Raw genomic sequence first — 57,671 nt, 5'->3', positions numbered from 1 at the left:
TAATTCAAGATGCATCGCGACGGCAAACGAGCGAGTCCCGATGAGCTTACACAAGTAAGTGATGCGGGTGAGTAAGCGTAGCCAACAAAAATGCAACTTGAAGTATGATGGGTATATGTAATGTTTATGTGTACCCACATAGCAGAGCGATCAACATGCTTTCACTCTCCACACCACGACTGAACTTAACGCAAATCAGCGAGCAGGACTGGTCGAGCTTTTTACGGCTACAACAAGACCCCGTCGTGATGCGTTATGTCTCTGATAACCGCAAAGAGGCGGAAATCCGCCAGATATTTAATTCACGCCTGGTGCGCTGGGAATTACACAGCCGCCATTGGTTGTGTCTTGCGATGCGCGATAAACATGACGGGACGCTGATTGGCTTCACCGGTTTTGTCCGCGGTGACGACGACATGGCGGAGGTGGGCTTTATCCTCGACCCGCTCTTTCACGGGCAAGGTTACGGTTATGAATCGCTGCATACCGTGTGCCGGTTTGCCTTTGAAAAATGCGCGATGCGCAAACTGACCGCGACAGTAACGGTAGGCAATATAGGTTCAAAGAAGGTGCTGGAAAAAGCAGGTTTTCAGCCAGAAGGGATACTGCGCGAAAATTACTTTCTTGGCGGGATCTGGCAGGATGACTGGATATTTGGCTTGTTACGCAGCGAGTTCCAATAAAACACGGTGGATATCGCTTGCGCTAATCCACCCTACGAAAGCGGTTTTGTAGCTACCGTCTTGAACGTCAAGCGGTAGCTGCATAATTTTCATCCCATGGTAATCGGGTTTTCAGTACGCCGAAGCACATATGTACCAGCTTACGCATCACTGCACCCAGGGCCGCTTTTTTCGCCTTACCTTTCGCTACCAGCCTTTCATATATCGCCTTCGCGGGTTTATTCCACCGGATTGCACTCAGGGCTGCTACATACAGTTTGGCTCTGACTATTGAGGGGCCTGTTTTTGACATATGTGCCCGCCCGCGTACCGAACTGCCTGACACTCTCTCCACCGGTGTTATTCCCAGATACGCTGCCACCTGCGAGGCACTTTTGAACGTCCCGTCTTTCAGTAGTGCCAGCATCTCCCGTCCCACCTGCTCCTTCACACATTTTATCGATTTCAGCAGCTCCAGATCGGCCTTCAGTCCCGGGTCGTTATCTGTGTGGTCAGTAATGAGCTTTTCTATCCGTTCCAGTTCATCACTCAGCCAGCCGTGTGTCCGCTCCAGTGAGGCTATGACCTCCCGTGGTGTCGAGGTTGAATGCGCTTTTTCAAGCCGGTTGGCCGTCCTCTGCACATCCTCTTTCAGCGCGTCGCGCTGACGCAACAACGCCCTGAGTTTACGGACTTCAACTGACGGTGGGACCCAGGCATCGGGATGCTTCAGCTCGCCATAACAGGCCAGCACAAATGCGTCCACTGTGTCATTTTTCGTGAGGATATCCATTCCGCAGGCAAACTCACGGACACGGTATGGATTGGCCATGCAGACAGAAATTCCCGCATCATGAAGCCCATACGCCAGATTTTCATGGTAGATACCCGTGGCTTCCATCACGACTGTCATATTATCAGAGGCGCATTTTTGGGCCTCCAGCCAGTCGATGATTTTGCGGGCCACACAGGGTTCATTGGTGAAGACTTTCTGCTTTTTCTTACCCTTAATACCGGCAACAAGCAGACAGACATCTATTTTATTTTTGCTGATATCAGCACCGAGAAAAGCCATATTTCATCTCCTTCCACGTGAACCAACACGCCATTCCAGCCTTGTACATGCGAAGTCAGAGCTTCTGGTTACCGTTCGGATTTTGAGTGGCGTGAAAGGTGAAACGGAGAGCTTAAGCTACGTCGGAAGATCGAGGTCTTCAGGTCGGATACAAGCTTCCTCCGTTTCATGTAACCGGTAGCTAACCAGCTACCGGTTCAAGATACAAGGTCGGATAAGCGTTAGCGTCATCCGACATAACCGCGGCCCAGGCTTACAAGAACATCCCGCCAGAAACCTCAATGCGCTGCGCATTCATCCAGCGGCTTTCATCACTCAGCAGCACCGCAATCGCATCACCAATATCATCCGGTTGCCCAACGCGGCCCAGCGCGGTTTGTGAAGCGATAGCATTGGCCACTTGTTCATTGTCACGCACCACACCGCCGCCAAAGTCGGTGGCAATCGCGCCAGGAGCAATGATATTGACCGCAATTCCGCGCGCACCCAGCTCTTTAGCCTGGTACTTCGTCAGCACTTCCATCGCCCCTTTCATTGCGGCGTAAGCCGCTTTTCCCGGCAGTGTAAAACGCGTTAAACCCGTCGACACATTCAGGATACGCCCGCCGTTTTTAATCAGTGGCAGCAACTGCTGAGTCAGGAAGAATGGCCCCTTCAAATGGATGTTCATTAAATCATCAAATTGTTGCTCTGTTGTTTTTTCGAACAGCGTATCGATACCCGTCCCAGCATTGTTTAATAAATAATCAAACGAGTCGCGCTGCCAGACATCATGCAACTGTTGCTTCACTTCAGTTGCAAAAGCGCTAAAGCCAGCACTTTCGGCGACATTCAATTGAATTGCCACCGCTTTCACGCCAGTTAGCTCAATTTCACGCACCACATTGAGCGCTTCTTGCTGCTGGCTGTTGTAAGTCAGAATAATATTCACGCCGCGCGCCGCCAGCTTCAAAGCTGCGTTTTTACCTAATCCACGGCTGCCGCCGGTCACTAATGCGATTGTTTGACTCATGATTTACCCCTTCGATGACTGTTCGGTGATTGAGATACAGCTTATTAGCTGCTAAAAAATCAATAAAGAGTGCAAATTGCGCATCACTGTTTCACTGACAACAACAATGCGAGAAAAAGTGGATAAAATACAAGCAATGCAGTTATTCATTAGAGTGGCTGAACTGGAGAGTTTTTCTCGCGCAGCAGATACTCTGGGCCTTCCTAAAGGTAGCGTATCGCGGCAAATTCAGGCGCTAGAAGGCATGCTGGGAACAAGGTTATTGCATCGCACCACGCGGCGTGTGCAGTTGACGCAAGACGGCATGGTTTATTACGAGCGCTGTCGCGATCTATTAGCCAATCTTGACGAACTCGACGGGCTATTCCTGCATGACCCCAGCAGTGTTAGCGGGCGCTTGCGTGTGGATATGCCCGTTGGGGTGGCAAAAAATTTGGTGATCCCCAAACTTCCCGCCTTCTTACAGCAGTATCCTGGTATTGAACTTGAGTTGAGCAGTAGCGATCGCATAGTGGATGTGGTGCGCGAAGGGTTCGATTGCGTGGTGCGCGTGGGGCAGCTTAAAGATTCAGGCCTGGTTGCACGGCCATTGGGGAAACTCTCTTTAATTAACTGCGCCAGCCCCGATTATCTGGAGCGTTTTGGTTATCCGGAAAACCTTGACGATCTCGCGTCTCACGCGGTGGTGCATTACGCGCCAAACCTCGGTAGCCGTCCGCAAGGCTTTGAAGTTTTTCTCGATAAAACTACCCGCTGGATAAAAACCGGTGGCGTCATCACCGTGAATAGCACCGAAACCTATCAAGCGGCGTGCCTTGCCGGGCTCGGGATTATTCAGGCACCGCGCATCGGCGTTAAAGACCAGCTCAAGAGTAAAAAACTGGTGGAAATCCTGCCGCAATACCGCGCCGAACCGATGCCTGTTTCGCTGCTTTATCCCCATCGCCGCAACCTCTCTCGCCGTGTTCATTTGTTTATGGAGTGGCTGACCGGGCTGGTGAAAGGGTATGTTGATTAGCATCCCCGCTATACTTTCTTTAAGATCCTGCTAAAACAAAAGGAAAAATCACCTGATGACAGTGCCGGATAACACCGAAAAACGCCCAACGGAAACACTCGACTATGAGCCGATAGTCAAAATCAAAACCAGTAATGAGAAGGTCAATAAAACCATCGACAGCGTGAATAACACTGTCGGACGTGTCGAGCGTAACCCTGTTGTTGCGCACCTGATAAGGGCAGCCGAACGGTTTAATGACCGCATGGGGAACCAGTTTGGCGCGGCAATTACCTATTTTTCGTTCCTGTCGCTCATCCCAATTCTGATGGTGGCGTTTGCTGCCGCCGGTTATATCCTCGCCTCGCACCCCACGCTGCTGGAGGAGATTTTCGAAAAAATCCTCGCCAACGTTAGCGAGCCAACACTTGCCGCGACGTTGCAAAACACCATCAATACGGCGGTGCAACAGCGCACCACCGTCGGCCTGGTCGGCCTGTTGATTGCGCTCTATTCCGGTATTAACTGGATGGGCAATTTGCGTGAAGCGGTGCGTGCGCAATCGCGGGATAAGTGGGAACGGACAGCGCAAGACCAGGAAAAATTCTGGACCAAATATCTACGTGATTTGGTGTCATTGATAGGTTTGCTGGTTGCGCTGGTCGTGACGTTATCCATCACTTCCGTTGCCGGTTCCGCGCAAACCATGCTGATTGGCCTGCTGCATCTCGACGGCATCGAGTGGTTAAAACCGGTCTGGCATCTGGTCGGGCTGGTTATTTCTATTTCTGCTAACTACCTGCTGTTCTTCTGGATTTTCTGGCGACTGCCACGCCACCGCCCGCGTAAAAAAGCGCTGATGCGCGGCACATTGATTGCAGCCATTGGCTTTGAAGTGATCAAAATCATCATGACTTACAGCCTGCCTGCGCTGATTAAATCCCCTTCTGGCGCGGCGTTTGGTTCGGTCTTAGGTTTAATGGCATTTTTCTATTTCTTCGCCCGGCTGACGCTGTTCTGCGCCGCGTGGATTGCCACCGCCGAATACAAAGATGACCCGCGTATGCCGGGCAAAACGCATAAATAATTCTGTCATTCTTTCCTGTCATGATTAGGGTTTGCCCAACGCGGGCAATCCCTAACCCCGATACCTGACCAGGAAAGAAAAGCATGACCGCCGCCACAGCCAAACTTCAGCAAACGTATATCGCCCCCAGCGTCCGCCTGCGTGAAACCCAGATTGGTGAACAATGTGAAGTCCTCGCGCACAGCGTGATGGAATACAGCACGCTCGGGGACTTTTCCTACATAGGCGAGCATTGTTGTGTTGCAGATAGCGTGATCGGCAAATTCACCGCCATCGCCAATCAGGTACGCATTGGTGCACCTAATCACCCGATGGACAGAGCCTCACAACACCGTTTTACCTATTGCCCGGAGTATTACGACGCTAATGCCCGCCGCGATCGGCAGTTTTTTTGCCGATCGTCACGATGCGAAGGTGCTGATTGGCAATGATGTCTGGATTGGCCACGGTGTGATTGTGCTGCCTGGCGTGACAGTCGGTGATGGCGCAGTGTTAGCCGCCGGTGCGGTAGTGAGCAAAGATGTCGCGCCCTACACCATTGTTGGCGGCGTGCCTGCCAAAATGATCCGTTCGCGCTTCCCGGTAGAGATAGCCACCAGCCTGCAGCGTATTGCCTGGTGGGATTGGCCACTGGAAAAACTGATGACGCATCTTAGCGACTTCCAGGCGGGCGATATTGAGCGCTTTTGCGCACGCTGGGAGCATGAAGCGTAATCCGCTATCTCCGTGAATGTGGCGGATGACGCTAGCGCTTATCCGCCCTACGAAAGCCCCCATCAGCACATAAATCCAACCTGTAACTTTTATTTAACCTAAAAGCAGTTTTATTAACTGATTTTTTAAATATGAGAAGCATGACATGGACATTTATTTTCTGGACTAAAAATTATCCTCTTATTGCTTATTAATCGCACAGGACGTTGCGCAAGCGCGCGTTGAAATACGCCTTTTGCTGTGCGTAATATGGCCTTTCGTTCGATATAAATAAGAAAATAATATGCAGGCCACCATCGCTAATTCAATCAATACCGAAACTGACTCCACGCCGGTCAACTCACGCGGAAAAGTTGTCGTTGCCTCGCTTGTCGGCACCGCCATCGAGTTTTTCGATTTCTATATTTACGCCACTGCGGCGGTGATTGTTTTCCCGCATATCTTCTTCCCGCAAGGTGATCCAACCGCGGCGACACTCCAGTCGCTAGCTACGTTCGCCATCGCCTTTGTGGCACGTCCGATTGGCTCCGCGCTGTTCGGCCATTTTGGTGACCGAGTTGGTCGCAAAGTGACCCTGGTGGCATCACTTTTAACGATGGGTGTTTCAACCGTCTTAATTGGCCTGTTGCCGGGCTACGAAACCATCGGTGTATTAGCGCCAATGCTGTTGGCACTGGCACGCTTCGGGCAAGGTTTAGGTCTGGGTGGTGAGTGGGGTGGTGCTGCGTTGCTGGCTACTGAGAACGCTCCGCCGCGCAAACGTGCGCTATACGGTTCATTCCCACAGTTGGGTGCACCAATCGGCTTCTTCTTTGCCAACGGCACCTTCCTGCTGCTCTCCTGGTTGCTGACTGACGAGCAGTTCATGTCATGGGGCTGGCGCGTGCCGTTTATCCTGTCTGCGGTGCTGGTGATTATCGGCCTGTATGTGCGTGTTTCGCTGCATGAAACGCCGGTGTTCGCCAAAATTGCCAAAGCAGGCAAACAGGTGAAAATCCCGCTCGGTACACTGCTGAGCAAGCACCTGAAAGCGACGATTATTGGCACGTTTATCATGCTGGCGACTTACACGCTGTTCTACATCATGACGGTTTATTCGATGACCTTCAGCACCGCTGCGGTGCCGAAGGGCCTCGGCTTCTCACGCAACGATGTGTTGTGGATGCTGATGATGGCGGTAATTGGTTTTGGCGTAATGGTGCCGATTGCCGGTTATCTGGCGGATAAGTTTGGTCGCCGTAAATGCATGATTGTCATCACCAGCCTGATGATTGTGTTTGCGTTAGCCGTGTTCCAGCCGCTGTTGGGTTCCGGTAACCCGACGCTGGTGATGGCGTTCTTGCTGATTGGCCTGAGCCTGATGGGGCTGACATTCGGCCCAATGGGCGCGCTGCTGCCAGAGTTATTCCCAACCGAAGTACGTTATACCGGAGCATCGTTCTCGTATAACGTGGCGTCGATTCTGGGGGCATCGGTTGCGCCGTATATTGCCACCTGGCTGCAGGCGAATTACGGTTTGTTCTACGTCGGTTTGTATCTGGCGGCGATGTCAGCGATTACGCTGGTTGCGTTGCTGGTGTCTAAAGAGACCCGTCATTTGTCGCTTTAGTTTTTTCACCCTCACCCTGGCAATCTTGTCAGGGTGAGATCTGTAAGCTTCGCTTATTTTCCGTTCACCCGTGCGTTCAGTTATCTCTTTAATTCCAGAAAACGGTGAACGTATCAAGGGGTTAACGCCAACCCCTTGATAATCCAGGCGCCCGGCAAATCAATCGCCGCTAAAGCGGTAAACACCGTTTTTCACCCAACATTCGGGGTCGTTCGCGATTCGTTTATTCGGCACATCCCTGTGCCGAACCACTTCGTGGCCAACGCAAGCGTTGTTCAAAAATGTTCCTGACATTTTTAGTCCGACGATCGCTCTCTCACGTGGTTCCCGACCACGTGACCCCGACTGAAGGGTAAAAAAACGGCGCGATTGAAACCGGGGACAAGGTCAAAACCGCTCTGGCTTTTGACTTTGACCTTGAATTTCGGGTCCGGCTTAAATCGCCTCCATTTTGACTCCTGGTGGCAGGGGCCAGCCGTCGGGAACGGCTGGAGGGCGCGATCGTCGGGAACGAATCGCAACCGACCCTGACACGGAGGCAAAATGGAGGTTTACCGCTTGCGGCGATTTATTTGCCGGGAGTCCGGGTTCTTAGGGTGACGACGGTGGTCACCCTAAGACGTTCACCAGTTCAATCGCGACATAAACATGCTGTCACCTGGTGAACGGAACCTTCTCCGGCTCGGCAGGAACCGTCCCTCAAAGATGTGTATAAGAGACAGCCTGGGTGAGGGGAAATGTCACTTCCTCATCTGCCCCAAAATACGGCTGCACTGATTACCGCCATCTTCGGAAGGCGAGATCATTGCCAGCAGTGCGGCGGCTGGCGTCACCAGCGTTGCCAGTGCCGCAGCCACCGCGCCACGGGCAATCAATGGGCCGGGTTTCACCCCGGCATCCGGGTTCTTAAACGTGCCGCGCACATAAAGTGGCGAGCGCAATGTCAGAATGCGCACCCCTTTGCTTTCAGGATCAATGGTTAAATCGAGCCGCTCGCTGGCAAAGTTGGTGGTGCCGGTGACGTTGATCAGCGCGTTTTCGGTATCAAAGGCAAAAATACGTGGCGTCGCCACGCCGCCGCGTAAATCAAGGTTCGCCGCCGCACAGTTAATCCGCACTTCATCATCACCAAAGATTTGCCCGACGACGTAATTCCCGACGTTCAGGCCGACAATTTCCATCAGGTTGCGGCTGATTAACCCGTCGTTCATCAGCAATTTCAGGTTGCCATCGCTGCTGCCCAACAGCTCCGCAATAGAGTTACCACGGCCCCGCAAATCCGCATCACCGTTCAGTTCCCCGAGGGTTTTCTGCATCGATTCCACTTTTGGCATCAGCTGTTTGAGCTGCAAGCGACGCGCCTGAATATCCGCTTCTCCGCGCATCGGCTTCTTGTTGCCATCAAGGTGAATGTTGGCGCTGATGGTGCCGTTCGCCATGCCGAATTTTAGCGGTTGCAGGCGTAAGTCGGCATTTTTAAGGATCACATGCGTGGTGAGATTGCTGAGCGGCAGCGTGCCGCTGTGTTCGATGCGCCCGCCTTTAAAGCGCACGTCAGCATCCATTACGTCCCACTTGGCGGTTTCGAAACGGTCATACGGCAGAACTTTGTCGCCCGGCTGCACGGTTTTCTCGCCTTTGGCTTGTTCCGCCTTTTTGCTTTGTTGCGCGCCCTTGCCGGAATCCACGCCAATCAACGGGCCTAAATCGGCCAGCCGAAGCTGTTTAGATTCAAGGTCGCCTTCCAGTTTCGGCCGCGGTTTGCCTTGCGAATAAGTGAGCGAGCCATGAATGTCGCTGTCGCCAATACGTCCGTTAAAGTTCTGATAGCGGAACACCGAGCCTTTTTCTGCATCGATTTTTGCCAGTAAATGCCCGTCAGTTTCAAACGGTGGCGTATCCGGCAATAACACACCGGTCAGATCGTAGAGGTTGCCCAGCGAATCACCGGAGAACTTCAGTTGCAGGTCGACACCACCCATTTTCATCGGGTCGTTGATGGTGCCGATAAACGCCACGCGTGAGTTACCAGAATGCACGTCGGCCTGCACCGGAAAGGCGGTTTCGCCTTCGCTGCGCAGCGCTAACATACCGCCAATTTTACCGGAGCCTTCTATCGGCTCGCCGTTGTAGCGCCCGCGAACTTTCAGGCCAAAGACATAATCTCCGGCTTTTGCGGCATCTTTGCCTTTGGGTTTGTGCCCTTGTATTTCACTAAACGGTAACGGTTTGCCAAGTGGATCAACGAGGATTTCCATCTCTGCTTTAGTGAGTTTGTCGTTAATAGCGATGCGGCCTTTATCGAACAGAATATTGTCCATTTTGAACGACCACGCTGACGGCGGTTGATTGGGATCTTGCGCTGCGCTACTGGCGAGGTTGAACGTCCAGTTATTGTTTTTTTCCGACAGCCGAATGATTCGCACATCCGGCTGAACCAGCTTGATCCACGGGATATAAACGGTTTTAGTGAGCAGCGTGAGAGGTGCAAGCGTGGCATCTACGCGCGGCAGATGCACCATAGTGATTTCAGGAATATCCGGCGGGTTGCCCAGAATAATATCTTCGGCGTGAACATGCGGCCACGGCACCCAACTGCGCCAGCCGGTTTCTTCTTTGTTACGCTCCCATACCACGCCTAAATCGCCACGAATGGCGAAGGGCCGATTCAGCTCTGTCGAGACTTTTTGGTTGATAGTCGGTTTGAGCCGATTCCAGTCAAACGTCGCAATCACAATAATTGCCACCACAACCAACAACAATAAACCCCCGACGACACCGCTGGCGACCTTTCCAGTTTTAGTCATGCCTTTTACCTTCTCCTGATGTGGCTCGCTTTAACTAAAGATAGTTGAGCGTGACCAAAACGGCATCAGGACAGGCGAGTTAGTACGCTCTCTAACTGTTCAAATGGAACGGGACGGGAGAGGAAATAGCCTTGTGCCGCAAACGCGGGGGAGTTTTGCACAGCGCGCCATTCCGCTTCAGTTTCGACACCTTCGACGATGACGCCTTTACAATAGCGATTCATCAATTGCAGCAACATGTTGAATAAATTCCGGCCTTCGTCGCTGGTGCGCAGCATGATGAACAAGTCACGCGCGACTTTGATGTAGTCGTAGTGCATCTCGCTTAAAGCAGAAAAGTTGGCAACACCGGTGCCGAAATCGTCCAGCCACAGCGGGCCGAATTCGTGCATTCCTGCCAGTGTCACGGCTTGCGGTTGGGTGATGTGCTCCACCAGTTCAAAGCGCACCCACGGCATTTTGTTGATAAGCCTTAGAATCGACTGATGATGCTTCATTGCCACAAGAGTCGGGCCATCGACATTCACCGACGCTAAAATGCCATAGCCAAGGAAGATGGATTCCCAACTGCGCAGCAAATTGAGTTGCTCTTCGATGACCATCAAGCGCGTGCGACTGGAGACAGATGAAAAGTAGCGATCCGGGGCAATACGCACCTCCGGCTCATCCGCGTGCGTGACCACCGTCAGCAGTTCTATCGCCATTAATCGACCATCGATTTTGTAGATCGGCTGGAAGGTGTACTGCCGCTGGCACTGCAACCAGAACCGCCGCTCCTGCAAACTTTCGACACTCGCCTCAAGCGTATTCAGCCGGTGAGTGATCTGATTAAACTTCATCATGTACGTCCTGTTTACCTTGATAACTCGGATGGCCCATCGTCAAGTTATCGGCGTAGCGCATGAGAACTTTATGTTCGCTTTGAGTACAACCTTAATGAAAGAGAGTTGGTTCACATTGGCAATAAACTGCCTTAGCTCAAAGTTTTCCGAAACATCGTTTTAAATTGTTTGACTCGTTTTTAGCCGACCAGCAAACTAGCGGTAATTTCATCAATTCAGGTTTACTGCTATGCCAACGCGCAAAATCGCCGTTATCGGTGAATGTATGATTGAACTGTCGCAAAAAGGTGCGGAAGTTAGCCGCGGCTTTGGTGGCGACACCCTAAATACTTCCGTCTATATCGCCCGCCAGGTCGATGCAAACGAGCTAGAAGTCCATTACGTCACGGCTTTGGGTGAAGATAACTTCAGCCAACAAATGCTCGACGCATGGCAGCAAGAAAACGTTCACACCGAGCTGACACAGCGCCTGGAGCACCGTTTACCAGGCTTGTATTACATCGAAACTGATTCAACCGGCGAGCGTACTTTCTATTACTGGCGTAACGAAGCCGCAGCCCGTTTCTGGCTGGAGAGCGAGCAAGCTCAGGCGATTTGCGCAGAACTGGCTAAGTTCGATTACCTGTATTTGAGCGGGATTAGCCTGGCAATCCTCAACGCGGCGAGCCGTGAAAAGCTGATGGCGCTGCTGACTCAGTGCCGCGCTAACGGTTGCAAGGTTATCTTCGATAACAACTACCGTCCGCGCCTGTGGGCCAGCCGTGAAGAGACGCAACAGGTTTACCAGCAAATGCTGACCTGCACTGACATCGCGTTCCTGACTTTGGATGACGAAGATTTGCTGTGGGGCGCGAAGCCGGTTGAAGAAGTGATTCACCGTACTCAGGCAGCTGGCGTGCGTGAAGTGGTCATCAAGCGCGGTGCAGAGTCTTGCCTGGTGGCGATTCAGGGCGAGCCGATGTTAGAAGTGCCAGCGGTAAAATTACCAAAAGAAAAAGTTATCGACACCACAGCGGCTGGCGACTCTTTCAGCGCGGGTTATCTGGCGATACGTTTGACTGGTGGTAGTGCTGAAGAAGCGGCAAAACGCGGGCATTTGACGGCGAGTACCGTGATTCAGTATCGCGGGGCGATTATCCCGAAAGAGGCGATGCCTTCTTAAGGCAACCCTCACCCGGCCCTCTCCCTGTGGGCTGTCTCTTGTACACAACTCATCCTGGCTATCTTGTCAGGGTGAGATCTGTAAGCCCTGCTGGTTTTCCGTTCACCCGTGTGTTCAGTTATCTCTTTAATTCCCGCAAACGGTGAACGTATCAAGGGGTTAACGCCAACCCCTTGATAATCCAGGCGCCCGGCAAATCAATCGCCGCTAACGCGGTAAACACCGTTTTTCACCCAACATTCGGGGTCGTTCGCGATTCGTTCCCGACGATCGCTCTCTCACGTGGTTCCCGACCACGTGACCACGACTGAAGGGTAAAAAACGGAGCGATTGAAGCCGGGGACAAGGTCAAAACCGGTCTGGCTTTTGACTTTGAATTTCGGGTCCGGCTTAAATCGCCTCCATTTTGACTCCAGGTGGCAGGGTCCAGCCGTCGGGAACGGCTGGAGGGCGCGATCGTCTGACAAAAATGTCAGGAACATTTTTGAACAACGCTTGCGTTGGCCACGAAGTGGTTCGGCACACGGATGTGCCGAATAAACGAATCGCAACCGACCCTGACACGGAGGCAAAATGGAGGTTTACCGCTTGCGGCGATTTATTTGCCGGGAGTCCGGGTTCTTAGGGTGGCGACGGTGGCCACCCTAAGACGTTCACCGGTTCAGTCGCGACATAAACATGCTGTCGCCTGGTGAACGGAACCTTCTCCGGCTCGGCAGGAAGCGCCCCTCAAAGATGTGTATATGAGGGAGAGGGCGTTACTGCGCCTGCGGCGTATCCGAAGAAACTTCCTGCTTAGGTTCATCAGTCAGCGGCAGTGCTTTAGCCGGCACCATCACCTTATCCCACGTCGCTTGCAGATCCTTCATGTTGAACTCAGGTTCACCTTTTGGCTGCAACAGCACTAAAGCCATTTCTTGCGACAGTTGCTGGCGTAAATCCTGGTTCAGCGAGCTTAATGTCAGGCTGTTCAGGAAATCCCCGCGCAGTTTCTGATACTGTTCCGGAGCGATATCGACCACCTGGTTTTGCAGCGAACGCATACGCTGGCTGATCAACACATCGGTGTCGGTACGCGCGTAAGTGGCAAACAACTTGGCAAGTTCCGCTTTTTTCTGCGCAATTAACCCATCAAACTCTTGCTGCGACAGCCCTTTATCACGCACGTTAACCAGCTCTTTGCTGACGCTCGCCAAATTCGCATTCAGTCTATCGTTAGGTGACGCAAGGTTGATGCCGCACTGCGCACGCTGATACAACACGCGACACTCGAAGCTCAGGTTAAGATCCTTGATGTTCTGCTTGCTAAGGTTCTGCTGCACATGCCAGAACAGCGCCTCACGGGCGAGATCGGCACGCCAGTAACGCAGCATCGCAGACGATTCACGAATAGGCTGCCAGGCGTTGTCCCACATCAGTGAGAGCCTGTCCTGGCTCACACTGTCAGTCATTAAACTCACAGGAACGCGCTTGAGCGGAGAAAGAGTCGCAACCGGAGCGGGCGTTTCACGTTTGCCCGTCAGGGTGCCAAACGTTTTGTTGATTTGATCGGCAACGCTACGGCTATCGACGTTACCCACCACAATCAAGGTCATCGCATCCGGGGTGTACCACTTCTTGTAGAACTCGTTGAGTTGTTCGTTATCAACCGGCTGCTTGAGATCTTCTGCCGGGTCATGGCCCAACAGCGAGGAACCTTGCAAGCGATAGCGCCACCAGTTGTCTTTGGTGTCCATCGGCCAGGTTGTCACCATATCCTGAGTTTGCAGCGCAACGTTCACCGTTTCCGGGGTGATCGACGTTTTACCAGTGGTTTCCGCCAGATAAGCTATCGCTTCTTTGAGTAAATCATTGCGGTTATTAGGCAGGCTAAGATTAAACAACGTGAAGTCATACGAAACAACGGCTGGAGGCAGCGGACGCTGCGGGTCCACACTTTGCTGCCATAGTGAGCGTACCTGCAATGGCTGCAAGCTACCGTTTTGTGTCAGTGCCATGCGCGGTAAGAAATGGCTAAAGCCGCTCTGCTGGGTGGTCTCATTCAATGAGCCGGTATTCACCAACAGACGAATTTCAATACGATCGCTTGGGCGTTGAGGTGTGGCCAGGACTTGCCATTGAAAACCATTGGCCAGCGTACCTTGCTGCCAGGCTGGATCGGGCTGTAGTGCTTCTGCCTGCACATTACTGGCGGCGGCGACCAACAGCAATCCGCCAGCTAAGAGTCGAATTTTGGTGCCCTGCATGTTAACCCCTGGAAAAACAATCCTGATTAAAAAGTGTAATGGCGACAAAAGATTACGCAAAAAAGCCGCCACGGTGATAATTCACCACTCCGTTTGACCGCATCTTCGCGCAAACGTCACTTTTAAAATGAAAAAAAACGCCAAAAATTTTGGCTCAAGGGTCAATTATGCGCAGTAGCCCACAGCGAGGGCAAGTCGCCGTGGGCAATTGAGGGGATTAAGAAGAGATTTCGTTCACTTTTTTCGCAGAGTTTGGATTATTGAGCGTTTCTACCAGTTGCTTCTCATCCAACTGTTTCACCCACTTCGCCACGACAACCGTTGCCACGCCATTACCGACCAGGTTTGTCAGCGCACGCGCTTCAGACATAAAGCGGTCGATACCGAGAATCAACGCCAGACCCGCAAGTGGCAAATGGCCCACCGCTGAAATGGTTGCCGCCAGCACGATGAAACCACTCCCTGTCACACCTGCAGCGCCTTTAGAGGAGAGCAGCAACACCACCAATAGTGTGATTTGATGGACAATATCCATATGGGTGTTGGTGGCCTGCGCGATAAACACCGCTGCCATGGTGAGATAAATTGAGGTGCCATCGAGGTTAAACGAGTATCCGGTTGGAATCACCAGCCCGACTACCGACTTACGGCAACCGAGTTTCTCCATTTTATCGAGCATTCTTGGCAAAGCGGACTCAGACGAAGAAGTACCCAGTACGATAAGCAGCTCTTCTTTAATGTAACGGATAAATTTAAAGATGCTGAAACCTGTCACCCGCGCGATGCTGCCCAACACCAGCACCACAAACAGGATACAGGTGATGTAGAAGCAGATAATCAACTGGCCGAGCTGCACCAACGAGCCGACGCCATATTTACCAATCGTGAACGCCATAGCACCGAAAGCACCGATTGGCGCGAGGCGCATGATCATGTTGATGATGCCGAAAATGACCTGCGAGAAGCTTTCAATCACGTTGAAAATCAACTGGCCTTTTTGACCAAGACGGTGCAGTGCAAAACCAAACAGTACCGCAAACAGCAGCACTTGCAGGATATTGCCACTGGCAAATGCGCCAATCACGCTACCAGGAATCACATCCAGCAAGAAGGCCACCACACCTTGTTGTTGTGCCTGTTCGGCATACATGGCGACAGCTTTGGCATCAAGCGTTGCCGGGTCGATGTTCATCCCAGCCCCTGGCTGGACGACGTTAACCACGATTAGGCCGATGATCAGCGCGATGGTGCTGACCACTTCGAAGTAAAGCAGTGCCACAGCGCCCGTGCGCCCCACGGCTTTCATGCTTTCCATGCCTGCAATGCCGGTGACGACCGTACAGAAGATAACCGGCGCGATAATCATTTTAATCAGTTTAACGAACGCATCGCCGAGCGGTTTCATCTGCGCGCCTAATTCCGGGTAAAAATGACCCAGCAGGATACCGATGGCTATCGCCGTAAGGACCTGGAAGTAGAGGCTTTTAAAAAGAGAGAGTTTCATAGCGTGTCCTTGAGAGGTAGATATTCCGCAGTACCAGGATTTAGGTAGATGACCTCGGCCTGCGGAAGCAAAAATACCACTCTCAAAAACGCTCAGAAGTGACACAGCGCTTATTTGTAAACAAAATTGTTAAATAATTGAGCTGACTCGCGCCAGCCCAATAACATTTGCAACAACTGATTTACTGATTAGCGCTGGATAAATACCTGGCATCAAACTCTTTAAGAGTCAGTGCCCTGGAGAAAAGATAACCCTGAGCAATGCTCACACCGGCGTTCAACAACCAGTCGCACTGCGCCTGGTTTTCAATTCCTTCCGCCACCAGTTTCAGACCCAGCGTGTTCGCCATACCGATAATCACCCCCGCCATGGTGTTATCTTCCGGCAAGCCATCCACAAAACTCTTGTCGAGCTTCAGCACATCCACTGGCAACGATTTCAGGTGATGTAAATGACGCAGGCTGGCATAACCCATGCCAAAATCATCCAGTGCGATGCGCACCCCTGCTTTGCGCAACGGACGCAAAATACTGACCGCTTTTTTCGGATCATCAATATTATGACTTTCCGTGACTTCCAGAATTAACATCCCTGGCTGGATACGATAGCGCGCCATTAATTCCAGCAGTGACGAACCCATTTCCTCGTGCAGTAACTGATGCGCAGAGATATTCACACACAGCGGCATGGTGACACCCTGGCTTTGCCAGCCCGCCAGCACACGGCAAGACTCTTCAAGGATCCAGTTGCCAATTGTGAACATCAAACCGCTATCTTCGATACGCTCAATCAAGCCTTCCGGCAAACCCCAGCTACCATCAGGCTGCTGCATGCGCAGTAAAACTTCCGCGCTGACGACTTCACGGGTGCGCAAATTGACCTGCGGTTGTAGCCAAATAGCAAACTGCTGGTTTTCTAATGCCGTCAGTAAATCCTGCTCTTGCGTCAAATAGCGTTGCGCAATGGCCATCTGTTCAGGGTCAAAGAATTGAATCTGATTTTTGCCATGGCGACGGGCAGAAAACGCGGCGGAAACGGCGCGGCGATACAGCTGTTCTGCAGTCAAACCACCGTGATACATCGCAATGCCGATGCTGGCCGTCGGTTTGAGGGAAATCGAGTGAATCGGTAACTTTTCGTTCAGCACCGCGAGAATTTGCTTCGCCAGTGCCATTGCCTGCCAGGCATCCTGAACGCCATGGGCAATAATGCCAAAATCGTTGCCGCTGAGCTGCGCCAGCACCATATTCGGTGGCAGAACACCTTTAATTTTCTCGACCAGCGTCAGCAGCAGCATTTCACGCTGCTCCTCGTTCAGCACCCCGGCAGTATCCTGCAAAGTTTCGCTGGCAATCACGATCAACGCATTCTTGTTATCGCTTGCCGTTAGTTGTTCAAGCAACGCCAGTAACAACGCCTTATTTGGCAACTCGGTAACTGTGTTTCGGGTGCTCATCGCGCTCATTTCTTCATGTAAGCGCTGCGACATTTGTTGATTACGGTTATAGCTGCGCACCAGCATGCCTATCTCATCATCGTGGTGAAGAGGAGGTAGATTGAGTTGATGGTTCGCCGCATCGTGCGGGGTTAAACTATCGAGCTCACGGGCAATTTTACGCAGTGGATGAACAATCAAACGGTTTATCGACCAACTGATCGCAACCGACAAAATGAGCGCCAGCAGCAGATATGTCGTCAGCAACGTCGAAATCGTACTAATGATGAATTTGTACATCCGCCAGGAGTCAGCTTGCAGCACAAGATAAGCCAGCGGCTGCGGATTTGCCGGGCGTTCCAGTGAATAAAGCGGTAGGGATATTTGAACCGGGAGTTCGAACAGGCGCGCAATCCAGACGGGAATCGGGCGTTCCGGGGTAAATCTTTGGCGCAACGCCTGGAATTGATTCGGCAGTACTACATCCGCCCGGCTGATAATGCCAGAAGGTTGAATTTGACTCAGGATGTACTCAGCCTGGGGAATATCCGCTTTCAGGATAGCTTCAGACAGCGGAATACGCACCGAATGGGCGATTTTCTCCATCTGGCTTGCTGTGTCGTAGCGGCTTTGCTGCACAAAGTGAAAAAGCTGCACCACGATAAAAATAAAAATAAACAGTAAAGCAACGGCTGACACCATTGCCATCTGTTTAATCGTTAATGAACGACTGACTCGCAAACTGACACTCCGCAAAAACTAAGCCCTAAATAGACATGGCTGAGTATACTGCATTGTGGTGGGTTTTAGGCTTGAGAAACCGAATCTGCATGCAGCGTGGTATGGATAACAGCGAGTACATCGTCGCTATTTTGCGTGAACTCATTATTCCAGAAACGCAGTACCCGCCACCCTCTCCGCTCCAGCCATAATGTCCGACTCTCATCGTAATGATGTCTTTCACTGTGTTGTCCGCCATCCAGTTCAATGATGACTTTAGGCCGTAAGCAGGCGAAATCGACAATAAATGGACCGATCGGATGTTGGCGTCTGAATTTGTGGTCAGAAAAATGTCGGTTTCTTAACAGATGCCACAGCCGTTGTTCCTGCGGCGTCATAGTTTGGCGCAATGTTTTGGCGTAGGTTTTGGTTTTTTTATCCATTGCAGGATGCTGGCGGTTTTTTTCGGGGTTGTCAGATTGCGGGGGGAATTTTGGAAAGTGCCTCGAAAAAACAACCCTCATCCCGACCTTCTCCCTGAGGGAGAAGGAGCTAATATTCCCTCTCCTGGGGGAGAGGGCCAGGGTGAGGGCGTCCGGAACCCACAACAATCACCGTACCGACAACGCCACCAGCATCTTCAAACTCGCAGAATAATAATCCTCCTGCGCCGTAATTTGCGGCTGTGCAACGCTCCCCGGCTGGAACACTAAATCACGCACCGCCAGTAACCCGCCATCCATCATATACGGCGCGGTATCGCCAGTAGTGACGTTCACCCAGGCTGGTGTTTTCTCACGTGGATAACGCCCCCACCAGGTTTTATAAACCTGTAACTCTGGGCTGCTGTGATTAAACCAATACACATACAGCGGAACGCGAATCGCATCGTAGCTAAAGCGCTCTGGCCATTGTTTTGCCGGAACAGTACGCCCATCGGAATAGAGCGAAACCCAGTCAGACGGGAGCTGAGGCTCGCCAAAGTGCATTTTCCCCAGCAGTTTCTGCCCATCGTTAATCAAATCCGTCCACACCGTTAAATGGCTGCGGTTAGCGAAATCCTGCCACGCCGGGAAGATAAAGTAAGAGGGGTTGAGATTCACATAGCTGTTGAGGTTAAAACCGTTAGCGCCAGGTAACATCACCTGGTAACCGGCAAAACGGATAACGTTGTGGGCAACCAACGCCTTAGTGATGGCATCTGATTCTTTCAGATAATCGGGGTTCTGCCACTTGTTGCCCGCTTTTAACAGCGCCCACGCGATAAAAGTATCGCCATCGACGGCGTTGTTTTTATCGGTGATCGGTTGTGCTTCAACGGGGTTATATCGCCAGTAGAACAGACCATTATCAGGGTTTTTCAGCGTTTTTCGCGTCCAGTTCCACATTTTATCGAAACTGGCACGGTCGTCGTTAGCCACGGCCATCATCATGGCAAAACCCTGGCCTTCGGTGTGGCTGACGTTTTTATTCCCGGTGTCGACAATGCGGCCATCGGGCATTAAAAAACGGGATTTGTAGCTATCCCAGGCAGTGTCAGCCAGCGCTTGCTGGCAGAAGAACAAGGCAACAACTGCCACTATCAGCGTTTTGCATCGCTGCAACATCAAAGCACCTCATCGACTATTTTGATATCGAAAGTGTACCACTGTTGCTGACGGTGAAGACTCGCGCCACAGCGACACATGCGGTTTACCGCCCTGATCGCGTAACCAACGAGCGTAGACACCTTCCAGAACAGCGCTAAATGCGTGACTCCAGGAAACTTGCTGCGCTTCGTCTGCGGGAACAGGTAAAGCCATGTGGCGAATGAGCATCGCCGTTTCGCTGGCTTCGATATCAATATAGCCCCAGTTGAAACGGGCGAGCTGAACATTTATCTGTGATTCGAGTTCGCCCACAGTTCGCGCTAATGCTAATGGGTGGCGTGCCGCCAGCGTGTCACCCATTTGCATCAGAAACGGGCGGCTTTCTTCTTCACCCGCATTCGCCACCATGCTATCAATCATGATGTGGAGCAAAGAGAACCAGCCCGGTTGGGTCTGCTGATTCTGAAAGTACTGCAACAACTGCGCGTCATTCATGATTAATTATTCCCCAGCAGGTAACGGAAGTAGAGCTGTGCGGTACTTTCGTTGTAATCACCAAAGGTGTCATAACCCACCTGACCACCAATCGTCATGTCTTTGTTAACTTTGTAATCGGCTGCGGCACGCAGGTTATAGCCAATGCCGCTTTCGCTACTGCCGCTGTACCACGCTTCTTTCGCAAAGCCGTTGGCGACGTAATTTTCCAGTTGCGCCTGCATCGCCGAATCGGTCGGGAAGTACGGGCTTTGATTCTGGCTATAGGACTGATAACCCAACGATGCGCCCACCGACATATCCCAGTTATTAAACTTCTGGGTGTAATCCACCGGGAAGGAGACGCTGATATAGTCTTGCGGGCTGAAGTAACCGCCTTGCCCATAGCTGAAATAGCTGAGGTTTTTCGAGAAATCCATATACGTCATGCTGATACCGGTTTTCAGTTCGCGGTCATCAGCATGGAACGGGCGAATATAAACGCCAGCATTCCCGGTAACATTGCCGTTGCTCGGCACGTTTTCGCCAATGTAGTTATACAAACCCACACCCGCGTAGAAACCCGCATCGCCATCGTCGTAGCTCAGTTGCGCGCTACCGCCGTTCTTGGTGACCTGGCCCCATTTTTTGCCGCTGTATTTGTCTTCCACACCGACATAAGAAAGCAGGCTGTCGACCACGGCACGTCGTTCGCCGGTCAGAATCAATTTCAGGTAATCGGTTAATTGTGGCGACCACTGCACACCACCGACCACGGTATTTAAATCCTGGCCTAATGGCGTGGAGCCCACGTCGAGTTTGTACTGTTCGCCCGTTAACGCCATCCCAACTTCCACACCCGCAGCACTTTGCGAGCCTTGTGAAGGCACTTTTATCTTGTCGATATTGGGCAGTTCTGGCGGCGTGGTGGTCGAGGCGTTATACAGCTCCTCGCCCACCTGCCCCTGAATCAACGCGCCAGTACCAAAGCGGCGGCTGGATTCGTCAGACGAGCTGCCCGCATTCAGGCTGATTGGCGTAACGTTAAGATCTAAACGTGAGTCGCCAAACGGCACCGTCGACCACTGCAATGGCGCTTTGATTTCGGTGAGTTTACTCAGACCGCTTTCGCCATCTCGCCCACGCACAGCCACCGCACCACGCGCCCAGGTGGCGGTTTTGTCGGTCAGCTGTTCCATCATGTTATCCACCTGGCGCAAGGTGCCTGCCTGTGCCGTTTCGACCGGCAGATCGGTACGCGTGGTACCCGGCGGTGCGGTTTGTGGATTACGCGCCAGCTGTGCGACTTGCCACGGCATCGCTTCGCCATATAGCGAGTTAGCGGCGGTGGCTTGTGGGGCGACGGAGGTTTTTGGGGTGAACGGGTTATCGGCTAATGCCAGGCCTCCGAGCGTTGGCGCGGTGCCGCTTTCGGCTCCTTGCAGGCCAAGCAGTTTGCCACGCGCGGTGCGCAGGTAGCCCATCGCCTGCTGGTGGTTGCCATCGGCTTCCGCCACGCGCGCCAGTAACAGCAGGCGATCCGGCGTTTCATCGTTGCGCAACCCGGTGGCCAGCTGTTTCGCTTTATCGACGTCTTTACTGGCAAGCGCCACGTCGATGGCACCCGCGCGCGCATCTTGTTGCGGCGTGTCACGCGTCATCAGGTAGTCGTAAACCACGCCCGCTTCTTTGTTCATTTTGCCGGACTGATACAGACGCGCCATGGCAAACATCAGGTCGGTGTTTTGCGGGTCGTTCTGCATCGCACGGATGAGTTTATCGTACGCCGCCGCATAATTGCCCTGGGTACGCAGTTGGTCAGCTTCGTTGATCACGTAGCCATTGCGAACGCTGGCAAGCTGCGTTGGTGTGCTGCGCGACTGCAATTCTGGATTCGCCAGAAACGCCTGCGCTTCACGCCCCAGCCCGGCCTGGTTCAGCACCGCAATCTGGTCGCCATAATCACCGGCGTTGCCCTGCACGCCACGGCGCATATTGTCGCGCACAATCGTTACCGCCGTGCTGACATCGCCGGTTTGCGCCAGCATTTTCGCCAGTTTGCCCGCATCTGCCGGGCTTTGCGGCGGGCGCATCGCCAGCGCTTTTAAGGTATTCGCCGCCGCCACCGTATCGCCCTGCGCGAGGTAGCGTTCCGCCACCGACATTTGCAGATTGTAGTTCACACGCGCCGCAAGGCTGCGCATGTCGCTGGTCTGGCTGGACGCGGGAATACGCGACAATAAAGTTTGTGATTGCTGCCAGGCATTGTTTTCGCTGGCAAACAATGCCCCCGCGTACAGTTCTGTATTGGAGGCGTTTGGCCGGAAAGAAGCCGCCATCACATTGCTGGCTTCGTCACGACGCCCCTGTTTCTGGAGCTGGCGCGCTAAATCAAGACGCAGCCACGGGTTGGACGGATAACGCGCCACGCCCTGCTGCAAAATAGCGATGGCTTGTTGAGGGTTGCCATTTGCCGCGGCCTGCTGTGCCTGGCGGCGCAGCGGATCGGCTGGATTACCGCCAGAAACGCGCGGCTGCAATTTGGCCTGCAAACTGGCAGGCAGGGTTTGCAGCATCGCTTGCGCTTCGGCGGTTTTATTCTGCTCACGCAACACGTAATAGAGGTTTTCGCGCGCCGCACCATTATTCGGTTGTTCGCTCAAAATACTGCGTAAAGTCTGCTCTGCCTCGGCGTAATCTTTGTTATGGCGCTGGACATCCGCACGGAATAACTTCGCAGCATTTCCACGTTCACCGCTTTGCTGCGCCAGAGGTGCGCTGAGCGCCAGGGCCTGGCTAATATTGCCCTGTTTGAATGCTGCCTGAGCGCTCGCCAGTTGCCCGTAAAACTCGGCGTCATCGGCTTGTTGTTTGCGCTCGCCAGATTGATCGCCACCCAGCCTGGCGGCGCGATTCAGGTATTCTGCGGCGGCGGTGTAATCGCCTTTACGCTGCGCGATGTAGCCCATCCCGGCCAGTGCATCGGCGTCTTGCGGGTTGTTTTGCAGCACTTGTTCAAACTGGTTTTTTGCCACTTCGGTGTTGCCGCTATTGAGCGCATTAAACCCTTCGCCTTTTGCGGCACCGCCAACACTTTTACGGTAGTGCTCTTGCACCACCGTATCTTTCGGATGGCGTTGCAGGAAGGTTTGATAATACTGCTCGTCGCTGGCAGTTGGGCCGAGCCACAACAACGCCTGGCGCAAGGCTTTATCGGCATCCTGGCTACCGCTCGCCATATTTTGCAGGATGTCCATGCCTTCACGACGCGTGGCATCCTGATAGGTCAGCACTTTACCAAGCGCAATACGCCCGCCGTTGTCCTGCGGATTTTGCGCGGCAAACTGGCGTAAACCAGCCACCGCTTGCGGATACAGCGATTTGTCGCCCGCCATCGTCAGGTAATATTCTGGCGCGAGGCTCGGCGGCGGCTGGTCACCATTAAACAAACTGCGCCAGGTGGCGAGGGCGGCGGGTATATTGCCGCTGCGCGCCTGCTGACGCGCTAAATCCAGCTGCCCACGCGGGATTTGCTGAATCTGTTTAGCGTTATCCAGCGCCTGCAAATTACCGTCTTGTGGCGAAACAGAAGCCAGGCGTTCGCGCCATTGGGCGGCACCTTTAATATCCCCGGCTTGCTGTGCCCACAGCGCCATCAGGTACATCGCCTGGGTGTTATTGGCATCAACCATCAACACTTTCTGCAACGCGTCTTTTGCCAGCTCGTCATGTGACTTTTCATGCCAGTAATTGGCCTGGTCAAACAACGCTTTTAACGCCGGGTTGTTTTCCGCAGCGGTCGCGCTAAACGCCAGGCCGCCAAAGAAGCACAGAGTTAACAAGCGGCGGGCGTTTTTGTTTTTATGACTCATTGAGCACCACCTTTACTTACCATCATCCTGAGGATTAAGACGTTTATGCGCGCGTTTTTTCAACAGGGCGTACAAGCTCAAACCAATAACCGAGGCGAACAACAAACCTAAAATGGCCAGCAGGGCTGAATGCTGGTTGGCATACCAGACCACCATCATGTACCACGGCATTTGGCCGCTCGGGAACTGTTGGCCAACACGGAAGCTACGCACCCCGTTTTCATCGGTGATGATGGAGGCGTCGCCACGAATACCGGCGTTGATGCGCGAAGAACTTAAGTCGGTTTGCAGCCGCGAAAGCTGTTCGTCGGTACTGCCAATCGCCATCACCACCACACGGTCAGGGTTCCACTGCGAGCGGAAGCTGACAAACCCACGCCACGCTTCGTTAGATGAGAAATAGCGGTCAGCCGCAATGCCTTTCGATCCCCAGTCACCTTCAATCCAGTGCTGTATTTTTTGCCAGATTGAGCGTTCACGGACGCCGAACGAATGCTCGTTGCTGTTAAACGGCGACTGTGCCAGCAGCGTTTTGTTAAACGCGCTTTGATTGATGGTCGAAACGGAAAGCACGTGGCTCTGTTCAAGGCGTTGCAAGTTTGCGCCCGCCGTTGGCACGCCAAACATCACCGTGTTGTTGTTTAACGAGGTGCCGGTTGCATTACCCGAACGGGCAGCCATATTCAGTAGCGTGCTGATTTCAGCCTCGCCAGGGTTTTCTGGCAGCATCAACACGGTATGGGCAAAGTCAGCAAAGCGGGAGAACGGGAACGACGCACCCACGAAGTAAGAGAGGTTTGGCAGCAACGAGAAGTGACGCGTTTTGCTCAAATCAATCCATGAATCGTCGGAGATACGGCTCTTAATGTTGTTATTGAGCAGCACGCTACACGGTGCCGATTCTTTGGTCTGGATGTTGAAGTACAGCGACAACTGGTTATCGCCGTAAATCAGGTACGGCTCCAGCGCCAGGTTGTACTCTTCCTGGCGCGCATCGCCGCCCACTTTGCGCCACAGCGTTTCCAGCGCGCCTTGCTTATTCACCGGCAAGTTATGCAGGAAAGTGCCGTTGAGCGTCAGGGAAAGGTAAGAACGCTCTTCATCAATCCAGTTTTCCGTCGGGAAGCGATAGCCGATTTTCACCGGGATGGTGTCGCCATCCCACAAGAACAGATCCGGAGCCGCGCGGAATGCCACGCTTAATGGCTCGTGCCAGATGCCGGTCGCCGTCAGGCTTTGGTCTTTACGCATCAACTCGGACAGACGCACCGGGTGTTCAGTGGAGATCCAGCGCGGAGCGTCATAGGCTTTGCTCACTGGGATTGTCTGGTTTTCTACCGCAGTGCTTGCGGTTTGCCCAGGGAATTTCCCCTGCGTTAAACGCCACGCCGCAGCGCGCAATTGCTGGTCGGAATTGCCCACCACCAACAGCAGTTTATAGACCGGGTTGCCTGGGTTATCGATGATTTGCAGCATCGGTTTTTGGGTTTCAGGCAAGGTCAGGCCGCCAATCTGCTCGCCGGGCTTGCCAAACAGAATGCCGTTTTTCTCAGGCAGTTTGTCGGATAACGCGTTAAAGGAAATACCGCGATAATCCGCCTCAATGCCCAACCAGGAGGCGACCAACGCCGCAGCGCTCACTTGTTCAGGCAGCGTTTTTGCCGGGAAAGCAAACTCCAATGAAGCGGGAGTCATCTGCATTGAGTCAAAGAACGGGCGCGGGAAATGGCTGAGATCGGCACCGATATTGAGCTGCTGACCTTCCAGATCCAACCGCGTGTTCGGCATGATGGTGACCTGGTATTTATCAGACAGGTCGCGCAGGCACAGCAGGGCATCGCCATCGTTGATTTTAAAGCTGATGTTATTGCTCGACACCACCATCGCCGCCGGGATTTCCAGCTGATAGTTGGACACATCGCTGTCGGCAGAACCCAACGGCACCGTTCCCAGAGGCTGACCGTTCATCATCAGTTGCAGCGTAGTATTGCGCGCCGCCATCGCCGGAGAGACTTTCAGGTTCAGGTAAAGTTGTGCGTTGGTGATGACCTGATCGGTCGGCAACGTGAAATCAATACCCGCCTGCAACTGCCCACCGCTGAGCATAACGCCACGTGGTTGGCCCATTTGCGCCACGGTAATGCTACTCACGTTGCCAGGCGTAAACACCGATGGCGTGGGTGCATCCACTGCCGGAGCTGGTGCAGTTTCCGATACCGATGCAGCGCCTGGTGCAAAGGCCGCGTCGGGTGCAGGTAAATCCAGGGGAATTTGTGACTCCACCGTCGCGGCGTCTTCCGCCATAACCGGTGAGGCCAAAACCGTCAACGCGAGCAACAACTGGCAAAGCTTTATACTCATCCCTTTCATGCAACGTTGTCCTCGCGGGCTTCTTCCATACGTTTGGCTTCTTCCTGGCGCAGGCGACGGTTTTCGCGGCGCGATTTGAACGTCAGCCAGAACAGGTCAAACACACAACGAATAATGATCAGCAGGGAACGGAACGGGTTGTCCTGCGGTTTTGGCGGACGAATCCACGCATCAGCACGCGCCAGAACCACACGCACCAGTTCACGACGCCTGTCCAGTGGAATCTCTTCAAACATCAGGCGAATGGCCTGCTCGTCGCAAGCGATCACTTTCACCGGAATGCTGATAGAGCCGGACTTCAGTTGCAGCTCGATTTCTTCGATTTCATCATTGAGATGGCGGTCATCCGGCACTGCGATTTGGCAGCCGCCCATCGACAAATCGATAGTGTTGCTACGGGAAGATATTCCACTGGCGTAGTGAATAACCACCGGCACTTCAACATCAATACGGATGGTTTTTCGCGTCTGGCGCGTTTCGCGGGCGACGGCAATCGCCGCCAGCAGGAACACCAGGCTGTACAACCCCCAGCCGACGTTCAGCGCGATAACATTCGGGTCAACACCAAAGTAGTCATGCGCACAAGCACGCACAATCCCGGCGACAACCGCCACCGCCAGCAACACCGCGATAATCACATGAGGCCGCACCACGCTGAAATCGAAGTAGCCCACGTTCAGCAGCGCACCTTTATCCGTGACGTTAAACTTGCCGCGTTTTGGGAACAGCATGGTGATAACCGTGGGCAGAACCAGGTGGAACGCCAGCACCATGTCATAAATCTCGCCCCAGAAACTGTAGCGGTAGCGCCCGTTCATGCGCGAGTTGAGATAAATGCTCAAGATCAGGTGCGGCAACGCGTAAGCAAAGATCAGGCTTGCCGAGGAATGAATGATGTTCAAGTTAAACAGTAAGTACGCCAGCGGTGCGGTGACGAACGCCACACGCGGCAAAGCGAACTGGAAATAGAGCATCGCACTGAGGTAACAACAACGCTGTTGCCACGTCAGGCCACGGCCAAATAACGGGTTATCCATACGGAAGATTTGCGTCATGCCGCGCGCCCAGCGGGTACGCTGAATCACGTGCAGCACCAGACGTTCAGTCGCCAGTCCCGCCGCCAGCGGAATATCCAGGAAGGCAGATTTCCAGCCCAGGCGCTGCATTTTCAGCGCGGTATGCGCATCTTCGGTCACGGTTTCCACGGCAAATCCGCCGATTTCTTCCAGCGCACTGCGGCGAATTACGGCACATGAACCGCAGAAGAAAGTGGCGTTCCAGTTATCGTTACCCTGCTGGATGGGGCCGTAGAACAGTGAACCTTCGTTGGGGATGTTTTGCCCTCCCGATAAGTTACGTTCAAACGGATCGGGTGAATAGAAATAGTGTGGTGTCTGCAACAGCGCCAGTTTCGGGTCTTTCAGGAATGCACCGACGGTGGCTTGCAGGAAGATACGCGTCGCAACGTGATCACAGTCAAAGACTGTGATCAACTCGCCGTGAGTGAGTTTCATGGCGTGGTTGAGGTTACCGGCTTTGGCGTGTGAGTTATCGTTACGCGTGATATAGCCCACGCCCACATCGGCGGCAAACACCGCAAACTCGCGCCGCTTACCGTCATCAAGCAGGTAGATTTTGATTTTATCGCGCGGGTAGTCGATACATTGCGCGGCCAGAACCGTATCGCGAACCACATCGAGGCTTTCGTTATAGCTGGGAATATAAATATCGACCGTCGGCCATTTAGAGGTGTCGTCCGGTAGCGGCACAATCCCCCGTTTTAATGGGAACGAGGTTTGCAAATAGCTCAGCAATAAGATGACCCAGATATACAGCTCGGCTAAAAATAACCCTATACCGAGGATGGCCTCTATTTCGGAATTAAAGTGCAGCGTTTGGGTAGCACGAAAATAAATATAACGCGTCGACATCAAGACTGAAACCAGCATCATGATTATCGACACGCTGTGCTTTTTGCTGAAGCCTAATAAAAACAGAATCGCCAGGCTGATAAAGCCAAAGATATACTGCTTCTGGCTGTCCATAGGCGTAATGATGATCAGGACTGCTATTGGCGCTAACACCAATAGCAGTAAATAAAACAGGACCTTTTTCATAGGACATCCTGGATGATTGTCAGAAATTTGACGTTCTCAGGCCGGTATGTACCGCGCCATCACCAATTTTTATGTCGAGAATACCTGCGACTCGCTTACTGATAAGTTCAATATCAAAAGCCGCAGCGGAAGCCGGACTAAAATCGAATATTGATTGCTGAGAAGCATTGGCTTCCGCCACACTTTCATCGCGGTTAATAACGCCAAGTAGACGATCACCCAGACGCTGCTGCATAAATGCCGTGACATCGCGGCTTATATGGCGGCGGTTGTCACTCTGGTTGAGGATAAAATAGTATCCGGCTTTATTGTTTAGCGGTTCGCCAATCAGACGATGATTTTCAATATGCGGCAACAATGATAGCGAAGCGGTATCTGCCAGCATGGTCACCAGATGCAGGTCAGCCAGTCGCGAAACCGCTTTTAACGCCGGATTTGGGCCTGGTGGGAAATCGGCAATAATGACCAGGCCCGGGTAGTTAAGCAAAGTGCTTAATCCACGCATCAGGAAATGGTTGTCGGTGCTCAGGCGCTGCTCAAATTCAAGGCGCTGTTCTTCGCTGACATCACCATACGGCAGCACGAACATATTGCTGCCGGCAGTCAAAACCGACTGGCTCCAGTCTGCCGATTCGATAGCTTTAGCCACATAGCCACGGCCATCAGATAAAGGCACGCCAAAATGCAAACGCAGCGCGTTTTGCACATCAAAATCAATGGCTAACACCTTGCTACCTGCGCGAGCCAACGCATACGCCAGATTGGCGGTAACTGTGGTTTTTCCTACCCCGCCTTTTGGCGAGCACACACACACTAGCGGCATGAAGCGATCATCTCCAGCAACGGTTGCAGCGGTAAGTCTTTAGCGGGATGGTTGCGCGTCGTACTCCCTTTTGCTGCGAACAATTTGTCAAAACGCACGGGTTCTGTTTTTACCGGTTCGTAGCCCTGCGGCGCAGCGACAGCGGCAGGTTTTACGGTTTCTTTTATTGGTTCTTTTAACGGTTCAATGACCGGTTCTGGCTGCGCGGTGACGGGTGCCAGTTGTTCAAACAGCGTCGCGGTAGTGTGTTTGCTTTGCTCAGGTTGAAATAACTCGGTTTTGTTTTCTGGCAGCGCGCTGTTCAGGCTGTCGAGAATTGAGCCCTGAGAAGCTGACTGGCTGATGGGTTGCGCCACCAGCGGCTTGAAATGGCTGGCATCAAACTCATCAGCCTTTACCGCTTGCGGTGCTGGCACGGAAATACTTTCGGCATGGGAAAGCACGGAGTCATCGCCTTCGGTATGCATTAACTGTTTGATTATCGTCCAGTTACTGTCCGATAACTGCTGATTTTGCGCCGACATATCTTTGAAGTCGATAGATCCTGTACGCGTCTTATCTTTGAAACGCTGCAAATCATCATAATTTTTCATTACGATACTCATGATTTATAAGACATTTGTATTTGATGTGTGAATAACTCAATGAATAAGGTTTATTGACTTCATAAACCACGAATAATTACATAACGTTATAATTCCATTTTTTATTATTCAATTTTGGAAAAACAACGATATTTCGAGCCAATATATAGGCACCTGCGGTCTTAGCTCCATCTTTTTTTCTTATTAATACCCGGCTAAGCATGAAACAGTCTTGATTTGTGATTGCGTAATATTTAATGCTACCCCTTAAAAGGTAGCAGCTTTCTTCTATGATTTCACATAGATGAAGAGTATTTAATGATTGGGATGTTTTTTCCAAAACATATAACCATCTTCAGGGGAAAATGCCGCACGACTACACCTATTTTTGAGGGTGAAGCATTTAAATAATAGCCTGTATACTCTGTATGGTTTTTCAGAATGCTGTTGTCAGCACCTTCATCATGTAAAAGGATGTTCAGAGGCAATGAAAATTAATCATAAGATGGCGATGGCCCTGGTCGGGTTAACGGCGGCTACAACGTTTAACGCGCAGGCTTCCTATGATGATTTTGGCTGTGGATGGCAAGATGATTGCCCGCTTAACGGTGTACCCTGGCTGAATATTGATAACGATACGCGTGTGAATTTGATCCAACTTGAAGGAGCACGCAAAAATCTGGCGTTACCTCGCCTGCCCGTGCCTCCTGATTTTACCCGCAGCAGAAGCTATCACTTTGGATTTATCGGCTACAACGATCTACCTCATCCAACAGCAACCCCCTCTACTGAGAACACCACACCCGCCCCTGTCGCTGAAACCTCATTCAGCAAAATGTCGCAAACATTAGGAGTCGATACCTCCTCCTGGGAACACGATCAAGACGCAGAAAACCGCCATATTTCCAATAACCTGCAATCTGTAGAGCAATTCTTCGCGGCACTGCTTGATGACCCAACGATAAAACCAGAAGACCGTCATCATCTGGCTGTATGGCGAGGTAATATTTTTCTGAACTCTTATGACAAAACGGATAGCCGCCTCCCGGTTGAAGCTTTCGATATCGAACCTGGCTCCCATACGGCAGCTTTCTCTGATTATCTCCGTGGGGCGAATGTCTTTTACCTTGGCGATTTTGTGGAAGCAAATAGCCTGTTCACCGCTTTGCAGAAAAGCAGCCAGCCGTGGGTCGCTGAAACATCAAGCTATATGCTGATGCGCGTTGCACTCAACAAAAGCACCGTCAAGGCGACTGATGAATACGGCATGTTTGATGCCACTAAAATCGATACTGGCGCAGCAAGCGAAGCTCGTGATTATGCCAATGCCTATTTAGCGACCTGGCCTGAAGGGCGTTATGCAGATTCCGCTCGCGGGCTTTTTCGCAGAATTAACTGGTACTTACAAGACTGGCAACAGCTGGCCCCGTTATATGAAAAAGCCCTGGCCCAGGCACCAGACGTAGACTCATTGCATAAAGTCATTTCTGAGCTGGATGACAAATTCCAAAGCAGGGATAGTTTCGGTAACTATGAGCCGTTTATCAGTGACGCCCAGGCACCGATGCTAACTTTCACCCAAACGTTACGCTGGCTCCGGAATAACCAAGGCCAGAACAAGTCGTATGAGGTGACACGCGAAAATCTTGATAGCCTGAAACCGATATTTGCCAGCGCAGAGTTGCAACCGTACTGGAGCTTTTTGGAAAACGCCTGGCTTTACTATCATGAAGGTAATTATGCCGCCGTGATTGAAGCCACCCCCTCTATCAACTTGTTAGCCTCCAGCGATCTACTCGCCTTTAGTCAGCAAGTTCTGCACGGTGACGCGTTAGCTGCACAGAAACAGTGGCCTGAGGCACTGGCGCACTGGAAACATCTGCTTGGTCTGACTCAATCAGTAGAACAACAGCAATATATACAACTGAATCTGGCGGCGGTGATGGTGAACAACCAGCAGCCAGAAGCTATTTTTGCCGCTGACAGTCCAGTGACAAACCTGCGTTATCGCTCGCTGGTGCTGAAAACTGCCGCGCCAAAAGCGCTGCTGCAACAACAGGCGACCCACGGGGTAAATGATGAAGAGAAAACCATCGCGCTGCATACGCTGCTGATGCGCGACCTGATGGTGGGTGACTATGAAGGCTACGACACGGATAAGTCGCTACGTCGCCATATCACTAAGCCAGTCACCCTTGAAGCGTTCAATGATGTCAATCTCGATATCTTTAACTGGAATGGGGAACGGGCCGAGAAGGGTTATTTCTGTGCCTCGCTGGATGACACGGTGAAAACACTCATCGCAAGAAAAACCGACGCGCATGCACTTAATTGCCTGGGTGAATTTTTCCGCAACACCGCGGCACACATTGATACGGAAGCTGAAGGCGGTGGCAATGACTTACTGGGCGATGCGATAGCAAAACCTGCGTTAAGCAACTCTCCGGATCGCCAGGCCTATTATCAGCAGATAATTAACGATCCGAAAGCGGAACCCGAAGATAAGACCTATGCGCTTTACCGTGCGGTGATGTGCTATTCCCCGTCTGGTTACAACGACTGTGGCGGTGAAGAGGTGAAACCAGAAACACGTAAACATTGGTTTACCGAATTGAAAACCAAATACAAAGGTAACCAGTGGGAAAAACTGCTCAGCTATTACTGGTAACGTTATTGTTATTGCTGGCGACTATTGTGCCGCCAGCAATGCCCAGCGAAGCGAAACATCAGGAATATACGGCGTACTGGCTGTGGTCGGGGGTCAGCTCACAGCCCGTGTTGCAGAATGCACAAGTGGTGTACCTGCATCAGGGTGAGATTGTCTCTCGTCAAAACCGCGCCAAATTTATCAAGCTTGGGGTACCTCGTTCTCCCCTCGCGTTTCCATCCGTGTGGGTAACCGTTCGCACCACCACCCTTGATGTACCTGATGATATTCTCAACAGCGTGCTGGATTTACCCGGTAAGTGGGCGGCAGCCGGGAACCATGTTGTGGGTTTGCAAATCGATTTTGATGCTGGAACCTACCGCTTGCAGGACTACCAAAAATTTCTGTTACGGGTTCGCCATAAACTGGATAAACGTTTTGCGCTGGGCGTCACCGGTTTACTGGATTGGGCAAAAACGGGCAGTATTCAACAGCTCAATGCTCTGCCTATTGATGAGCTGGTTATCCAGACTTATCAGGGTAAAACCACGGTGAAGGAGTATCAACGCTATTTGCCCGCACTGCTAAAGTTGCGCGTGCCATTTAAGATTGGCCTGGTGCAAAACGGTGAATGGGATAAAAGCTGGCAAACCCGGCTGGCAACATCTTCTTTTTATCGGGGGGAAGTGGTGTTTTTGCTTAATTCAGGCGGATGACGCAAGCTTATCCGCCCTACGAAAGCCCGTGTTTTCCCTAATCTTACAGCGACGCCCTTGTTCCCGGCTTAAATCGCACCGATTTTTCCCCTTCAGGCAGGGTTGCGCCGTCGGGAACGGCGCAAGTGAGCGATCGCCTGGAGCGAGTCGCGAACGACCCTGCATGTTGGGTAAAAACCGGAGTTTACCGCTGAAAGCGGCGATTTATTTGCCGGGCGCCGGGGTCGCCAGGGGAGTGGCGTAACTCCCCTGGCACGTTCACCGTTAACAACGGTTACAGAGATAACCAGATGTACAGGTGAACGGAAAAACAACGGAGTCTACAGACTCCCACTCGTCCTACCGAATTTCCCCGTTCTCATCCTGATCAACAGCAAAGCAAGCCACTAGCTGACCACCATACTCTTTGAGCTGTGGTTGCAACTGGGTGCACGGCCCAAAGCGACGGCGGCAGCGGGCGTTGAACGCGCAGCCTGGCGGTGGGTTCAGTGGGCTTGGCAGCTCACCGGTGAGTTTGATGCGTTCGCGGCGGTCGTCCGGGTTCAGGCGCGGCGTGGCTGATAACAGCGCCTGGGTGTACGGGTGGCGCGGGTTAGAGAAGATCTGGTCTTTGGTACCCTTCTCCACACAGCGGCCTAAGTACATCACCATCACTTCGTCAGCGATGTGTTCCACCACCGACAAATCGTGGGAGATGAACACATACGACAGCCCCATTTCCTGCTGCAAATCCATCATCAGGTTCAGAACCTGCGCGCGCACGGAAACGTCGAGGGCCGAAACTGGTTCATCGGCGATCACCACGTCTGGATCGAGCATCAGCCCACGGGCGATAGCAATACGCTGGCGCTGGCCGCCGGAAAACATATGCGGGTAGCGGTCGTAATGCTCGGTTTTCAGGCCGACTTTCGCCATCATCGCCAACGCTTTTTCACGGCGTTCGGCTTTGCTCAGGCTGGTGTTGATTTGCAACGGCTCTTCAAGAATTTGCCCCACTTTTTTACGCGGGTTCAGCGAGCCGTACGGGTTCTGGAAGACGATCTGGATTTTCTGACGACGCAGCTTTTCGGCTGTTTCGTCAGGCTTGAGCAGATCTTGGCCCTGGTAGTAAAGCTCGCCACCGGTCGGGATTTCAATCATCGTCAGCAGGCGGCCCAGCGTGGATTTACCACAGCCAGATTCACCCACCACCGCCAGCGTTTTGCCGCGTTCCAGCTCAAATGATACGCCGTCGAGCGCTTTCACCAGGCGTTCCTGGCCGAAAATGCCTTTCTTCACCGGGTAGTGTTTTTTCAGGTCGATGGCCTGCAACAGAGGTTGCGCAGTGGCCTTATCGGTACTCATAGCGTTGGCCTCCCGGCATCATCGAGTGGGAAGTGGCATTTGGACTGACGCCCGTTATCCACCATGTTCAGTTCTGGTTCTATGCTGCGACATTTGTCGGTCGCATACGGGCAGCGCGGGTTGAGCAGGCAGCCGTTCGGGCGGTCGTATTTGCCCGGAACCACACCCGGCAGCGAGGCCAGGCGCGCTTTGTCCTGCGCAAATTCAGGCAGTGCACGCAGCAGCGCCTGAGTGTACGGGTGGCGCGGCGCACGGAAGATATCTTGCGATGCACCCGTTTCCACCACTTGCCCGGCGTACATCACGATGATTTTGTGTGCCGCTTCCGCTACCAGCGCGAGGTCATGGGTGATCAGAATCAGCGCCATGTTCTCTTTCTGCTGCAGTTCCAGTAACAGCTCGATAATTTGCGCCTGGATAGTGACGTCCAGCGCGGTGGTTGGTTCGTCGGCAATCAACAACTTAGGACGACAGGCAATCGCCATCGCGATCATCACGCGCTGGCTCATACCGCCGGAAAGCTGGTGCGGGTAAACGTCCAGACGCGAAGCCGCATCGGGAATGCCCACCAGGTTCAGCAGGTCGATAGCTCGCTGAACGCGGGTTTTCTTGTTGCCGCCCTGGTGCACCTTGATGGCTTCCATAATCTGGAAACCGACGGTGTAGCAAGGGTTGAGGCTGGTCATCGGGTCCTGGAAGATCATCGCCACTTCGGCACCGACCAGGTTACGACGCTCTTTCTCAGAAATCTTTTGTAGATCCTGGCCGTTAAATTCCAGTTTTTCCGCCATTACGCGGCCTGGATAATCAATCAGCCCCATAATCGCCAGCGAGCTGACGGATTTACCGGAACCAGATTCCCCAACAATACCGACAACTTCGCCCTGATTTACACTGTAACTCACGCGGTCTACGGCACGGAACGGTGTCTTTTCGTCGCCGAAATGCACCGATAATTTATTTACATTCAATAACGCCATTACGTAGCCCTTTACTGCTTGAGTTTAGGATCGAGCGCATCACGCAGCCCGTCACCCATCAGGTTAAATGCCAGCACCGTCAGCAGGATTGCGACACCTGGGAAGGTGACCACCCACCAGGCACTTTGTGCGAACTGCAACACGTCGGAGAGCATGGTGCCCCACTCCGGTGTTGGCGGTTGCGCACCCATGCCGAGGAAGCCGAGAGCGGCCATATCGAGAATGGCGTTAGAGAAACCAAGCGAGGCCTGCACGATAAGCGGTGCCAGGCAGTTCGGTAAAATGTTGATGAACATCTGGCGCATCGGGCTTGCACCCGCCACGCGAGAAGCGGTGACATAGTCGCGGTGGACTTCCACCAGCACCGCACCGCGCGTCAGTCGCACATAGTGTGGGAGCGCAACGAAGGTCAGTGCCAGCGAAGCGTTGACGATAGACGGGCCGAAGATTGCCACTAACACCAGCGCCAACAGCAGGCTTGGCAGTGCCAGCATGATGTCGACAATGCGCATGATGATGTTGTCGATAAGGCCACCGAAGTAGCCCGCAATCAGGCCAAGTACCACGCCCATAACCAACGACAGCACCACCACCAGGCAGCCGACCAGCAGCGACAGGCGCGCACCGTACATCAGGCGCGCCATGATGTCGCGGCCAACGTCGTCAGTCCCGAGCAGGAACTGCCAGCTACCACCTTCTTGCCAGACCGGCGGGTGCAGCAACGAGTCACGGAACTGTTCAGCAGGACCGTGCGGCGCGAGAACGTTGGCGAAGATTGCTATTAAGATCATCACGGTGACATACACCAGGCCGATGACCGCCCCTTTATTACGTTTAAAGTAGTGCCAGAATTCCTGGAACGGCGTCATTGGGACTGGCGCTGCGGCTACTTTACTCTCAGTGACTGTTTTTTCAGTTGATTGCGTCATGATGGCCCCTTATTTCTTATGGCGTATACGCGGGTTCACCACGCCGTACAGTAAGTCGACGATCAGGTTCACGAGGATAATCATCGTCGCAACCAACAATACGCCGCCCTGTACTACCGGGTAGTCACGACGTTGCAATGCATCAATCAGCCAGCGGCCAAGGCCCGGCCAGGAGAAGATGGTTTCCGTCAGGATGGCACCCGCCAGCAACGTACCAACCTGCAAGCCGATAACCGTCACGACTGGCAACATGGCGTTGCGCAGCGCATGAACCACGATAACGCGCATGCGGGTCAAACCCTTGGCGCGAGCGGTACGGATGTAGTCTTCGCCGAGCACTTCCAGCATTGACGAGCGAGTCATACGCACGATAACCGCTAACGGAATCGTACCAAGCACGATGGCGGGTAAAATCATATGCGCCACGGCGTCGATGAAGTCGCCTGGCTCGCCCCATATGGCGGTGTCTATCAGCATGAAACCGGTGAGCGGCAAGGTGTCGTCGAGGAATACCGTATCGCTAACGCGCCCTGATACCGGGGTGAGGTTCCAGTAGACGGAAACCAGCATGATTAACATCATACCCCACCAGAAAATAGGCATTGAATAGCCTGTCAGCGCAAGGCCCACCGAAGTGTGGTCAAACACGGAACCACGTTTAACCGCCGCCAGCACGCCAACCGGAATACCCACGGCAACGGCAAACATCATCGCGCAGACACCGAGTTCCATGGTCGCTTTAAAGCGTGGAACGAATTCGTCCCAGACTGGAAGACGGCTTTTTAACGAAATGCCCAGGTCGCCGTGCATCACACCCCAAATATAGTGGATGTATTGCTGCCACATCGGCTTGTCGAGGCCAAGTTCGGCCAACAACTGAGCATGACGTTCAGGAGAGATACCGCGCTCACCGGCCATAATCATCACCGGGTCACCGGGAATCATGTGCACGAAGGCGAAGGTAAGAAGGGTAATACCGATAAACGTGGGGATAACTAATCCCAGACGTCGGAGGATGAACTGCAACATAACCCGGATTCTCTGTAATCTCCCGCCCTAACCCTCATCTTTCAGGCCACAGGTGCGTTGGCTTCACTCAGTCACCCCAGTTACTTACTCAAGTAAGCTCCTGAGGATTCCCGAGCTTGCCGCCTTCCTGCAACCAGAAATCTGACGGTTAGCATAAATTGAGGCAGGATTGTATTGCTCACAAAAATTTCCACAAACCTGGAGGATGGCGTCGGGTTGTTGGACTTGTCGCCCTCACCCTAGCCCTCTCCCCCAGGAGAGGGAAAAAATCCCTCTCGATCTCCTCCCTCTCCCTAAGGGAGAGGGGCGGGGTGAGGGGGATATCTACCAGTATTATTCTACTGACACGTTCTCAAAGTGGTGTTTGCCCAATGGGTCAACCACGTAACCTTTCACTTCTTTGCGCACTGGCTCGTATACCGTGGAGTGAGCAACGATCAGCGCCGGAGCCTGATCATGCATCACGACCTGAGCTTGCTTGTACAGCTCGATACGCTTGTTGTGATCGTCAGTAGCACGCGCAGGTTGAATCAGCTCTTCAAACGGCTTGTAGCACCAGCGAGAGTAGTTAGAACCGTCTTTCGCCGCTGCACAGCTGAACAGGGTGGCGAAGAAGTTATCCGGATCCCCATTGTCGCCAGTCCAGCCCATCATCACAGCCTGGTGCTCACCTGCTTTGGCGCGTTTCAGATACTCGCCCCACTCGTAGGTTACGATTTTGGCGGTCACACCGACTTTCGCCCAGTCAGCCTGAATCATCTCAGCCATACGGCGAGCGTTCGGGTTGTACGGACGTTGTACTGGCATGGCCCACAGGTCAACGGTGAAGCCTTCAGCGTGGCCTGATTCTTTCAGCAGCGCTTTCGCTTTTTCAGGATCGTAGGTGTAATCCTTCACGTCATCGTTGTAACCCCACATGGTTGGTGGGATCAGGTTTTTAGCCGCAGTGCCTGCGCCCTGGTAAACCGCTTTGATGATCGATTCTTTGTTCACCGCGTAAGTCAGCGCCTGACGCACTTTTACGTCATCAAACGGTTTCTTCTCGGTGTTGAAAGACAGGTAACCCACGTTCAGGCCAGCCTGTTCCATCAGGTTGATGCTCTTGTCTTCTTTCATGCGAGCGATGTCAGCCGGGTTTGGATACGGCATAACCTGGCACTCGTTTTTCTGCAGTTTTGCGTAACGCACAGAAGCATCAGGCGTGATGGAGAACACCAGACGGTCGATCTGCGGCTTGGTGCCCCAGTAGCCCGGGAACGCTTTGTACAGAATGCGAGAATCTTTCTGGTATTGCAGCAGCTGGAACGGACCGGTACCGATTGGGTTCAGGTCAGTTTTTTCCGGCGTGCCGGCTTTCATCATGTTGTCAGCGTATTCTTTGGAAAGAATAGAGGCGAAGTCCATCGCGAGATCTGCCAGGAATGGCGACTCTGGGCGCGTCAGCACGAACTGAACGGTATTGTCGTCCACTTTCTTAATTTCGCTGATCAGGTCAGATAAGCCCATGCCTTCGAAGTATTCGTAGCTGCCGCCAGAAACTTTGTGGTACGGGTTGTTAGCATTCTTCTGACGATCGAACGAGAACACCACGTCATCAGCATTCAGATCGCGTGTTGGTTTGAAATCTTTGTTGTCCTGCCACTTCACACCTGAACGAAGGTGGAAGGTATAGGTTTTGCCGTCTTCGCTAACTTCCCATTTCTCAGCCAGACCAGGGATGATTTCGGTGGTGCCGGTTTTGAATTCAACCAGACGGTTATAAATTGGCACTGAGCTGGCATCGTAAGTGGTACCAGAGGTGAACAGCTGAGGGTTAAAACCTTCTGGGGAACCTTCTGAGCAATAAACCAGGGTTTTTGCCTGAACGCTAGCTGCTACGGTCAGGGCCACCAGGCTCAGACCAAATTTCAGCATCCCTGACTTCTTCAAGGAAAGACTCATTCTTCTGCTCCGTTGTGATGTTCCCTTATTCATTCTTATTACCGCTTTGTTGGCTGACATAAGAAATCTATCGGGACATGTGTCGTGTTGTTTTTATCCGTTAGACCTTTGTTATTGGAGTGCGGTCCGTTCGGTGTGCCCGGAGGCGATGGTGAGACCAGGGGTTCCTTTCGTCAGGCTAGCTGTGTGGTAGTGCGGACAGTCCATAATTTGCCTCTCACGCCCTACAATCTGTCAATAGATGAGTAAAACGTCAATATAGGTAAGGGGGATTTACAACCGAGGTGAGAATCGGCGAACAAAGTTAAAAAAAAGCCTGTCGCTCTATTTCCAGCAGGGAAATTTATGCTACTGCCATGTTTATAGAATATTCCACTGATTAAAAGTCGACCTACAGTCGTATTCAGATGTGTCATTTCTGTAAAAATTATTGCCGAATGCTGATTATCTGAACGATATGTTTTGTGATCCACTTCTCTTACAGCGAATCATGCTGGTATGAAACATAAGCATCGAGGTAATAAACCACGATTTTCCATAACAAAATACAATGGAAAATGTCACAAAATCGTCCACACGAGGTTGATACAACGCAAACCGCGGCAGAAACCCACTTTTGGTCGTTAAACAGGTCGTCATGCCGGTGCGGATAACTGATGCCAAAAATTAAAAAAACTAAAGGAATATAAATAACAAGTCTATTTTAGTACGGAATAATTCTTGACCGTGCTACAGCATTATTAATATGTTTGAGTCTTTCCGCCTGGAATTAATATGTATTTACGCAAGGAATGCTTTCACAAGAAAACATCTAAAATTCTAATTAGTACCATTTTTGCAGGCTTATTAATTTCTGGGTGTGATGATAAGCAGCCTAAAGCTTCTGAAAGCGCCAGTGCCGAACAGGCAGACACCCGGCATGCCCTGTGTAGTGACCTTCCGAAAATCCCGGGGACTATTCAAAATGGCGATTTCCCATACTGGAGCGATAATTTAGCTGAAAGTGATATTAAAAATTACCTGAACACACTTTCCGATATAGAAAAAAACCAGGGGAAAACATTAATCTATTATTCACTCGCCCTTATTATTCATGCCAGTAAAGCAACACAAATAGTGAGCAAAGATACGTTTATCCCGGAAGAAGCACAATTACAGTTGGTGCAGCTCAATTCGCTGATTAGCGCGGCGCAAGAATGTTATAAAGCAGCGCCGTCATCAAATAATTCCAGCCTGATTCGTTATAGCTTCCTGCTCGATGCGGCTGACCAATACGACAAGTTATTAGCAGAACGCATTCAGCGACATCAGAATAGCGTTCCTTATACCGAAGGCGAGAAAGGCCAGATTGGCGGTGTCACTGAATGGATGGTGAAAGGCTCGGTGGGAAGAGTGACCCGCAGCTATAACAATGTGGTGAGCAGTTTTAATGAGCTGCATTAGCAATGCGGGTGTTTTGTCGGATGACGCTAACGCTTATCCGACCTACGGTTCGATTTTGATTTTGATTTGGTAGGGTGGATAAGCGTTAGCGTCATCCACCATTTGCGCGAATCAGGCCAACGAACCCATAAACTACAGACGTAAAAAAACCCAATCTTTCGATTGGGTTTTCTTGAATTTGGTCGGCGAGAGAGGATTCGAACCTCCGACCCACTGGTCCCAAACCAGTTGCGCTACCAAGCTGCGCTACTCGCCGAATGCGGAGCGCATCTTACTGCGCACCGTTTTAGCCGTCAATCCCTGATACTTAAAATTATGTCCGTTTGATTCAAATTCCAGCATATGTGGCAAAAAAGTTACTGTTTCGCCTTGTTCGGCACATGGCACCAGTTATTATTCTGGTTAATACCGCCGTCCGGCGATGTGTATCCCAGACAACCCAAAATGGTGTCATACAACTCCACATGGCGGTGCGGCACTTTCATTTTCGCTTGTGCCTGCATGTGCTCAAACTCACGTGCCCGCTCCGGGTTTTCCAGATATTTATCGGAAGCCCAGACTAACAACGGTACACGGAATTGCTCAGGTGGCGCCATGTTACGTGGCGTACCATGCAGATGTTTCTTCTCATCAATCGATTCGCCATGATCCGAGGCGTAGAAAATAATCGCCCGTTTATCTCGTAACTCAGATATCACGCTATCCAGCACCGTGTCGGTGTACAGCACCGAGTTATCGAATGCGTTAATCAACTGCTCTTTACTGCACTCTGAATCAATACTGACGCACTCAGGAGCCCATTTAGCGAAGCTGCGCGGATAGCGTTGCACATAGGAGAAGTGCGAACCTTTAGTGTGCAGAATAATAAGATGTTTGCCGTCAGGATGCTTATCAACCGAACGCTTCATCTCCTCAACCAGCAACATATCGTCGACTTGTTTGCCGCTGTTACGCGGTTCAGCAGCGATTTGCTCACGGTAAGAGAAGTTGTCTGCCATGGTATTACCGTAGAACCACACTTCACTTTGCATCGCAAACAGCTCAGAACTAAAGCCAAGTTGCTTAAGGACAGCAAACACGTTCTGTTCTTTTAACGTCCGCTGCGGGTTGTCTTCCGCGCCACCTTCTCGCACAAACATACAGCGCAATGAAAGCTTGGTGGCGGTATCGCAGGATTCGCCACGGAAAGCGACGAGGTTTTTCTCTTTAGCGAGTTTTGGTGTGGTATCACGGTCATAACCCAAAATCCCCATGTGATCCCAGCGTGTCGTTTCGCCAATCACAAACACCACATAGGTATCATCCAGCTCTTTGGGCGCGACATAAGTGAACTTCTTTGCTGGATTCATCAGCGAGTTGTTATCTGTAGATTCATCAGCTTGAGCCCAGGCAAAAAGACCTAATGCGGAAACCCAATTTGATGGCAGATATGAGTTAGCGACCACGCCACCATAGCTCGGCATATCAACGGTCGAGCGTTTCTCAGTGCGGTTTTGTTGTTTATCCAGCCAACGCAACGGCGCCCAAACCATCAGCCCGGCCAGCAGCACAATGGCCACATTTTTGATCCGTTGGCCCGGTGTTTTTAACTGATGAAGCAGCGTGTCACGCGTGTTGCTACCCCAAATGAGCGCCAGCGGGATAACGCTGACCAAAATCATCCACATCACGAACTGATAACCGACAATTTCTTTCGAAAGGTCGATATCGGTGGTCATGACCGAGGCAATAATCCCGTAGCCAATGACGACATTAAGTAACGTCATGTAGTAGCTGGCGGCAACAGAGAACACCACAACCAGGGTGGCGAAAATTCGCCAAATTGCGCGGCCAAACAACGATAACAAACGAAGCAAAAAGAAGGTGACCAGCACGCATGCCGCGATTTCAGCCAGCATAGCGACAGCTTTTAATCCGCTAAATTCCCGAATGAATCCTTCGAAACGATGGTAAAAAACCGAAAGGTTTAAAAATAGTCCGATGTACACCGCTAACAGTAAGCACAGCTTCTGTTGGGTCATCGATTTAACGTAATTCATGCAGTTGTCCGAAAAAATAAAGCAAAAAAAGAAATGTCATAAACACCACTCAGACTCCCTTTAGACTGGAAAATTCTGAGCGATGAAAAAATAAAGTCCCGTTCAGGACGATTATTAACCAGTTTTTGGAACGGATTAGTAGAGCATAGGGCTGGCAAAAAGTATCGGCAAAAATCCTAAACCGGGATGCTGTTTACATTTCTCCGCTCTGATTTACCGTTTTAGACGACATAACAATGAACAGACACAAGGAAGGATGACTTCGGGGGTTTCACAATGAATTATGCCGCCGTATAACATCACGGCGGCATGGTTTGCGGCATTAATATAGGGTTATCAAGCGTGAGCTTGTTGCAGAACTTCTCGTGCCGGCGTACGGATAGTCGTGGAAATCGCCAGGGACAAAATCAGCAGCGCGAAGATAACGCAGAAGGTGACATAGAAGCCGCCAAAGACCGACGCGATAATCGAACCGCAGATGCTGCCAATACCAAACCCTAAGTAAATCACACCGTAGTTTTTAGTCAGGTTATTCAGCCCAAAGAACTCACTGACCAGTGATGGATAAACGGTGATGGTGCCGCCGAAGTTAAAGGCCACACAAGCTATCGCTGCGAAGAAAGTCGCTTCGTTGAGTGGGGCGAACAGCAGTGCCGCCATACCGACTAAAGAAATCACCTGGCCGATAGTGATAACGCGGATTCGGGCGATTTTATCAGACAGAATGCCAAGCACTAAACGGCCGCTCAGGTTAGCAATGGCGATAACAGTGACTGCGTTAGCCGCAGATTCAGCAGTCAAATGCACCATACCCTGGGCAATATCTTTCGCTACACCAATGACATACAAACCACTCATGCAGGCAGTCAGGAACATAATTGCCAGCATCCAGTACTGTGGTTGACGCATAGATTCTGCAAGGGTGTAATCTTTTTCAGTCACACCATTCACTGTTTTCACTTCCTGCAATGGCGCATCTTTCATCAGCATTGAACCGAACAGAATCATCACCATTGCCAGCCCACCCCAAATCATAAAGGTGCTTTCAAGGCCAACGGTTGCCAGCAAATGGCTGTCGATATATTTAAAACCTAAGCTGCCGAGGCCGTATGAACCAATGGCAAGAGCGGAAATCAGACCTTTACGCTCCGGGAACCACTTCACGCAGTTTGAGAGTGTTATCAGGTAACCTGCGCCATCAGCGAGGCCTACCAGCACACCAGCGCTCAGCCATAACATCAGCAAGTTGTCGGAGTGAGCGGTCAGGAAGAAGCCGACCCCCAGCAGCACACCAGCAGCCATCGTCACGTTACGAACACCAAAACGTTCCTGCAATTTCCCTGCGACGGAGGAAGAAATCGCAAGGCCAAGGCTTAACAAACCAAAGGAAAACGCCACCTGGCTGATTGGCTCACCCAGTTTTTGCGACAGCGCGCTATTGAACAGGCTCCAGGTATAAACGGAACCGAGGGCAAACTGAGTAATGATGGTGCCGATCAGAGTTAACCAGCGTGTACGGTTGTAGTTGGCATTATTCATGGCAGATGTCCGCAAAATTTAAGAGAAATCTTCTGCTGCCAAGAGTAACGAAGTGCATTTTATTCCAGGAGAAAAAGGCATGAGATGCACTCAGGCCGGAATGAAATGCCTCTGAGAGGGAATGAATGACCTGGACGTTGTCTTAATTTTTTGAACGGTTAGTAATTACTATCAATGGAGGCTGCGTAAACACTGATAATTAGATGTTAATTATCAGTGTTTAAGGTTAAATCAATGATCAGAACTTCGCACTAACGCCGACGTTATAAATATAGGCCTCGCCAGTGGTTAAACCTTCTGCTTGTGACATCGAAGCAAATGCCGCCATATTTTTACTAATTGGCATATCGGCACCGACGGTAATATCCATCCAGTTGCTATCCTGGCCCGACGCAGTATTCGCCCTCATCCCGGACTGGGCTTTCCACAAGTTCTCGCCGTACTGATGGTTATAGCTTACCTGTGCCCACGGGCGCAGATAACCGAGTGATGAATCTACCCGCCAGCCCACAGTGGACACGCTGGCATGCCACAGTTGATCGGTAAATCGTGAGCCAACCGCCGAATCACCGTACTCGTTATATATCCCAGTCGATGAGCTATCCCAACTGTACTTTGCGGTCGGCCCGGTGGTGAAATTTCCAGGCAAATCGATATTCCAGCCAATACCCAAAAGTGAGCTATCAGCTGTCACACTATCGTTACCAGAAACGAGCAGCAGCCCCTCCTGGTTTTGGGAGGTAAACGAAGAATTAATCCGTTCTGCAAGAATATCGTTATAACTTGGTTGGTGACTACTGTCCCAAGTGTAATGATCCTGCATTTCGCCTGGAGCATCCTCAACAACATATTCTTGTTGCCAGGCAAATACATTCGTAGCATAAGACAGACAACACAAAGCCAGCACCGTGGTGAAAGTGACACGGCGACCACTGCATATATTTATGATCATTCAAGCGACTCCAGGAAAGAGCCAAATCCGGCGATATTTTTAGTCTTTTTGGCGGGCTTGCGGATAGCCCAAAAATAATTCAAGGTGCATCGAGGCGGCCAGAGAGCGAGTCCCGATGAACTTACATGAGTAAGTGATTCGGGTGAGTAAACGCAGCCAACGATGAGGCAACTTGAAGTATGACGGGGATAGCCCTGATTTAACTATTGTCTCTTTATCTGGCACGTCAAGTTGGCACGAGAAATTTCATCGAAGGAGAAACGTATGATTCGTTGTGGATGGGTGTCTCAGGATCCGCTTTACATGGAATATCACGATAAAGAATGGGGCGTACCGGTGACCGATGGGCAGCACCTTTTCGAGATGATCTGCCTTGAAGGACAACAAGCCGGTTTGTCCTGGATTACGGTGCTGAAAAAACGTGAAAACTATCGTCGCTGCTTTAAAAATTTTGACCCGCAAGCCGTGGCGTTACTGCAACCAGAAGATGTCGACTTGCTGGTTCAGGACGCCAGCATTATCCGCCATCGTGGAAAACTAGAAGCCATTATCAATAACGCAAAAGCGTACCTCGCGATGGAAGCCAACGGCGAAAAATTCCCTGAATTTGTCTGGTCGTTTGTCGACAACCAGGCGCAAGTGACACAAGCCGCTACGCTTGCTGAAATCCCGACTACCACCCCCGCTTCAGATGCGCTATCCAAGGCACTAAAAAAACGTGGCTTCAAATTTGTCGGCTCCACGATCTGCTACTCATTCATGCAGGCCTGTGGTCTGGTCAACGACCACGTGACGAGTTGCTTCTGCCACCCTGATAATCTCAAATGATCCGCCGTCTACAACCCCATGAAATGGATGAGCTGATAGCACTTTGGCTTGCCAGCACCATTGATGCTCATCCGTTTATTAGCGAAAGCTATTGGCATGAAAGCGAATCCATCGTGCGGAACGTTTATATTCCACAATCGGTGACCTGGGTTTATCTCCAAAACGAAAAAATAGCCGGCTTTATCAGCGTGATGGATTCACTGTTTATTGGTGCGCTGTTTGTGAGTGAACCGTTTATCGGCAAGGGAATTGGCAATGCTTTGATGGCACACGTCAAAAAGCAGTATCCCGCGCTGAGTCTTGAGGTTTACCAGAAGAATTATCGGGCAGTGGATTTTTACCACCACCAGGGCTTTCGCATTGAAGAAAGCGCCTGGCAAAATGAAACGCACCACCCGACGTGGATTATGAGCTGGCCGGAGGGAGAAACGCTGTAACCTCCGGAGCAGGGCCGAGATATTTTTCGGCCCACACCAGTGAAGAGTTCGCCGCGCAACCATTGGCGAGCCGCGAAGTCGGTATATCCAGCGTCAGCACGTTAACCGCACCGTTTTTACACAGCTTATCGTCATTCAGATCGGGCCATGCGCCCTGATGAATACAGACTACGCCCGGCTTGATGCCATCCGTCACTAAAGCCCCGACCAACACCTGCCCACGGGCATTCCACACCCGCACCAGATCGCCATCCGCAATACCACGTTCAGCGGCATCTTTAGGATGTAGCGTTAACGGCTCGCGTCCGGCAATGGCGTATTTCTCGCGTAGTGCCGCATAGTTAAGTTGGCTGTGCAAGCGGTGCGCCGGATGCGATGAAAGCAGTTGAAGCTGGCCTGCTGCGGCATTGCCCTGCCATTCATTCGGCGCAAGCCAGGTCGGGTGCCCCGGGCAATCAGCATAAGCAAAACTGGCGATGCGCTCTGAATAGATTTCGATTTTGCCGCTTGGAGTTTTTAACGGATTAGCCTGTGGATCGGTGCGGAAATCAGCAAAACGGATGAAAGCGGCGTTATTCTCACTTTCTGGCATTTCTATCAACTGGTTAGATTCCCAGAACTGCTGGAAATCGGGCAGTTCTACTTGTTGAGCCGCTCCGCGCTTACGCGCAATTTCGTAAAACTCTTCCAGCCATTGCAGCTCGGTTTTACCTTCCGTGAAGCGCGTTTCGCCGCCCTCTTCCCAGAGAGCACTAAGCTGTGCAAAAACGTCGAAATCATTACGTGCCTCCGCCTGTGGTGAAACCACCTGCTTCATCGGCACCAGATGCTGGTTGCTGTAATCGCCAGTCATCGTCAAATCGTTGCGCTCAAAAGATGTGGTGATCGGCAGCACAATATCCGCGTGTTTTGCGGCAGCCGTCCAGAAGCATTCGGAAATCACCACCAACTCAGGTTTCTGCCAGGCTTTAATCAGGCGGTTAGTGTCCTGATGATGGGTAAAATTGGCACCGCCCGCCCACCACAACATGCGGATGTCCGGGAAGGTTTTTTGCTGCCCATTATGCTGATACTCGCCACCAGGGTTTTCCAGCGCTTCCACAATGCGCGCCACCGGGATTTTTTCCACGGCATCAGTTCCATTCGCCACCGCCCCCTGCAGAGACCCCAACACAGCCGCGCGACGCGTCGGATTACCGCCATTCGCAAAGTGATAAGACAGCCCAAAACCGCCGCCGGGCGTTCCAATCTGCCCAAGCATCGCCGCCAGCGTCACCAGCATCCAGTGTTTTTGCTCGCCGTACTGCTGGCGCTGCATTCCCCAGCCCGACATTAGCATGGTGCGTTTTTCACTAAATAAACGCGCCAGATCTTCGATGGTTTGCGCCGGTACGCCGCAAATCTCTGCCGCCCAATGCGCCGTTTTTGGCTGGCCGTCAGATTCGCCCAACAGATAAGCCGCAAATTTGTCGTAACCGTGAGTGCAGCATGCCAGGAATGGCACATCGTGCCAGCCATTTTTTGCCAGCGTGTGGGCGATACCCAGCATCAACGCCACATCGGTTCCCATATTCGGCGCAATCCACTGCACTTTTTCACCGAGGAAATCCACCGTCTCCGATCGCATCGGATCAATGGCGATTACAGTTTTACCGCTAGCCTTCAGCTGTTCGAAATACTTCACCCCCTGCTCATCGCTGGCGTTCCAGGCGATCTTCAGCGTATTTAGTGGGTTAGCACTCCACAACACCACCACTTCGCTATGCTCAAGCACCAGCGGCCAGCTGGTTTGCTGTTGATAAACTTCATTGGAGCCAACCACATACGGCATGATGACCTGTGCCGCACCGGTCGAATAATCACCCAGATGCCCGGTATATCCGCCCGCCAGGCTCATATAGCGTTGCAGTAACGTCGCCGCTTTATGCAGCACACCATTGGAGCGCCAGCCGTAGGAACCGGCAAAAATAGCGGCTGCACCATAAGTCTGGCGAATGCGTTGATGCTGCTGGTGAATGAGTTGCAGCGCTTCATCCCAGCTAATCCGCACATATTCATCCTCACCACGCACACCCTGTGGTGCATCGGGTGATGCCAGGAAACCTTTTCGGGCCATCGGAAATTGCACACGAGCCTTACTGTGGACCTGGTCCGGAACCGCACTTTGCAATGAATTCTCATGCCCGGTTTCCAGTGCGCCAGTGGAACTGAGGACACGCTCGCCGTCCGTTTCAACCAGCATCGGGCCCCAGTGTGCGGCCGTGAGAATTTTCTTGTTTGGTGAGAATGCGCTAGCCAATTTGGGCTCCCGTGTTTGCAGGTAATGAGCATGTGGCGATCTAATGACCACTCGATATTTTGTTTACAAATTCAGACGACTCTATAGAAACATCGACATATTCACACGGCATAATCAACCGCCGCTTAGCATGCGGTTGCTTTATTTAATTCACCAAGGAAATAAGATGAAAAAACGCGTCATGATGATTGCCGCCATAGTTTGCGGCACGTTAGCAGTTTCTGGCTGTACTACCAACCCTTACACCGGCGAGCGTGAAGCTGGAAAAGCGGGTGTCGGAGCAGGTCTTGGCTCACTGGTAGGTGCTGGCATCGGCGCTCTTTCCTCATCGAAAAAAGATCGCGGCAAAGGCGCACTGATTGGTGCCGCAGCGGGTGCTGCATTAGGTGGTGGCGTTGGTTATTACATGGATGTGCAAGAAGCTAAACTGCGTGAAAAAATGCAGGGAACTGGCGTAAGCGTGACGCGTAATGGCGACAACATCGTACTTAATATGCCAAACAACGTCACTTTTGACAGCAGCAGCGCAACGCTTAAACCTGCTGGGGCGAACACCCTGACCGGCGTGGCGATGGTACTGAAAGAATATCCGAAAACTGCGGTTAACGTCGTGGGTTACACCGACAGCACTGGCAGCAACGAGCTGAATATGAAGCTCTCCCAGCAACGTGCCGACGGCGTAGGTAGCGCGCTTATCACCCAGGGCGTGGCAGCTAACCGTGTACGCACCACCGGTGCAGGCCCGGCGAACCCAATTGCCAGCAACAGCACTGCTGAAGGCAAAGCGCAGAATCGCCGCGTAGAAATTACATTGAGCCCATTAGCTTAATCTTTGGCTTTCTCGCCCCGGCCATATGTCGGGGCGATGATTTTCCATCCTGGTATAAACCCAAAAATTCACATCGGTGGCGTAAGCCCGTTTTTGCCAGCAGAAATACCACGCGCCACCAACTGGCCTTTATCGTCTTTCGCAGCATGTACCATCACTTTGGTACCGGGTTGCAGCAAGTTTCGTGAGCCTGGGGTAATCAAGACGACGGGTACATCGTCCGGCACAATCACCGTTTTCTCCATGTCTTTAACCTTCACTGTCATGGTGCGGCCCTGGCTATTCACCAGTTTACCCACCGTCCCGTTCGTCATGGTATTCACGTTACCATCTGCAGATTCAAAGGGATTAAAGCCTTCGCCTGAGCCACGCAAGCTTGGGGCAAACACATGGACTTCCAGCGCCTTCAGCGTACCATCAGCCTGCTGGACAGCAGCCGTGCCAATAAAACTATCAGGCTTGATATCACTGATTTTGGCCTCGCTGATGCTGTTCACTTTGGTTTTGTCTGTCAAAACCACATCGAGCTTTTCCCCCTGTCGGGTGGTGATGATGACTGAATGGTCATTCACCGAATCAATTGTTCCGCGAATTGGCCTAATGACATTATCAACTTGAGCCGCCACAACTCCCGTACTCAGCATCAGAACACTGAGCAATAAAGCGGACAAACGATGCTCTAGCATGTCTCTCTCCTGTTTTCAGCGAATGAATAATTAGCAAGCTCATTAAGGGTAATTCGTGAATGAAAATCGGGGAGGAAAGTGGCGTGAAAGAGTGTGTTTAAAGATTTCGTCGAATCGTGTTACGGCTGGCAGTCGCGACTAAACTATCGTGATACGCTGCGTGAATTCGATAACCACCGTGCTGGTTCAGGAAACAATATGGCTTATAAATACGCTTTGATATTGCTTATCCCGCTCGCCATTATTGGCTGCTCATCGACTGATACTTCAGGCTATGACGGGCATAAAACTATTAGTCCGGCAGAGACTAACGAGGCATTAATGATGCGCTCGCAATATCCGGATCAGTATTATGGCCGTGAAAATTTAACCACTGAGCAGCGCAGAGAAATAAGTGAGAAAATGCGTGCAGACAGGCTGGAAGCACGAGGACGGCAGGATAACAGCACCGACAGCGGCGATGGTTTCGGGCAATCCGTTCCCCAGGGGTTTTACAACTAAGTCAATTTCAGAACCTACAAAAACAAAAAACCCCGCTGGTGAGGCGAGGTTTTTTGTTTTTGCTGCTAGTGCTTTTACTGCTTCGCACACCAGATCACATCAACCTCCAAAATATACGACGAAACCCACCCAGGTGCAAATACTTGCTGCTAATGTGAACAACGCATAAATCTGTGGCTTGCGAAGCTGTTCGCATTTTCATCTTTTACCTGTTTATTTATACAGTATAATGGATATACTGAGTGTGTTGAATGTGATGTGCTCTGAGGCCGCAAACCGCCGCGCAATTTAAGTCCTGGCTGAAACGGGTGGTGCCGTCAGTGCCTTAACCTCAGGGGAGCACATCGGATCACCTCAACAAATTCAGCAGGCTACAGGCAGCGGAAAGGCTCGTCGGCTGAAAGTGCTCCTGGCCACAGGAGAAAGCGTATGGGCTTGATGGAACTGGCAATTGCGTTTCTGAAACTCATGGTTGCCTTGCTGCAACTGCTTGAACTTGCCATGAAATACTTCAAGTAATTCATGGCCTTCAAGTCGCACCAAAAGGAGGCGGGAAACCGCCTCCTTTTAATAAAAAAGCTATACATCTTCCCAGGCGGGTAATCTGTAATACCACCGACTTAAGGCGTAATACATGGTCATTATTAAACCGAACGTCACTCCCGCTGACAGTATTTTCAACAATATACCTTCAGCACTATCTCCATCATGACGCCATTGCAGAAACCACATAATTCCCCCCCACAGCACGCCAAAGTAGAGGCTGAAGTTCAGGAAAGTCATGTAAAAAGGAACAAAATGAGGAGGCCGGCACCTGAAATTAAAACGCCAGAGCAAATTGACATAGAGTGGAGCATAAGTGCTTTTCCACATCCCTGTTTTGGCAAGTAAATTGAGCGCACGTTGTTTCTTCGCTTCGAAATCCATCCCTGCGTATCTCCTGATAATCATTTTTAACTTCAAAGATATATCTCGTCTTTAGATCGCACTGCGGCACATCACTCATTTCTGGCAACAAAAATTGCCGTTCAGGCTTTAAAAGCTGCCATTAAATCCCCTATCAAAAAGCATGACACCATAGGGCTTCATTATCTTTGTGTGGTAGATTCCTCTCGATTTTTTGACGCAGTCAGTTTTATAAACTGGCTTTTGGCATTTAAATCCCTACAACACACTTGAGAAAATGAAAAAGCTAGCCAACATTCACCTACTGATGATGTTAATTCTTTTGGTTGCCGTCGGGCAGATGACGCAAACCATTTATATCCCGTCGATTCCCGATATGGCTCACGACTTCGGTGTGCGCAACGGTGCAATCCAGCAAGTGATGGCGGCATATTTGCTGACCTATGGCGTTTCACAACTGGTTTACGGGCCAATTTCCGACCGCATTGGTCGCCGCCCGGTCATTCTGGCGGGCATGAGTATTTTCATCCTCGCAACAGTGTGGGCGCTGTTTACCACCAATTTAACCGCCCTGGTGATTGCCAGTGCATTGCAAGGGATGGGAACCGGTGTCGCTGGCGTCATGGCGCGCACCATGCCGCGAGATCTCTACGAAGGTGCCTCGCTTCGTTCAGCCAATAGCTTGCTGAACATGGGGATCCTGGTCAGCCCGCTGATCGCACCGATCATTGGCAGCTTGCTTGATTCCGTTTGGGGCTGGCGTGCTTGTTACGGCTTCCTGCTGGTGCTGTGCATCATTGTCGGTTTCTGCATGCTGCGCTGGCTGCCAGAAACACGCCCTGTCCAGGCAACTCCTCAACGCCTGATGGCGAGTTACAAAACGCTGCTGGGTAGCGGCTCGTTCAATTGCTACTTGCTGATGCTGGTAGGTGGTCTTGCGGGTGTAGCGGTCTTTGAAGCCTGTTCCGGCGTATTGATGGGCGGTGTGCTGGGGCTTAACGGCGTGGTGGTGAGTATTCTGTTTATCCTGCCGATTCCGGCGGCATTTTTTGGTTCGTGGTACGCGGGCCGTCAAAATGCACGTTTTTCATCGTTGATGTGGCAAGCGGTTTTGAGCTGCCTGGTTGCGGGTATTTTAATGTGGATCCCAGGCTGGCTCGGTTTCATGAATATCTGGACTCTACTGGTACCTGCTGCGCTGTTCTTCTTCGGCGCCGGAATGCTATTCCCGCTGGCTACCAGTGGTGCAATGGAGCCATTCCCATACCTCGCCGGGACTGCTGGCGCATTGGTTGGTGGGCTGCAAAATATGGGTTCTGGGGCAATGGCGTGGTTTTCCGCCTTGCTGCCACAGACCGGGCAGTTTAGCCTCGGAATGTTAATGACGGCGATGGGCGTGATGATTTTGTTCTGCTGGCTGCCGCTGGCGCATAAATTCCAGCAGCATGAGGAAACGGCGTAAGGATTTTCACCCTCACCCTGGCCCTCTCCCTGAGGGAGAGGGGACAAATCGGTTTTCTCCCTCGCCCTAACTCTGTCCCAAGGGTGAGAGGGAACAGACCGGTTTTCTCCCTCGCCCCTACGGGGAGAGGGTCGGGGTGAGGGGAAAAACTTAAAGCACCTTACTCAAAAACTCTTTCGTCCGTGGGTTTTGCGGTGCAGTAAACAGCTGCGACGGCGGCCCCTGTTCCTGAATCACACCCTGATCGATAAACACCACGCGGTCGGCCACTTCACGGGCAAAGCCCATTTCGTGTGTGACAATCACCATCGTCATGCCTTCCAGCGCCAACTGTTTCATTACCGCCAGCACTTCACCGACTAACTCCGGGTCGAGTGCGGAAGTCGGCTCATCAAACAGAATGATCGACGGCTCCATTGCCAGCGCACGGGCAATCGCCACGCGCTGCTGTTGCCCACCAGATAGGCTCGATGGCCAGGCGTCAATCTTGTCTATCAACCCAACCTTTTGCAGCAGCTTTTCGGCGCGTGATACCGCTTCGGCTTTCGACAAACCTTTAAGCGACATCGGTGCCATCGTCAGGTTTTCCAGCACTGTCATATGCGGGAACAGGTTAAAACGCTGGAACACCATGCCCACGCCTGCACGCAGGGTGTTGAGATTAGTTTTCGGATCGTGAACCGCTAAACCATTGACCACCACCTCGCCACCATCTGGCTTTTCCAGCGCATTCAGGCAGCGTAAGAAGGTACTTTTACCGGAACCGGACGGGCCAATCACGCACACCACTTCCTGCGGAGCAATGTCACACGAGATGCCGCGCAGCACATGAGTTTTGCCAAACTGTTTCTGTAAATCCTTAACGTGAATCACTTTTGCCAAACCTCTTTTCCATGTGTTGCACCATCAGCGAGAGCATGAACGTCAGCACCCAATACACCAGAGAGATCGTCAGGTACGGCTCCCAATAAGTCGCATAAGCGCCAGAAACGGTACGTGCGGCGTAAGCCAAATCAGCCAGGCCAATCGCCGAAGCCAACGAAGAATCTTTCACAATCGCGATGGCATTATTACCCAGCGGAGGCAGAATACGGCGGAACGCCTGCGGCAAAATCACTTTGCGCATCGTTTTTCCCCAGCCCATTCCCAACGCACGTGACGCTTCCATCTGGCCTTTGTCGATTGACTGAATACCGGCGCGGAAAATTTCCGAAACGTAAGCTCCCGCGTTAAGCGTAATCGCCACTACACACGAAAGAAACGCGCCATATTCAGAGCGCAGCATGCGGGCAAAATCTACCGACATCAGCCCGCTGGTGACCAGCATCCCGTCACGTGGGTTGATAAACAGCGGCACCAGCGCGAAGTGAACCACCATGATTTGCACGAACAGTGGCGTGCCACGAAACGCACTAACATAAACGCGCACTGGCCACTGCACTGCATAGCGCAGCACATGTTTCCATGGGCCATCTTCGGCATGCGCCATACGGCCCAGCCCGAGCAGCAAGCCCCAGGTAGTGCCTAAAATCACGCAAATGATGGTGCACTTGATGGTCATTATCGCGCCTTGCATAAAAAGGGGCGCGTATTCTGAGATTATCTCCCAGCGAAATCCGGTCATACCTGTCCTTGTTGGGGCCGAAACGGCCCCGAGTCATGCGAAATTATTCAGCGGGGAGAGTCGGAACGTTGCTATCAAACCACGTGGTGTAAATCTTGGCGTAAGTCCCATCAGCAACGATTTTCTTCAGGCCTGAGTTGATTTTGCCCAGCAGTTCCTGATTGTCTTTCGCTACCGCGATGCCGAAATACTGGCGTTCAAATTTGTTGTCTTTAACCGCTTTCAGCGCTTTATCCGGATGGGATTTGATGTAGTACTTCACCACGCCGACATCGCCAACAGCGGCGTCGATACCGTTTTCAGCCAGTTCTTGCAGCAACAGTGGCGTGTTATCAAAACGTTTGATGTCAGTGCTGTTTTTGCCCAGGGTGTCAGAAACCACGGTGTCGCCTGCGCTGGAGTTCACCACGCCCACTTTCAAACCTTTCAGTGCGTTAACGGAATCCACTTTGGAATCACCCGGAACCACAATGGACTGCTCTGCCGGGAAATAAGGTGCTGAGAAACTCACCATCGCTTTGCGCTTATCGGTAATGGTGATACCGGAAATGATGATGTCGCGGTCGCCAGAATTCAGGGTGGCGAAGATGCCTTCCCACGGCGTGTTAACCAGTTTGATATCAAAACCTTCGGCTTTAGCGATGGCTTTAATGATGTCGATGTCGAAGCCTTCCAGTTGCTTCTGGCTATTCTCAAATTCAAACGGACGGTAAGTACCACCAGAACCGACGACATAAGTCTGCTGTGCGGCATAAGCAGAAGAAAGTACGGTAGAAACCATGCACCCGGCGAAAAGAACTGACTTTGCGAACTTCCTTAACATATGACGCTCCCGATAAGTTATTTATGCATTTAATTTGCATAAAAATACATAATTTGACGGAGGGCGGCAACTACAAAATTACACCTGTGATTGAAGCCATTGAATAAACGCTTCAATTTTCGGCCATTGTCGCCCAGGCAGAGTGGTGGCGTAGTAATGCTGATGGCACTTCAACGTCATATCGCCAAATGGCGCAACGAGCTCGCCGCGATCGAGGCGTTTTTGCACCAGTCTTTTGCGCCCCATCGCCACTCCCACCTGGTTCACGGCGGCAATTACCGCTAAATCTGAACGATCAAAACCGATGCCGGAAGAAGAAGGTAACGTGACCGAAAAATGCTGTGCCCAGCTGTGCCATTCGTCGGTACCCGAATCGTTGCTCCATGCTTGGCGGTCATGCAGCAAGGTGCAATTGCGCAGGTGAGCCGGTTTATTTTTTAATTCAAAACGTTGCGCGTACTCCGGGCTACATACCGGTACGATAGCTTCATCCATCAGAAAATGATGGGTCAACTGCGAGGAAGGCGTGTCGTCAAAATAGAGTGCCAAATCAATTCCTGCGCGTTGCAGATTCACGTTGTCGTTGCCGGTGAGAATGGTCAGGGAAATAGACGGATAACGGCGGGTAAAATCCCCGAGCCGCGGAACCAGCCAGCACTGGGCAACGGAAGGGCGCGAATAAATCGTCAGCAGGCCAGAAAGCTCCTGGTTTTTGATATCAAGGATCTCCTGGTTGAGCGTATCCAGCGAAGATTTCAGCGCCCAGAAAACTCTTTTTCCTTCATGTGTTAACTCTACTTTACGGTGTGAGCGCACAAACAGCTGAATCCCCAACTCCTGCTCAAGCTGATTAATGCGGTGACTGACGGCGCTCGAGCTTAGCGAAAGCTCTTCTGCCGCCAACGCGAAGGATTGATGCCTGGCGGCAACTTCAAAAGTGTAGAGTTTTGATAGCTGCCAGCCATTCAGTAAGCGGTTTCTGACTTCGCGAATCGGGTCCATGGTGCTCTCCAGAGAGAAAAGATCATGGCGGCATTGTAAAATATGCCCCCGAAAACGTCGTCCTAAGATGCAAAAAACCGAACCAAAATCAAATTTACCCGTCACTTTTCAACCTGAATCACTCTTTTGCATCAATCTGGCTCATGTGAAGTGCCATTTATATCGTTTGTCAGCAAGGAGCATTTTTTATCCAATAGCCGCAGATAAATCGCAGAGTGAGGTAGGTATGGAATCTCAGATTTGGGTTGTGGGTACGCTGCTTAGCAGCATAATTTTAATCGTCTTTACCATCGTAAAACTGAAGTTTCACCCTTTCCTTGCTTTGCTGTTGGCTAGTTTTTTTGTCGGCACCATGATGGGCATGAGCCCACTGGACATGGTGAATGCCATTGAAAACGGTATCGGCAGCACCCTGGGCTTCCTTGCCGCCGTCATCGGCCTTGGCACGATTCTGGGCAAAATGATGGAAGTGTCCGGCGGAGCTGAACGAATTGGCCTGGCTTTGCAGCGTTGTCGCTGGTTGTCTGCTGATGTGATCATGGTTTTGGTTGGGTTGATCTGTGGCATCACGCTGTTCGTAGAAGTCGGTGTGGTACTGCTGATCCCACTGGCGTTTTCTATCGCCAAAAAAACCAACACCTCGCTGTTGAAACTCGCCATCCCATTATGTACTGCGTTAATGGCGGTGCATTGCGTGGTTCCGCCACATCCGGCAGCCATGTTTGTCACCAACAAATTAGGCGCTGATGTCGGTACGGTGATTGTGTATGGTTTGCTGGTGGGGTTAACCGCATCGTTAGTCGGTGGGCCGCTGTTCCTGAAAATAGTGGGAAATCGCCTGCCGTTTAAAACCGTGCCAGCCGAATTTTCCGACCTGAAAGTCCGTAAAGAAGAAACGTTACCTTCGTTAGGCGCGACACTGTTTACAATTTTACTGCCGATTGGCCTGATGTTGGTGAAAACGCTCGCCGAGCTGAACATGGCGAAAGGCGGGACGCTGTATACCGTGCTGGA

At 51.8% G+C, this 57,671-nt stretch carries 44 protein-coding genes, 1 tRNA gene and 1 pseudogene (1 of these 46 only partly in view); 15 read left to right on the top strand and 31 right to left on the bottom strand.

The genetic code is table 11. From position 1 onward, the window contains the following. The first annotated feature begins 155 nt into the window (after positions 1-155). The gene (locus tag MNO13_RS00520; protein ID WP_121815718.1) at positions 156-683 is read left to right on the top strand and encodes a GNAT family N-acetyltransferase; all 528 of its coding nucleotides are present in this window, start codon (positions 156-158) and stop codon (positions 681-683) included. Positions 684-750: 67 nt separating this feature from the next. On the opposite strand, the gene MNO13_RS00515 is transcribed toward MNO13_RS00520, so the two are convergent. After that, entirely contained in the window at positions 751-1,737 is a 987-nt protein-coding gene (locus MNO13_RS00515) for an IS110 family RNA-guided transposase (RefSeq protein WP_121815380.1), read from the bottom strand. Positions 1,738-1,990: 253 nt separating this feature from the next. Continuing rightward, a complete protein-coding gene (locus MNO13_RS00510) occupies positions 1,991-2,749 on the bottom strand; it encodes an SDR family NAD(P)-dependent oxidoreductase (protein WP_241939415.1) in 759 nt (252 codons plus the stop codon). Between the two features lie 118 nt (positions 2,750-2,867). Between MNO13_RS00510 and MNO13_RS00505 the strand changes: the two genes are divergently transcribed. The 4 genes and pseudogenes from MNO13_RS00505 to MNO13_RS00490 all read left to right on the top strand — a co-directional run bounded on the left by MNO13_RS00505 (position 2,868) and on the right by MNO13_RS00490 (position 7,156). Next, positions 2,868-3,767: a LysR family transcriptional regulator gene (locus tag MNO13_RS00505; protein WP_064542234.1), complete on the top strand. Its 900-nt coding sequence runs from the start codon at positions 2,868-2,870 to the stop codon at positions 3,765-3,767. Positions 3,768-3,822: 55 nt separating this feature from the next. After that, positions 3,823-4,833, top strand: coding sequence for an inner membrane protein YhjD (gene yhjD, locus MNO13_RS00500; protein WP_064542232.1), 1,011 nt, complete (start codon positions 3,823-3,825; stop codon positions 4,831-4,833). Positions 4,834-4,916: 83 nt separating this feature from the next. Further along, positions 4,917-5,547 (top strand): annotated as a pseudogene (locus tag MNO13_RS00495) (DapH/DapD/GlmU-related protein). Between the two features lie 283 nt (positions 5,548-5,830). Then, positions 5,831-7,156 (top strand): MFS transporter, encoded by a 1,326-nt coding sequence (locus MNO13_RS00490; RefSeq protein ID WP_064542225.1) that lies wholly within the window; start codon positions 5,831-5,833, stop codon positions 7,154-7,156. Between the two features lie 740 nt (positions 7,157-7,896). Here the strand turns inward: MNO13_RS00490 and MNO13_RS00485 are convergent. Beyond that, positions 7,897-9,963, bottom strand: coding sequence for an AsmA family protein (locus tag MNO13_RS00485; protein WP_064542221.1), 2,067 nt, complete (start codon positions 9,961-9,963; stop codon positions 7,897-7,899). Positions 9,964-10,028: 65 nt separating this feature from the next. Further along, on the bottom strand, positions 10,029-10,802 hold the full coding sequence (pdeH, locus tag MNO13_RS00480; RefSeq protein ID WP_064542219.1) for a cyclic-guanylate-specific phosphodiesterase: 774 nt from the start codon (positions 10,800-10,802) through the stop codon (positions 10,029-10,031). Between the two features lie 232 nt (positions 10,803-11,034). Between pdeH and kdgK the strand changes: the two genes are divergently transcribed. Continuing rightward, positions 11,035-11,967, top strand: coding sequence for a 2-dehydro-3-deoxygluconokinase (kdgK, locus tag MNO13_RS00475; protein WP_241939414.1), 933 nt, complete (start codon positions 11,035-11,037; stop codon positions 11,965-11,967). Positions 11,968-12,725: 758 nt separating this feature from the next. Here kdgK and MNO13_RS00470 read toward each other — a convergent pair. The 11 genes from MNO13_RS00470 to bcsO all read right to left on the bottom strand — a co-directional run bounded on the left by MNO13_RS00470 (position 12,726) and on the right by bcsO (position 29,710). Continuing rightward, the gene (locus tag MNO13_RS00470) at positions 12,726-14,213 is read right to left on the bottom strand and encodes a M16 family metallopeptidase (RefSeq protein ID WP_064542213.1); all 1,488 of its coding nucleotides are present in this window, start codon (positions 14,211-14,213) and stop codon (positions 12,726-12,728) included. 217 nt (positions 14,214-14,430) lie between these two features. After that, entirely contained in the window at positions 14,431-15,717 is a 1,287-nt protein-coding gene (locus MNO13_RS00465; protein ID WP_064542210.1) for a dicarboxylate/amino acid:cation symporter, read from the bottom strand. 181 nt (positions 15,718-15,898) lie between these two features. Beyond that, positions 15,899-17,893 carry a biofilm formation regulator HmsP gene (gene hmsP, locus MNO13_RS00460; RefSeq protein WP_064542208.1) on the bottom strand — a complete coding sequence of 665 codons (1,995 nt, stop codon included), beginning with the start codon at positions 17,891-17,893 and terminating at the stop codon, positions 15,899-15,901. Between the two features lie 65 nt (positions 17,894-17,958). Next, positions 17,959-18,315 carry an endonuclease domain-containing protein gene (locus MNO13_RS00455; protein ID WP_241939413.1) on the bottom strand — a complete coding sequence of 119 codons (357 nt, stop codon included), beginning with the start codon at positions 18,313-18,315 and terminating at the stop codon, positions 17,959-17,961. 168 nt (positions 18,316-18,483) lie between these two features. Next, on the bottom strand, positions 18,484-19,479 hold the full coding sequence (locus tag MNO13_RS00450) for a family 8 glycosyl hydrolase (RefSeq protein WP_241939412.1): 996 nt from the start codon (positions 19,477-19,479) through the stop codon (positions 18,484-18,486). A gap of 9 nt (positions 19,480-19,488) precedes the next feature. After that, on the bottom strand, positions 19,489-19,956 hold the full coding sequence (bcsD, locus tag MNO13_RS00445; RefSeq protein ID WP_064542188.1) for a cellulose biosynthesis protein BcsD: 468 nt from the start codon (positions 19,954-19,956) through the stop codon (positions 19,489-19,491). A gap of 2 nt (positions 19,957-19,958) precedes the next feature. Beyond that, positions 19,959-23,807 (bottom strand): cellulose biosynthesis protein BcsC, encoded by a 3,849-nt coding sequence (locus tag MNO13_RS00440; protein ID WP_241939411.1) that lies wholly within the window; start codon positions 23,805-23,807, stop codon positions 19,959-19,961. Positions 23,808-23,819: 12 nt separating this feature from the next. Beyond that, positions 23,820-26,177 (bottom strand): cellulose biosynthesis cyclic di-GMP-binding regulatory protein BcsB, encoded by a 2,358-nt coding sequence (gene bcsB, locus MNO13_RS00435; protein WP_241939410.1) that lies wholly within the window; start codon positions 26,175-26,177, stop codon positions 23,820-23,822. Next, on the bottom strand, positions 26,174-28,294 hold the full coding sequence (bcsA, locus tag MNO13_RS00430; RefSeq protein ID WP_064542179.1) for a UDP-forming cellulose synthase catalytic subunit: 2,121 nt from the start codon (positions 28,292-28,294) through the stop codon (positions 26,174-26,176). Before bcsA ends, bcsB begins: the two co-directional genes overlap by 4 nt. A gap of 19 nt (positions 28,295-28,313) precedes the next feature. Further along, complete coding sequence (gene bcsQ / locus MNO13_RS00425; protein WP_133523002.1) at positions 28,314-29,117, bottom strand: cellulose biosynthesis protein BcsQ; 804 nt, start codon at positions 29,115-29,117, stop codon at positions 28,314-28,316. Beyond that, positions 29,108-29,710 carry a cellulose biosynthesis protein BcsO gene (bcsO, locus tag MNO13_RS00420; RefSeq protein ID WP_241939409.1) on the bottom strand — a complete coding sequence of 201 codons (603 nt, stop codon included), beginning with the start codon at positions 29,708-29,710 and terminating at the stop codon, positions 29,108-29,110. The genes bcsQ and bcsO overlap by 10 nt, the downstream gene beginning before the upstream one ends. Before the next feature lie 478 nt (positions 29,711-30,188). On the opposite strand from bcsO, the gene MNO13_RS00415 reads away from it, so the two are divergent. Further along, positions 30,189-32,369, top strand: a complete 2,181-nt coding sequence (locus MNO13_RS00415) for a PA5441 family protein (RefSeq protein ID WP_241939408.1) — start codon at positions 30,189-30,191, stop codon at positions 32,367-32,369. Next, a complete protein-coding gene (locus MNO13_RS00410; RefSeq protein ID WP_241939407.1) occupies positions 32,339-33,064 on the top strand; it encodes a DUF3142 domain-containing protein in 726 nt (241 codons plus the stop codon). The genes MNO13_RS00415 and MNO13_RS00410 overlap by 31 nt, the downstream gene beginning before the upstream one ends. A gap of 339 nt (positions 33,065-33,403) precedes the next feature. Here MNO13_RS00410 and dppF read toward each other — a convergent pair whose 3' ends face one another. The 5 genes from dppF to dppA all read right to left on the bottom strand — a co-directional run bounded on the left by dppF (position 33,404) and on the right by dppA (position 39,287). Continuing rightward, positions 33,404-34,408: a dipeptide ABC transporter ATP-binding subunit DppF gene (dppF, locus tag MNO13_RS00405; RefSeq protein ID WP_064542167.1), complete on the bottom strand. Its 1,005-nt coding sequence runs from the start codon at positions 34,406-34,408 to the stop codon at positions 33,404-33,406. Next, positions 34,405-35,388: a dipeptide ABC transporter ATP-binding protein gene (gene dppD, locus MNO13_RS00400; protein WP_064514762.1), complete on the bottom strand. Its 984-nt coding sequence runs from the start codon at positions 35,386-35,388 to the stop codon at positions 34,405-34,407. The genes dppF and dppD overlap by 4 nt, the downstream gene beginning before the upstream one ends. A gap of 11 nt (positions 35,389-35,399) precedes the next feature. Further along, positions 35,400-36,317, bottom strand: coding sequence for a dipeptide ABC transporter permease DppC (gene dppC, locus MNO13_RS00395; protein WP_064542163.1), 918 nt, complete (start codon positions 36,315-36,317; stop codon positions 35,400-35,402). 9 nt (positions 36,318-36,326) lie between these two features. Then, complete coding sequence (gene dppB / locus MNO13_RS00390; protein WP_064542160.1) at positions 36,327-37,346, bottom strand: dipeptide ABC transporter permease DppB; 1,020 nt, start codon at positions 37,344-37,346, stop codon at positions 36,327-36,329. 333 nt (positions 37,347-37,679) lie between these two features. Continuing rightward, on the bottom strand, positions 37,680-39,287 hold the full coding sequence (gene dppA / locus MNO13_RS00385) for a dipeptide ABC transporter periplasmic-binding protein DppA (RefSeq protein WP_064542157.1): 1,608 nt from the start codon (positions 39,285-39,287) through the stop codon (positions 37,680-37,682). 774 nt (positions 39,288-40,061) lie between these two features. Between dppA and MNO13_RS00380 the strand changes: the two genes are divergently transcribed. Continuing rightward, entirely contained in the window at positions 40,062-40,730 is a 669-nt protein-coding gene (locus MNO13_RS00380; RefSeq protein ID WP_064542154.1) for a DUF3829 domain-containing protein, read from the top strand. 179 nt (positions 40,731-40,909) lie between these two features. On the opposite strand, the gene MNO13_RS00375 is transcribed toward MNO13_RS00380, so the two are convergent. The 4 genes from MNO13_RS00375 to MNO13_RS00360 all read right to left on the bottom strand — a co-directional run bounded on the left by MNO13_RS00375 (position 40,910) and on the right by MNO13_RS00360 (position 45,260). Next, a tRNA-Pro gene (locus tag MNO13_RS00375) sits at positions 40,910-40,986 on the bottom strand. A 100-nt stretch (positions 40,987-41,086) separates the two neighbouring features. Then, a complete protein-coding gene (eptB, locus tag MNO13_RS00370) occupies positions 41,087-42,769 on the bottom strand; it encodes a kdo(2)-lipid A phosphoethanolamine 7''-transferase (RefSeq protein WP_064542150.1) in 1,683 nt (560 codons plus the stop codon). A gap of 336 nt (positions 42,770-43,105) precedes the next feature. Continuing rightward, positions 43,106-44,308 (bottom strand): L-lactate MFS transporter, encoded by a 1,203-nt coding sequence (locus MNO13_RS00365; protein WP_064542146.1) that lies wholly within the window; start codon positions 44,306-44,308, stop codon positions 43,106-43,108. Positions 44,309-44,546: 238 nt separating this feature from the next. Then, the gene (locus tag MNO13_RS00360) at positions 44,547-45,260 is read right to left on the bottom strand and encodes an autotransporter domain-containing protein (protein ID WP_064542143.1); all 714 of its coding nucleotides are present in this window, start codon (positions 45,258-45,260) and stop codon (positions 44,547-44,549) included. A 264-nt stretch (positions 45,261-45,524) separates the two neighbouring features. Between MNO13_RS00360 and tag the strand changes: the two genes are divergently transcribed. Beyond that, a complete protein-coding gene (tag, locus tag MNO13_RS00355; protein ID WP_121814672.1) occupies positions 45,525-46,088 on the top strand; it encodes a DNA-3-methyladenine glycosylase I in 564 nt (187 codons plus the stop codon). Beyond that, positions 46,085-46,525, top strand: a complete 441-nt coding sequence (locus tag MNO13_RS00350; protein ID WP_241939406.1) for an N-acetyltransferase — start codon at positions 46,085-46,087, stop codon at positions 46,523-46,525. Before tag ends, MNO13_RS00350 begins: the two co-directional genes overlap by 4 nt. On the opposite strand, the gene MNO13_RS00345 is transcribed toward MNO13_RS00350, so the two are convergent. Further along, entirely contained in the window at positions 46,494-48,767 is a 2,274-nt protein-coding gene (locus MNO13_RS00345) for a molybdopterin guanine dinucleotide-containing S/N-oxide reductase (RefSeq protein WP_241940102.1), read from the bottom strand. The genes MNO13_RS00350 and MNO13_RS00345 overlap by 32 nt on opposite strands. A gap of 223 nt (positions 48,768-48,990) precedes the next feature. Here MNO13_RS00345 and MNO13_RS00340 point away from each other — a divergent pair, with 223 nt between their 5' ends. Further along, a complete protein-coding gene (locus tag MNO13_RS00340; protein WP_064542132.1) occupies positions 48,991-49,653 on the top strand; it encodes an OmpA family lipoprotein in 663 nt (220 codons plus the stop codon). A 68-nt stretch (positions 49,654-49,721) separates the two neighbouring features. Here the strand turns inward: MNO13_RS00340 and MNO13_RS00335 are convergent, their stop codons facing one another. Further along, positions 49,722-50,339 (bottom strand): DUF5666 domain-containing protein, encoded by a 618-nt coding sequence (locus MNO13_RS00335; RefSeq protein ID WP_241939405.1) that lies wholly within the window; start codon positions 50,337-50,339, stop codon positions 49,722-49,724. A 93-nt stretch (positions 50,340-50,432) separates the two neighbouring features. On the opposite strand from MNO13_RS00335, the gene MNO13_RS00330 reads away from it, so the two are divergent. Beyond that, on the top strand, positions 50,433-50,840 hold the full coding sequence (locus tag MNO13_RS00330) for a hypothetical protein (RefSeq protein WP_232887002.1): 408 nt from the start codon (positions 50,433-50,435) through the stop codon (positions 50,838-50,840). A gap of 579 nt (positions 50,841-51,419) precedes the next feature. On the opposite strand, the gene MNO13_RS00320 is transcribed toward MNO13_RS00330, so the two are convergent. Beyond that, the gene (locus tag MNO13_RS00320; protein ID WP_064542125.1) at positions 51,420-51,767 is read right to left on the bottom strand and encodes a DUF6404 family protein; all 348 of its coding nucleotides are present in this window, start codon (positions 51,765-51,767) and stop codon (positions 51,420-51,422) included. Between the two features lie 256 nt (positions 51,768-52,023). Here MNO13_RS00320 and emrD point away from each other — a divergent pair, with 256 nt between their 5' ends. After that, positions 52,024-53,208: a multidrug efflux MFS transporter EmrD gene (gene emrD, locus MNO13_RS00315; RefSeq protein WP_232887004.1), complete on the top strand. Its 1,185-nt coding sequence runs from the start codon at positions 52,024-52,026 to the stop codon at positions 53,206-53,208. 150 nt (positions 53,209-53,358) lie between these two features. Here emrD and MNO13_RS00310 read toward each other — a convergent pair whose 3' ends face one another. The 4 genes from MNO13_RS00310 to dsdC all read right to left on the bottom strand — a co-directional run bounded on the left by MNO13_RS00310 (position 53,359) and on the right by dsdC (position 56,657). Then, on the bottom strand, positions 53,359-54,081 hold the full coding sequence (locus MNO13_RS00310) for an amino acid ABC transporter ATP-binding protein (protein WP_064542120.1): 723 nt from the start codon (positions 54,079-54,081) through the stop codon (positions 53,359-53,361). After that, complete coding sequence (locus MNO13_RS00305; protein ID WP_241939404.1) at positions 54,068-54,832, bottom strand: amino acid ABC transporter permease; 765 nt, start codon at positions 54,830-54,832, stop codon at positions 54,068-54,070. Before MNO13_RS00305 ends, MNO13_RS00310 begins: the two co-directional genes overlap by 14 nt. 43 nt (positions 54,833-54,875) lie before the next feature. After that, on the bottom strand, positions 54,876-55,613 hold the full coding sequence (locus tag MNO13_RS00300; RefSeq protein ID WP_370918126.1) for a basic amino acid ABC transporter substrate-binding protein: 738 nt from the start codon (positions 55,611-55,613) through the stop codon (positions 54,876-54,878). Positions 55,614-55,733: 120 nt separating this feature from the next. Beyond that, positions 55,734-56,657, bottom strand: a complete 924-nt coding sequence (dsdC, locus tag MNO13_RS00295) for a DNA-binding transcriptional regulator DsdC (protein ID WP_133523009.1) — start codon at positions 56,655-56,657, stop codon at positions 55,734-55,736. Positions 56,658-56,883: 226 nt separating this feature from the next. Here dsdC and dsdX point away from each other — a divergent pair, with 226 nt between their 5' ends. Beyond that, a protein-coding gene (gene dsdX, locus MNO13_RS00290; protein ID WP_064542110.1) for a D-serine transporter DsdX crosses the window boundary here: on the top strand, positions 56,884-57,671 show its 5' portion. It continues 550 nt past the right edge of the window; 788 of the gene's 1,338 nt are visible here — the first part of the coding sequence; its start codon is at positions 56,884-56,886; the stop codon falls past the right edge of the window.

Source organism: Buttiauxella ferragutiae, assembly GCF_022637515.1.
Lineage (GTDB): Bacteria > Pseudomonadota > Gammaproteobacteria > Enterobacterales > Enterobacteriaceae > Buttiauxella > Buttiauxella ferragutiae.
The sequence above is the reverse complement of the archived record's forward strand: the minus strand, read 5'-3'. Positions and strand labels throughout refer to the sequence as shown.

Excerpts from the sequence above, each read along its gene's own strand:
- MNO13_RS00520 (WP_121815718.1), top strand. The coding sequence starts at position 156 with ATGCTTTCACTCTCCACACCACGACTGAACTTAACGCAAATCAGCGAG.
- MNO13_RS00515 (WP_121815380.1), bottom strand. The coding sequence starts at position 1,737 with ATGGCTTTTCTCGGTGCTGATATCAGCAAAAATAAAATAGATGTCTGT.
- MNO13_RS00510 (WP_241939415.1), bottom strand. The coding sequence starts at position 2,749 with ATGAGTCAAACAATCGCATTAGTGACCGGCGGCAGCCGTGGATTAGGT.
- yhjD (WP_064542232.1), top strand. The coding sequence starts at position 3,823 with ATGACAGTGCCGGATAACACCGAAAAACGCCCAACGGAAACACTCGAC.
- MNO13_RS00490 (WP_064542225.1), top strand. The coding sequence starts at position 5,831 with ATGCAGGCCACCATCGCTAATTCAATCAATACCGAAACTGACTCCACG.
- MNO13_RS00485 (WP_064542221.1), bottom strand. The coding sequence starts at position 9,963 with ATGACTAAAACTGGAAAGGTCGCCAGCGGTGTCGTCGGGGGTTTATTG.
- pdeH (WP_064542219.1), bottom strand. The coding sequence starts at position 10,802 with ATGAAGTTTAATCAGATCACTCACCGGCTGAATACGCTTGAGGCGAGT.
- kdgK (WP_241939414.1), top strand. The coding sequence starts at position 11,035 with ATGCCAACGCGCAAAATCGCCGTTATCGGTGAATGTATGATTGAACTG.
- MNO13_RS00470 (WP_064542213.1), bottom strand. The coding sequence starts at position 14,213 with ATGCAGGGCACCAAAATTCGACTCTTAGCTGGCGGATTGCTGTTGGTC.
- MNO13_RS00465 (WP_064542210.1), bottom strand. The coding sequence starts at position 15,717 with ATGAAACTCTCTCTTTTTAAAAGCCTCTACTTCCAGGTCCTTACGGCG.
- MNO13_RS00455 (WP_241939413.1), bottom strand. The coding sequence starts at position 18,315 with ATGGATAAAAAAACCAAAACCTACGCCAAAACATTGCGCCAAACTATG.
- MNO13_RS00450 (WP_241939412.1), bottom strand. The coding sequence starts at position 19,479 with ATGTTGCAGCGATGCAAAACGCTGATAGTGGCAGTTGTTGCCTTGTTC.
- bcsD (WP_064542188.1), bottom strand. The coding sequence starts at position 19,956 with ATGAATGACGCGCAGTTGTTGCAGTACTTTCAGAATCAGCAGACCCAA.
- MNO13_RS00440 (WP_241939411.1), bottom strand. The coding sequence starts at position 23,807 with ATGAGTCATAAAAACAAAAACGCCCGCCGCTTGTTAACTCTGTGCTTC.
- bcsB (WP_241939410.1), bottom strand. The coding sequence starts at position 26,177 with ATGAAAGGGATGAGTATAAAGCTTTGCCAGTTGTTGCTCGCGTTGACG.
- bcsA (WP_064542179.1), bottom strand. The coding sequence starts at position 28,294 with ATGAAAAAGGTCCTGTTTTATTTACTGCTATTGGTGTTAGCGCCAATA.
- bcsQ (WP_133523002.1), bottom strand. The coding sequence starts at position 29,117 with ATGCCGCTAGTGTGTGTGTGCTCGCCAAAAGGCGGGGTAGGAAAAACC.
- bcsO (WP_241939409.1), bottom strand. The coding sequence starts at position 29,710 with ATGAAAAATTATGATGATTTGCAGCGTTTCAAAGATAAGACGCGTACA.
- MNO13_RS00415 (WP_241939408.1), top strand. The coding sequence starts at position 30,189 with ATGAAAATTAATCATAAGATGGCGATGGCCCTGGTCGGGTTAACGGCG.
- dppF (WP_064542167.1), bottom strand. The coding sequence starts at position 34,408 with ATGAGTACCGATAAGGCCACTGCGCAACCTCTGTTGCAGGCCATCGAC.
- dppD (WP_064514762.1), bottom strand. The coding sequence starts at position 35,388 with ATGGCGTTATTGAATGTAAATAAATTATCGGTGCATTTCGGCGACGAA.
- dppC (WP_064542163.1), bottom strand. The coding sequence starts at position 36,317 with ATGACGCAATCAACTGAAAAAACAGTCACTGAGAGTAAAGTAGCCGCA.
- dppB (WP_064542160.1), bottom strand. The coding sequence starts at position 37,346 with ATGTTGCAGTTCATCCTCCGACGTCTGGGATTAGTTATCCCCACGTTT.
- dppA (WP_064542157.1), bottom strand. The coding sequence starts at position 39,287 with ATGAGTCTTTCCTTGAAGAAGTCAGGGATGCTGAAATTTGGTCTGAGC.
- MNO13_RS00380 (WP_064542154.1), top strand. The coding sequence starts at position 40,062 with ATGTATTTACGCAAGGAATGCTTTCACAAGAAAACATCTAAAATTCTA.
- eptB (WP_064542150.1), bottom strand. The coding sequence starts at position 42,769 with ATGAATTACGTTAAATCGATGACCCAACAGAAGCTGTGCTTACTGTTA.
- MNO13_RS00365 (WP_064542146.1), bottom strand. The coding sequence starts at position 44,308 with ATGAATAATGCCAACTACAACCGTACACGCTGGTTAACTCTGATCGGC.
- MNO13_RS00360 (WP_064542143.1), bottom strand. The coding sequence starts at position 45,260 with ATGATCATAAATATATGCAGTGGTCGCCGTGTCACTTTCACCACGGTG.
- tag (WP_121814672.1), top strand. The coding sequence starts at position 45,525 with ATGATTCGTTGTGGATGGGTGTCTCAGGATCCGCTTTACATGGAATAT.
- MNO13_RS00350 (WP_241939406.1), top strand. The coding sequence starts at position 46,085 with ATGATCCGCCGTCTACAACCCCATGAAATGGATGAGCTGATAGCACTT.
- MNO13_RS00345 (WP_241940102.1), bottom strand. The coding sequence starts at position 48,767 with ATGCTGGTTGAAACGGACGGCGAGCGTGTCCTCAGTTCCACTGGCGCA.
- MNO13_RS00340 (WP_064542132.1), top strand. The coding sequence starts at position 48,991 with ATGAAAAAACGCGTCATGATGATTGCCGCCATAGTTTGCGGCACGTTA.
- MNO13_RS00335 (WP_241939405.1), bottom strand. The coding sequence starts at position 50,339 with ATGCTAGAGCATCGTTTGTCCGCTTTATTGCTCAGTGTTCTGATGCTG.
- MNO13_RS00320 (WP_064542125.1), bottom strand. The coding sequence starts at position 51,767 with ATGGATTTCGAAGCGAAGAAACAACGTGCGCTCAATTTACTTGCCAAA.
- emrD (WP_232887004.1), top strand. The coding sequence starts at position 52,024 with ATGAAAAAGCTAGCCAACATTCACCTACTGATGATGTTAATTCTTTTG.
- MNO13_RS00305 (WP_241939404.1), bottom strand. The coding sequence starts at position 54,832 with ATGACCGGATTTCGCTGGGAGATAATCTCAGAATACGCGCCCCTTTTT.
- MNO13_RS00300 (WP_370918126.1), bottom strand. The coding sequence starts at position 55,613 with ATGGTTTCTACCGTACTTTCTTCTGCTTATGCCGCACAGCAGACTTAT.
- dsdC (WP_133523009.1), bottom strand. The coding sequence starts at position 56,657 with ATGGACCCGATTCGCGAAGTCAGAAACCGCTTACTGAATGGCTGGCAG.